Origin of the sequence: Sphingosinicella soli (genome assembly GCF_014199685.1) — a bacterium.
Classification (GTDB): Bacteria; Pseudomonadota; Alphaproteobacteria; order Sphingomonadales; family Sphingomonadaceae; genus Sphingosinicella; species Sphingosinicella soli.
The window spans coordinates 1-56,899 of record NZ_JACHNZ010000027.1; the positions used below are offsets into that span (position 1 = coordinate 1).

The window sequence follows — 56,899 nt, forward strand, 5'->3', positions numbered from 1 at the left end:
GGCCTCACCCCATATGAATATGTCTGCAAAATATGGTCCGAGCAGCCAAAACGGTTTATCAGAGAACCGCACCATCAAAACGAGGGACTAAACAGCTAGGGCTGAATCCGCGTGAATCTCTGAAGCCCCTCCACTTCAGGGGAGGGGTTTGGGGTGGGGCGTTGCTGCCAGACGCCGCGACTGGGGACAGGCCCCACCGGCCCCTCCACTTCAGCGGAGGGGGAAGGCCGGGCGATCGATAAAGTCAGACCGACTCTACGATCGGGAAATGCTGACCATCTGCTTGCGGTAGCCGTTGGCGAACGGCGAGGGGATCCGCATCGGCGCGTGCAGTGGCGTCACCACCATCTGCCGGTTCAGGATTTCCTCGATCAGGATGTAAAGCTGCAATTCGGCGAGCCTTGCCCCGACGCAGCGATGGATGCCGAAACCGAACGCAAGGTGGCGGCGCGCGTTCGGGCGGGTCACGTCGAAGCGATCGGCGTCGGTGAATACGGCCTCGTCGCGGTTCGCGCTGTTGTACCACAGCACGACCTTGTCGCCCGCGCGGATGGCCTTGCCGCCGATTTCGGTGTCTTCCGTCGCCGTGCGCCGCATGTGCGACAGCGGCGTCTGCCAGCGGACGAGTTCGGAAACGGCGTTCACCACCAGCCCGCGATCCGCGTCCAGCAGCGCGCGGTTTTCCGGAAACGCCTCCAGCGCCACCACGAGCCCGGTCATCGAATTGCGCGTGGTGTCGGTGCCCCCGATCACCAGCAGCATCAGATTGCCGCAGAATTCCTGAGGCCTCAGGTTGGACATCGCGTCGGAATGGATCATCCGCGAAAGCAGGTCGGGCGCCAGCCCCGCATGCCGCCGCTCTTCCCAAAGCCGCCCGAAATAATCGACCATCTGCTGCAGGATGCGTTGCCGCTTGCGGCGCAGCGCCGGGCTCACGGCGGCACGGAAATCGCCTGCCCAGTTCGCCCAAGTCGCCAGCAACCGCCTGTCTTCCCAGGGAAAGTCAAACAGCGTCGCGAGCATCTGCGTGGTGAGTTCGGTCGAAACCCGGTCGACCCAGTCGAAAGGTTCGCCCACCGGCAGGCTGTCGAGCAGCGCGATGGTCCGCGCGCGGATCGCGGCGGAATGGTCGGTCAGCGCGCTTGGGCTGAATGCGGGGGAAACCGTGCGCCGCATCGCGGTGTGTTCCGGCCGGTCCATCGCGATGAACATCGGCAGCTGGATATCGGGATCATCGTGCAGGATCGTGATGCCGCCGTGTGTCCATGACGACGAGAACAGCTGCGGCAGCGCCTCGACATGCGAAATATCGGCATGGCGCGTGATGGACCAGTAAGGTCCGTAAAAGCTTTCGGGACAGTAATGCACGGGATCGTCGCGCCGCAAACGCGCGAAAACCTCAGGCCAGCGGCCCTCGCCGTACAGATCATTCGCCGTAACATCGATCGCATCTGATTCAGGATGCGATGCGGCGGCCAAGCCTCTCATGTCAACAGACCCCCGGTTCTGCCGCTACCCCAGCAGGTTACGGACTGTTCTTACCATGTCCATAAAAAAACGTCATCTATGTGACGGTGGATGCTGTGCGCGCACGTGCCGCAGTGTGTCAGCTTTGCCGCACGATCTCCAGCCACGCGGCCTCGTCGATCACCTCGACGCCCAGATCGGCCGCCTTCTTGAGCTTCGACCCCGCCCCCGGCCCGGCCACGACAAGATCGGTCTTGGCCGAAACCGAACCGGCAACCTTGGCGCCGAGGGCCAGCGCCTGCGCCTTCGCCTCGTCGCGCGACACGGCCACAAGCGTTCCTGTGAACACCACCGTCTTGCCGCTGACGCGCGATTCCCGCGTCTCGAACACGACATCGGCGGGGGACACTTCGTTCAGCAGCGCGGAAACAGCCTCGGCATTGTGCGGCTCTGAGAAAAAATCCACGAGCGCAAGCGCCACTTCCGGCCCGACCCCCGGCGTTTCGATAAGCGCCGCTAGCGCCTTGCCCACGCGCGCGCGGAATTTGTCCTCGGTCTCGCCCACCACGGGCGAAAGTTCGGCGCGCCCTACAAGCGCCCGGTCGATCATGGCGGAAAACCCGGCCCAGCTCACATAGCGCCGCGCCAGATCGCGCGCCGTCACCTCGCCGACATGCCGGATGCCGAGCGCATTCAGAAACCGGTCGAGCGGCGGCGCGCGGCGCGCATCGATGGCGGCGACAAGGTTCGCAACCGACTGCTCGCCCCATCCGTCCCGCGTTTTCAGTGCGTCGGCGTGCGTGTGCAGCCTGAAAATATCCGCAGGCGACTGCAGTATCCCTTCGGCGAACAGCTCCGCAATGCTCTTCTCGCCCAGTCCCTCGATATCGAGCGCGCGCCGCGACACGAAGTGCCGAAGCCGCTCCACCCGCTGCGCCGGGCAGATCAGTCCGCCCGTGCAGCGATAGTCCACCTCACCCGGCTCGCGCTCCGCCGCCGATCCGCACTCGGGGCAGGCATGGGGAAACACGAACGCCGCGCGCTCTTCATCGCGCGTCAGGTTCTCGACGATCTGCGGAATCACGTCCCCCGCCCGCTGGATGCGCACGCGGTCGCCGGGCCGCGCGCCCAGCCGTTCGATCTCGTCGGCATTGTGCAGCGTCACGTTCGAAACGATCACGCCCCCCACGCCCACGGGCACGAGCCGTCCCACCGGCGTCAGCTTGCCCGTGCGCCCCACCTGGATGTCGATGGCTTCCAGCGTCGTTTCGGCCTGCTCGGCGGGAAACTTGTGCGCCAGCCCCCAGCGCGGCGCGCGCGCCACGAAGCCGAGCCGTTCCTGCCAGTCGAGACGGTTCACCTTGTAGACGACGCCGTCGATATCGTAGCCGAGATCGGCGCGCGCGTGTTCGATCCGCCGGTAATGTTCCAGCGCGCCCTCCGCGCCGTCCACCAGCGCGAGCAGCGGGTCGACCGGAATCCCCCACCCCGCGATCGCCTGCATCACCGCCATCTGCGTGTCGGCGGGAAGCTGCGCCACCTCCCCCCATCCGTGCGCGAGAAAGCGCAGCGGCCTTGCGGCGGTGATCGACGCATCCTTCTGCCGCAGCGAGCCCGCCGCCGCGTTGCGCGGGTTCGCGAAGATCTTGCCGCCCGACCGCTCCTGCTCCGCATTCAGCGCGAGGAAATCGGCCTTCGACATGTACACCTCGCCGCGCACCTCGAACACGGGCGTGTCGATCGGCAGCCGCTGCGGAATGTCGGTGATCGTGCAGACGTTCGCGGTCACATCCTCGCCCACGCTGCCGTCGCCGCGCGTCGCCGCCTGCACGAAAACCCCGCGCTCATAGCGCAGCGAGCACGAAAGCCCGTCGATCTTGGGCTCCGCCGTCAGCGCCACCGGCTCGGCATCGAGCCGCAGATAGCGCCGGATGCGACCGATGAAATCCTCCACCTCCTCGGCGCTGAACGCATTCTCGAGGCTCAGCATCGCCTTGGCGTGTGTGACCTTGGAAAACGCGCCCGCCGGCGCCGCGCCGACGCTGCGCGACGGGCTGTCCGCCCGCACCAACTCCGGGAAAGCCGCTTCGATCGCTTCGTTGCGCTTTTCCAGCGCATCGAATTCGGCGTCGCTGATCTCCGGGTCGTCGTGTTCGTAATAGGCGCGCCGGTGCCGGGCGATCTCCTTGGCCAGATGCGCGAGTTCCGCCGCCGCTTCGGCCTCGGTCAGGTCTTCGATACGCGTCACGCCAACAGTCTTTCCGCCTGCGCCCGCGCCTCGTCGGTAATCTCGGCGCCCGAGAGCATCCGCGCGATCTCCTCGCGCCGCGCTCCGGCATCAAGGCGCACCACCGCCGTGCGTGCCTCGCTGCCGTCCGAAGCCTTTACGATGCGGAACTGCTGCGCCCCGCGCGCCGCCACCTGCGGGCTGTGCGTCACGACGAGCACCTGCGCGCGCTCGGCAAGCCGCGCCAGCCGCTCGCCGATCGCGCTCGCCGTCGCGCCGCCCACGCCCCGGTCGATCTCGTCGAAGATAAGCGTGCCCTGCCCCCGCGTTTCGGAAAGCGCCACCTTCAGCGCCAGCATGAAGCGCGAAAGCTCGCCGCCGCTGGCGATCTTCACCAGCGGCCCGAACGGCGCGCCGGGGTTCGTCGAAATCTCGAACTCCGCGCGGTCCGTCCCCGCCTCCGACCACTGCGTCTCGGGCAGCGCGTCCACCACCGTGCGAAACTTCGCGGCTTCCAGCTTCAGCGGCGGCAGTTCCCCCGCCATCGCGCGATCGAGCCGTTCGGCCGCCGCCCGCCGCGCCGTGCCAAGCGCGTCTGCGGCCGCAAGAAATGCCGCGCGCGCCGACGCGACCTTGCGCTCCAGCCCGGCAAGCCCGGCCTCACCCGCCGCAATCGCGGCGGCGCGGGCCTCGAACTCGGCGGCAAGATCGGCGAGCCGGTCCGGCTCCACGCGGTGCTTGCGCGCGATCCCGCGCAGTTCGAACAGGCGGCTCTCGACATCATCGAGTTCGCCCGGCTCGAACCACATCGCCTCGCGCGCGGCGCGCAGGTGGTCCTCCGCCTCCCCCGCCTCGGCAAGCGCCCGGTCGAGCGCGGCGAGTATTTCGGCCAGCAGCGGGTGCTCGCCCGCCACGCGGTCCAGCCGCCGCGCGGCGGTGCGCAGCTGCGCAAGCCCGCCCTTGCTGCCGTCCAGATCGCCGCTGATCGCGTCGAGGTCTTCGGAGAGCTTCTGCCCCTTCAGCATGTCGCTGCGCCGCGCCGCCAGCGCCTGTTCCTCGCCCGGCTCGGGTCTCAGCGCGCGCAGCTCCGCGACGGCGTGTTCCAGAAACTCCCGGTCGCGCTCGTCGCGCTCCACGTTTTCCCGCGCCGCAGCGAGCTCGGCTTCGGTCTCCCGCCATGCCCGGTAGGTTTCGCCGCACGCGGCCGTATCGATCCCGGCGAAGGCATCCAGAAGCGCGCGGTGCCCCTTGGGGTTCAACAGCCCCCGCTCATCGTGCTGTCCGTGGATTTCGATCAGCGTGCCGCCGACATCGCGCAGAAGCTGCGCGCTCACCGACTGGTCGTTGACGAACGCCCGGCTGCCGCCGTCGCTGCGCACGATGCGGCGCAGCACGATCTCCCCGCCGTCCGTTTCGATCCCCTGCTCGCCGAGCAGCGCGAAGGCCTCGTGCCCCGCGCCCACGCTGAACACCGCCGTCACCTGCGCCTGGCCCGCGCCCGCACGCACGAGCCCGGTGTCGCCGCGCGCACCGAGCGCGAGGCCGAGACTGTCGAGCAGAATGGATTTGCCGGCGCCGGTTTCACCCGTGAGCACACCGAGACCTTCGCCGAAATCGAGCGAAAGCTGTTCGATAAGGACGACGTTGCGGATTTCCAGCGCGGCCAGCACGCCAGACGCCTCAGCCCGTGGTGTTGCGTTCGACGAGCGCGAAGCTGCGCTCGTACCACTTCGATCCGGGATAGTTGTACCCGAGCGCCGCTGCCGTCTTGCGGGCCTCTTCACGCAGGCCGAGCGCGAGATACACCTCCACGAGCCGGTGCATCGCCTCGGGCGTGTGACTCGTGATGTCGTACGTGTCGACCACGTTGCGGAAGCGCGAGGCTGCGGCGATGAACTGGCGGCGCTGCTGGTAAAAGCGGCCGATTTCCATTTCCTTGCCCGCAAGGTGATCGCGTGCGAGGTCGATCTTCATCCGCGCGTCCGCCGCATAGGGTGATTCGGGGAAGCGGCGCGTGACTTCGGTCAGCGCGGAGAGCGCCTGATCAGTGATTTTCTGGTCGCGCTGCACGTTGGCGATCTGCTCGTAATAGCTGATCGCGATCAGATAATAGGCGTAGGCGGCATCCTTGTTGCCCGGGTGCAGCGACAGGAAGCGCTGCGAAGACAGGATCGCCTGCTGGTAGTCGCGCGCCAGATAATAGGAAAAACCGCTCATCAACTGAGCGCGGCGCGCCCAGGTCGAATAAGGATGCTGGCGCTCGACCTCGTCGAAGATCAGCGCCGCCTGCTTGTACCGCCCCTTGTCGAGCGTATCCTTGCCGAAGTTGTAGAGCGTCTCGACATCGCGCGCGATATAGCTGCGGTCGGAGACGTTCGGGCCCTTTCTCCCGGCACAGGCGGCAAGCGCCAGGCTCGCGGCGACGAGAAGCAGAAGGGTACGTCCGGTACGGGGCGAAGCTGTCATGCGGCACTCCTTAACCGGTCGCGAACGGTGCGCCAAGCGCTGATGGGTTGGCATGCGCAGGATACTGACGCTATCAGCATGTCGCTGTGCTGAACGTCCTGACTTTCTCTTCGCTGTACCCCAACGCCGTGCAGACGAATTTCGGCGGTTTCGTCGAGCGCCAGACCGTGCGGCTGGCCGCGCGCGGCGATGTCGATCTCAAGGTTCTGGCGCCCGTCGGCATGTTCCTGCCGATCGGTCCCTATGCGGCGCTGACCCGCGTTCCGGCCCGGGGCGAACAGGGCGGCGTAGAGGTGTTCTGGCCGCGTTTCCCGCTGCTCCCCGCGATCGGATGGCGCTTCAACCCCGCGCTCGCCTACCGCGCGGCGCGCCGCGTTCTGCACACTCTCATCGCAGACGGGTTCCGGCCCGATGTGATCGACTGCGAATTTTTCTGGCCCGACGGCCCCGCCGCCGTGCGGCTGGGCCGTGCCTTCGGGATCCCGGTGTCGATCAAGGCGCGCGGGTCGGATATCCGCCTCTGGGGCGCGAAGCCTGCCGCCCGGCGGATGATGGTGGAGGCCGCGCGCGCTGCCGACGGCCTGCTCGCGGTTTCCGAATCGCTGAAGGCCGACATGGCCGCGATGGGGATTCCGCCCGAAAAGATTCGCGTCCACCGCACGGGCATCGAGCTTGATCGTTTCCGCCCCGTCGAGCGCACGCCCGCGAAGGCCGCGCTCGGCGTTTCAGGGCCGCTGCTGCTCGCCGTCGGCAATCTTGTCGCGCTCAAGCGTTTCGATCTCGTCATCGGCGCGGCGGAAGCCTTGCCCGAAACCACGCTGCTCATTGCCGGAGAGGGCCGCGAGCGGCGGAAGCTCGAAGCGATGATCGCCGAGCGCGGCCTTTCGCAGCGGGTGAAGCTGCTCGGCGGCGTGCATCATACCGACATGCCCGCTCTGATGGCTGCGGCGGACGTTTTCGTCCACGCCGCGTCGAGCGAAGGCCTCGCGAACGTCTGGGTCGAAGCGCTGGCGAGCGGCACCCCCGTCGTCACCGCGAACGTCGGCGCCGCCGCCGAGGTTATCGACCGCCCCGAGGCCGGAACGCTGATCGAAGATGCGCGCGCCCCCGTGTTCGCCGAGGCGATCCGCGCGCTGCTCGCAGCGCCGCCCGCGCCGGACGCCGTGCGCGCGTCGGCGCTGCGCTTCGACTGGCAGACCAATACCGATACGCTCCACGCGCACCTGCTCGGCCTCGTGTCAGGCGCCGAGTCCAAGAAGTAGCGCGCCCACAAGGCGGCCTTCGCCTGCAAGCACGTTATAGGTCCGCGCGGCATGCTGCGAGGTCATCACGTCAACCCCCGCCCCCTTCGCGGCGAGCGCATCGAGCAGCACCTGATCGGGCCAGCGCAGAGCTGCGCCCGTGCCCACGAGCAGAATCTCCCGCGCCGGATCGAGTGCGAGCAGCGGCCCGAAAGCATCGAGGTCGAGCGTATCGCCCGCGTCCTGAACGCCGCCCGGCCAGATCAGAATGCTTGCGGCGCGCGCTTCCCCGGCGACGACAAACCTGCCGCCCCGGATCGCGTCTATGCGGTGGACGCCGCGCGGTCCGGTCTGCAGTTCCAGCGCCACCGGCTAATGGTCCGCCGCTCAGCCGTTGCCTGTGCGTTCGGCGCCCGCTGCGGCGTTGGCGACTTCCGGTGCCACGAATGTATTGGGGCTGACCCCCATCCAAAGCAGCAATGGCCCGGCGATGTAGATCGACGAGAACGTCCCGATGAAGATGCCGAGCAACATCGCCACGCTGAACCCGAACAGCACGTCGCCGCCCCAGATTACCAGCGCGCCGAGCGCCAGAATCATCGTCACGGAGGTCATCGTCGTGCGGGCCAGCATTTCGTTGATCGACAGGTCGAGCAGAGGAACAATGTCCATCTTGCGGTATTTCCGCAGATTTTCGCGAATCCGGTCATAGTTCACAATCGTGTCGTTCAGCGAATACCCGATGATCGTCAGAATGGCTGCGACGGTGTTCAGGTTGAACTCGAGCTGCGTCCAGGCGAAAAAGCCGATCGTCAGGAACACGTCGTGGATAAGCGAGACCAGCCCCCCCACGCCGAACTGCCATTCGAACCGGAACCAGATATAGGCCGCGACGGCGAGCATCGCGAGACCTGCGGCCAGCGTGCCGTCGCGCACGAGTTCGCCGGAAACCTTGCCCGAAACCGTTTCCACGCGGCGGAAGTTCGCATCCGGGTAATCGCCTGAAATCGACTGCTGCACGCTGGTCACGACCCGCTGCACGGCCTCATCGTCCTCGCCCTCGGGCAGCGGCAGACGGATCGAAACGATCTCGGGGGCGCCGAACTCCTGAATGCTGCCCTCCCCGATGCCGAGGCTGTTCACCTTCCCGCGCAGATCATCGAGATCGGCGGGCTGCTCGAAGCCCACCTCGATCATCAGCCCCCCGGCGAAATCGACGCCGAAATTGAGGCCTTTGGCGAAGAACACCCCCACCGAGGCGACCAGCAGCGCGGCGGAGATGCCGACCGCCCAGAACCGCCATTTCATGAACGGCAGGTTCGTATTGTCCGGAATCATCTTGAACAGGCGCATGAGAGACTCCGTCAGATCGTGATCGAGGCAGGCCGGGCGCGGCGCAGCCACAGCACGACCATCAGGCGCGTGACCGTCACCGCCGTGAACACCGACGTTATGATGCCGATCGTGAGAACCACCGCGAAGCCCTTGATCGGGCCGGAACCGAGCCACATCATGATGACCGCCGCGATCACGTTGGTGATGTTGGCGTCCCAGATCGTGCCGCTCGCCATCTTGTAGCCGTTCTCGATCGCCTGGCGGACACGCACGCCCTTTCGAAGCTCCTCGCGGATACGTTCGTTGATGAGCACGTTCGCGTCGACCGTCGCGCCGATCGTCAGCACGAAGCCGGCGATGCCCGGCAGCGTCAGCGTCGCGCCCATAAGCGACATCACGGCGATGATGAGGAACACGTTCAGCACCAGCGCGATATTCGCGTAGAAGCCGAAACGGCCGTAGGTGATGAGCATGAAGCCGACCACCGCGGCAACCGCGATGATGGATGCGATGGTTCCCGAGCGGATCGAATCAGCGCCGAGATCCGGCCCGACCGTACGCTCCTCGACCACCTTCAGTTCCACCGGCAGCTTGCCCGATCTCAGCAGGATCGCGAGTTCATTTGAACTTTCCGCGTTGAAACTGCCGGAAATGACGCCCGAACCGCCGAGGATCGGCTCGTTGATGTTCGGCGCGCTGATGACCCGGTTGTCGAGCACGATCGCGAAGGGTTTGCCGACATTTTCCTGCGTGACGCGCGCAAAACGGCGCGAGCCGGTGCTGTCGAAGCGGAAGCTGACCACCCATTGGCCCTGCTGCAGCGTCTGCTGCGCGTCGATCAGCTGGTCGCCGGTTATGATCGCGCGGCGCTTCACCGCGATCGGCTGGCCCGTGTCCGACATCGGAAGTATCTGGCTGCCTGCGGGCGCGCGGCCCGCCGCGATGTCCGAGGGGTCGGCATCGAAATCGACGAGCTTGAACTCCAGCTGCGCGGTCTTGCCGAGCAGTTCCTTCAGCGCCGAAGGATCCTGAAGGCCCGGCACCTGCACCACGATTCGCTCGGCGCCCTGCCGGATGATCGTGGGTTCGCGCGTGCCGAGTTCGTCGATGCGGCGGCGAATCACCTCGACGGCCTGCGTCATCGCGCTGTTCATCGCCTGCACGCGCCCGGCCGAAGTTTGCGTCAGCACGATCCGGTTGCCGTCCGCCACCTCGACATTGAAACTGCGCTGCCCGGTCACCCCGATCGGCAGCGAAAGATTGCGCAGCAAATCGACCGCGCGGTCTACTTCATCAACATTGCGGACAAGAAAACTGACCCGCCCGCCCCGATTGCTGACATCGCCGACCGTGATCGCGCCGCCTTCGGCACGCCGCAGTTCGGAAAGCGCGTCATCCTCCATCTTGTCGAGATTGGCGCGCGCCAGCGTGTCGGCGTTCGCCTCCAGCAGGATGTGACTCCCGCCGCGAAGATCAAGGCCCAGGTTCATCCGGGCGGAGGGCGCCCAGTCGGGCCAGGCATCCACCTGCTTTTCGGAAAAGAAATTCGGCAACGAGAAGATCACGCCCGCAACGAGCACGGCGATGATCGACCAGATCTTCACCTTGGAAAATTCAAGCATGGCGCGGTTTCAACCTTCAGGCGGCCGTGTCGTTGGCAGGCTTGCCGGCTCCGACGGTGCGCACCTCCGACAGCGTCGATTTGACCACCCGCACCTTCGTGGAGGGTGCAAGCTCGACCTCGACCTCATCGTCGGTCACTTTCGCGACCTTGCCGATCAGGCCGCCCGCGGTCACGACCGTGTCGCCCTTCTTGACGTTCGCGACCATTTCGCGGTGCTGCTTGAGCCTGCGCTGTTGCGGACGGATGAGCAGGAAGTAGAAGATCGGGATGATGAGCAGGAACGGCATGATGGCGTTAAGGAAAGCAGCACTGCCTCCCGGCGCCGCTCCCGCGGCTTGCGCATAGGCTGGAGAAATGAGCATTGAGACCCTTGCTTTCAAAAGCGTGTGGCTGCGATTTGGCGCGCGACTATACAAATGCAACAGCGAGACGCAATGAAAACGCCTGAATCTCCTGAAATCAACCTTCTGGCACGTATCGCCGATGCGATGGAACGGCTCGCACCGGCCGCGACACCGCTCACCGCTGCCTCGGACGCGCCGGCCTTCGCGTGGGACCACGGCGCGCTGAGGCCGGTCTCCGCGCTCCGCGCGCAGCCGCTGGACCGTTATGTCGGCATAGACGCGCAGCGCGACGCGCTGCTCCGTAACACCGAGCGACTGGCCAGGCGTCTGCCCGCGCACGATATCCTGCTCTGGGGCTCGCGCGGCATGGGCAAGAGCAGCCTCGTGAAATCGGCCGTCGCGCATCTGCAGGCGGCGGGCGAATCGATCGCCCTCGTCGAGATCGAGCGCGACGATATCGCGGACGTGTCGCTGCTGCTCCGCCGACTTTCAGGGCTGGACCGCGCTTTTGTGCTGTTCTGCGACGATCTCAGCTTCGATACCGACGAGCGTCAGTACCGGCGTCTGCGCTCGGTTCTGGAAGGCGGCATCGAGGCGCGGCCCGACAATTGCCGCTTCTACGTCACCTCCAACCGCCGCCACATCGTGCCGCGCGAGATGCGCGAGAACGAGCTGGCGAACAGCATAAATGCCCGCGATGTGCTTGATGACCGCCTCGCCCTCGCGGACCGTTTCGGCCTCTCGCTGGGCTTCCATGCCTGCGACCAGACCACTTATCTCGCGATGGTCGAGGCCTATGGCCGCGCATACGGCCTCAGCATCGATTCGCACGCCGCCGTCACCTGGGCGACCGGACGCGGCAGCCGATCGGGCCGTGTCGCGTGGCAGTATGTGCAGGAGGTCGCCGGTGCTGCCGGCGTTCGCCTGTCCTGAACCTCCCCTTCGATCCCGCAATCGTCAGCTCGACGATTCTCGTTCTCTCGCTGGTGCTGTTCATCAGCGAGAAGGTACGGCACGACCTTGTCGCCGTTATCGCGCTCCTGGCCGCGCTCGTGTTCGGCGTTGTCAGCCCCACGGCCGCGCTTGCAGGCTTTTCCGATCCCGCCGTGATCGCGGTTGCGGCCGTTCTTGTGGTCGGACGCGCGGTCGAACTGAGCGGCGTCGCGGCAGCGTTCACGCGCCGGGTTATTCCCGGCCAGGCGCCTTTCGCCGTGCGGCTGGTGATCGTGATGGTGGTGGGTGCCGTGCTTTCGGCCTTCATGAACAACATCGCCGCCCTCGTCATCACCATGCCGATCGCGGCGCAGGTCGCCATCGATTCGCGGCGATCCCCTTCCGCCGCGCTGATGCCGCTTGCCTTCGCCACCATCCTCGGCGGCATGACGACCCTCATCGGCACGCCTGCGAATCTCATCCTGTCGTCGATTCGTCAGAACGCGCTCGGCGAGCCGTTCAGCTTCTTCCAGATGACCCCGGTGGCAAGCTGCGTGGCGGCGGCGGGCCTGCTCTACATGGCCGTCATCGGCTGGCGCCTGCTGCCCGAATCGCGCGCGCCGGTCAGGGCGTTTGCGAATCCGTGGCGGATATTCGAACTCGATGTGCCCACGGAAACCGACGAAGCGGAACTGCGCGTGGCACTCCGCAAGGCGGGCAGCCGCCTGCTTGCCAGTTTCGACAGCGTCTTCCAGGCGATCGGCGGCGATCGGCGACGCATCCTCGTCCTCAGCCGCAAGGATCCCTGGGAACTGTCGGAGGCGACCGGCACCTACCCGATCGTGGCGCGTAATCCTGCTCCCGATGCCACGACCGTCCGGGCCGCGGTCGCCCACGGCTCTTCCTCATCGGGCAGCGGCACGACGCGGTAACATGGCGGAGCGGGCAGCAGCTCCGCGTCGTCGCTGCCGGCCCGCGCGCCGCCCAGGAGCGGCTTCCGCTCTCGGAAATGGAGATTCAGCCCGGCGACCAGCTCTTCATTCACGGCCCGGCCGACCAGCTCGGTGCGTTCATCGCCAACGCGCGGCTTCTGGAAATCGGCAGGCTCGACACGCCGCCGGTCGAAACGAGTCGCGCCATCGCGATCATCGGGATTTTCGCGGCGGCCATCGTCGGCATCGTGGCCTTCGATCTTTCGCCCGCGATCGCATTCTTCGCCGCCGCCGTCATCCTCGCCGCAACGCGGCTTATCCCCTCCACCGAAGTATACCGGTCGATCGACTGGCCGGTTGTGGTTCTGCTCGCCGCTATGATCCCGGTAGGACAAAGCCTCGAATCGACCGGCGCGGTCGCCATCATGTCCGAACAGCTCAGCAGCTGGCTCGGCGGCACGAGCGTCTTCTTCACGTTCGTGGCGATCGGCGCTGCAACGCTGCTCCTGTCCGCGCTGCTCAACAACGTGGCGACCGCGATCATCATGGGGCCGCTCGTGTTACAGATGTCGGAATATATGGGGTTCTCGCCCGATGCCGGGCTCATCATGGTGCTGATCGCCGCGTCGTCGGACTTTCTCACGCCCATCGGACACCAGAACAACTTGCTCGTCATGGCTCCGGGCGGCTATCGTTTTTCGGATTACGCGCGGATGGGTATTGGCGTTTCCATCATCGTTATCGGCGTTGCGGCCTGGTTGTTGAGTATTGGATTTGGATAACACAACCCGCACCGGGCTGAAGTCCCGCATGAATTTTCAGCTCCCACAAGTCTCGAACTTGTGGCGGCGCCAGCGTGCCTATTGGCGGCGCAATGTGGTCCGCTCGGTCGACCACGCGGAGGTCAACGCAAAGCTGGACGGCGAGGCGCACTGGTCCGCGCGCTTCGGTTTCATGCTCATCATGTCGGCGGGCATCGCCGTGCTCGGCCTGCTGCTCTCGTCTCCGGCGGTGGTCATCGGCGCCATGCTCATATCGCCGCTCATGGGCCCGATCATGGCGCTCGGCTTCAGTCTTGCGCGTTTCAATCTCGCCGAGGCGAGGCTTGCGCTCGCAACCCTTGGAATCGGTGTTGCCGCCGCCGTCGGCTTTTGCGCCCTGGTTGTTTATCTGTCGCCGCTGCAGGCGGTAACGTCCGAAATCCTTGCGCGCACGCGGCCCAACTTCTTCGATTTGCTGGTTGCGATCTTCTCGGCGCTGGCGGGCGCTTATGCGGTCATTCGCGGACGCGGCGAAACGATCGTGGGCGTGGCCATAGCGACCGCGCTCATGCCGCCCCTCGCTGTGGTCGGCTACGGCCTTGCGACACTGAACGGCACGGTGTTCTTCGGCGCGCTCGGCCTGTTCATGACCAATCTGCTCGCAATTGCGCTGAGCGCGGCGGTGATGGCCAAGATGTACGGTTTCGGCACGGCGATGTCGGATCGCTCGACGCGCGTGCAGACCATCGGCATCCTCGGGATTTTCGCCGTGCTTTCCGTGCCGCTGCTTTTCTCGCTGCACCAGATCGCACGGGAAGCCCTCGCGAGTCGGCTCACCCGCGAGATGATCGTCTCCTATTTCGGTTCCGAAGCGCGCGTGTCGCAACTTGAAATGGATTTCTCCGCCGAGCCCATCGTGGCCCGCGCCACCGTCCAGACACCGCAGCGCCGTTATGATGCCGATCAGCAGATCAGCGCGCGTCTGCGTGCGCGGCTCGATGAACCCATCGCGATCAATCTCTCGCAAATCCTTGTCGACAGCGATGCGACTCTGAAGGAACGCGAACAGCGCGAACTTGAAACCGCGAAACGCGCGCAGGGCGAATCGCTCCGCAAGGCGACAGAGGCCGACGCGCAGCAGGTCGCGGCCGAACTCGCCATCCTCGGTGCGCAGTCTCCGTCGGCGGTGAATGTCGATCTTGCGCGCCGCTTCGCCTCGATGACCGCGGAGTCGATGCCCGGTATCCGCCTTCCCGCCTGGCGTGCGCTGGAAGTGCGCGTCGCGGTGCGCCATCCGGGGTGGACCGTGATGGTGATCCCGCCGGTCGGCCAGATCCCGCTTATTCCTTTCGAAGACGGCGCTGCGGTGCTGACTCCCAAGGGGGTCGAAGCCGTGGTGGATGCGGTATGGGCGCTCAAGCGCTGGGGCATCACCACCGTCCTCGTCAACGGCCGCGTCGCAAGCGGCGAGGCCGACAGTGGCGATGAGCGCGAAAAGCTCGCGCAAGCCCGCGCCGCAGCCGTCACGGCGGCGCTAAAGGAACGCGGTATCGAGGTCGCGCCGCGAAGCGCCACCTCCGGTACGGTCCAGAGCGCGGCGGAAGACGAATATGGCCGCAGCGTGCTGCGTTCTGTCGAACTTGTTCCGGACACCCTCGCCGAACCGCCCAGCGCCGCACGTTAAGAGGGGTCAGGTGAAAAGGGGGAGACCGCGCGGCCTCCCCCCTCTCCTCGTGTCAGCCCTGCACCTTGCGGCGGCGAACAGCCGCAATGCCTGCAAGACCCAGACCGAAGAGCGCCAGCGCCGCCGGTTCCGGCACCTCCGCAGACGCGATATCGAAGCTGAAGTTGTCGTAGCTTACGCCCAGCGGATCGTCGGACCGAAGAATGATGCTGCTTATCGGACCGAAAGCCGAAAAGTTCTGCAGATTTTCATGAATCTGCGTCGCGAACAGGTCGATCATCGTGCTGCCGCCGGCGGCGAGGAAAATTTCCGCCGTCGCGACGCGCGTGCTGGTGTCGTTGACACCCCAGATCTCGAACGCAAGATTCTCCACGGCGCTGTCGAACATCACCGTCAGGTCGGCGATGCAGCCCCAGGGGTTGTCGTTCGGACAGATACGTCCGTTTCCGCCCGACGCCTGGATCACGGAAATCGTGCCCGTCGATGCAGTGAACGTGGTGTTCTCGTAAGAGAGCGAAGAATGCACGGATCCGTCGGCGAGATCGTTGAAGTCGATCGTGACGGCAGCGGCGGGAGAAGCCGCAAGCGCGATCAATGCCGCGCCCGCGAGTGAGAGAGTTTTCATGTCCTGACCTCATTGTTTGGGGTGCCGCGTTCATCGCTGGCCAAGGTGACGAGGGAATGAAAAATTAACCACGTTTTCGAGACAGGTCGTCCGCACTACAGTATCAGTCGCCGATGCGAGCAAATCGCTGGATTTTCAGTTCCGATCCGTTCACGAGTATCCTGAGCACGACTCGAAAGGGGCAGAAGTGAAGTTTATGCGATCGGCGATGGTGATCTTGCTGGCGGTTGCCGCCTGCGGGGAAAAACCGGCGACGCCTGCCGCTGAAACCCCCGTGCCGATTCGCGTGGCCGAGGTTGTCTCGGCGGACGCGGCGAATACGTTTCGTGCAGCGGGAACGGTGCGGCTGCGGCGGGAAATCGATCTCGGCTTCACGACCCCGGGCCGCGTCGCATCCATCGCCGTGGAGGAAGGCGCCCGCGTCCGTCGCGGGCAGCTTCTCGCCTCGCTCGACGCCACGATGGTGGCGGCCGATCTCAGCGCCGCGTCGGCGGAACGCACCCGCGCCGCTGCCGACCTGTCCCGCGCGAAGGAGCTCTTCGCCAAGGGGTGGGTGACGCGGGCGCGGCTTGAAAGCGCCGAGGCCGCCTATCGCGCCGCCGCCGCGACGACCTCTTCGGCCCGTTTCGCGGCGAACACCGCGCGCATTGTCGCCCCTGCCGATGGCGTGATCCTGCGCCGCTTCGCAGAGGTGAACCAGGTGGTCGACGCCGGAACGCCGGTCCTTGCCTTTGGCGATGGCCGCGACGGTTTCGTGCTTCGCGTTCCCGTTTCCGATGTGCAGGCTTCGGGCATCGTTCAGACCGGCAGTGTGCCCATCGACATCGCTGCGCTCGGTCCGGCGCCTGTCGCCGCGCGAATCATCGAGGTTGCCGGGCGTGCCGACGACCGCACGGGCACCTTCGCTGTCGAGCTTGCGCTGCCGCCGGATCCCGCGCTGCGATCCGGCCAGATCGGTCATGCCGTACTCGCGGTTCGCAGCAACGGCGGCCGGGAAAGCATGCTCGTGCCGAGCAGCGCCGTGTTCGCGGCGCGCGCGGGCGAAGCCTTCGTCTATGTGCTCGATGAAGCGGGCACGCGCGTGAAGGCGCGTCAGATCGTCACCGGTGCTGCCGGCGACAATGGTATCGCCGTGCTCAGTGGTCTCAAGGCCGGAGAGCGCGTTGCCGTCACCGGAATCAGCCGGCTCAGCGAAGGCAGTCTCGTCACGCCAACGCCCGTGCCCAAGGCATGAACCTGCCCGCCTTCGCCGTCGGCCGCTGGCAGTTGACGCTCATTCTCTTCTCGCTGCTCGCCGCGCTCGGCATCTATGCCTTCCTCACCATCCCCCGCGCCGTCGATCCGCACCTGCCGATCCCCGTGGTGCTCGTCGTCGCCTCGCAGCCCGGCGCGGATGCGCAGGACATGGAGGAGACTGTCGCCAAGCCTATCGAGGAGGTGATCCAGGGCCTCGACGGGGTCATCTACGTCGAATCGACATCGAAGGACGGCTCGGCGGTCGTCACGGCCGAGTTCGCGTGGGGCGGCGATCCTGAACACCATTTCGACGAGGTCGTCCGCGAGGTCGGCGCGATCCGCGACCGCCTGCCTTCGAGCATCGCCAGCCTCGAATATCTGAAGGTGCGCACCAGCGATGCCGCCGTCGTCCAGCTCGCGCTAGTCAGCGAAACCGCATCGTGGCGCCGTATGGAAAAATACGCGACCGACCTTTCGGAGCGGCTGACCCGGGTGGACGGTGTGCGCACCACCGCGATCTACGGCCTGCCCAGCCCCGAAGTGCGCATCGCCATCGACAGCGGCCGCCTCGCCCAGCTTCACATTCCGCCCTCCGCGCTCCTGGACGCGCTTCAGCGCAGCGGCATCGATCTTCCCGCGGGGGCCGTGCATTCGGGTGAGCAGCGGCTCAATCTCGATGCCGGTGGCGCATACCGCGATCTTGCCGAAATCCGCGCGATTCCGATCCGTGCGGAAGACGGCACGCTGGTCCGCGTCGGCGATGTCGCGGACGTGGCCTGGTCGACTGCGGAACACACGCACATCACGCGCTTCAACGGCAAGCGCGCCGTGTTCGTCACGGCGATGCAGAAGGAAAACGGCAACGTCCTGGCGCTGCGGAAGCTGCTGGAAACATCGCTTGCGGATGCGCGCAAACAGCTTCCGCCCGACGTGAAGCTCGAACTCGGGTTCGATCAGTCGCGCGACATCCGCAACCGGCTCGATACGCTGGCGCGCGATTTCGCCATCGCGCTCGGCCTCGTGCTCATCACGCTGCTGCCGCTCGGGCCACGCGCCTCGATGATCGTGATGATCTCGATTCCGCTCAGCCTCGCGACGGGCGTGCTGCTGCTCTACGTGTTCGATTTCTCGCTGAACCAGCTCTCCGTTTCCGGCTTCATCCTCGCGCTCGGCCTCATCGTCGATGATTCGATCGTCGTGACGGAGAATATCTCGCGGCATCTTCGCATGGGCATGGATCGCACCGCCGCCGCGCTTTCAGGCACGAAGGAGATCGCCGCCGCCGTGTTCGGATCGACCGGCGTTCTGCTCTTCGCCTTCCTGCCGCTCGTGTTTCTTCCCGGCGGTGCGGGCGAGTTCACGCGGTCGCTGCCGCTTGCCGTCATCTATACGGTCGCGGCCTCGCTCGTCGTGTCACTCACGATCATCCCGTTTCTCGCGAGCCGCGTGCTGCGCCGCGACGACGACCCCGAAGGCAATCCGATCCTCAAGGCGCTGACGCGCGGCATTCACCGTCTGTACGCGCCTGTGCTCCACTACGCGCTCGAAAAGCCGGGCCGCACGCTGGCGGTTTCGATGGCGCTTTGCATCGGTGCGCTGGGGCTTATCCCGATCGCGGGCTGGCAGCTGTTTCCGGCATCGGATGCGCCGTATTTCATGGTCGAGGTCGAAGCGCCCGAAGGCACCAGCGTCGCGGCGACCGATCGCATCATCCGCAGGATCTCGGCCGAAATCGCCAAGGAAGACAGCGTCACCGCCTATATGGAGAACGTGGGCGCGGGCAATCCTCAGGTCTATTACAACGTCCGTTCGCTGACCGAGGAATCGCGCAAAGGGGCGGTTTTCGTGGTGCTCGACAAATGGACCGCGCGCGATGGCGATGCCATGCTCGATCGCCTGCGCGCGAAATTCACCGACGACCCCGACGCGCGCATCACCGTGCGCAAGTTCGAAAACGGCCCGCCGATCGACGCCCCCATCGCGATCCGCATCAGCGGGCCCGATAACAGCGTGCTCAAGATGATCGCGGGCGAGGTCACGAAAATCGTCCGCGCCACCCCCGGCACGCGCGATATCGACAACCCGCTCGCCGTCGATCGTGTCGATCTCGATCTCGGCCTTGATGTCGATAAGGCCGCGCTGCTCGGCGTCGCGCCCGGGGAGCCGCGCCGCGCGCTGCGCCTTGCGATCGCGGGCGAGCGCGCCGCGAGCTTCCGCGATGAGGAGGGCGACTCCTATCCCGTCGTGGTCCGCCTGCCGATGGAAGATCGCCAGCCCGTTTCGGCGCTGCAATCCGTCTACGTCGCGTCCGCGAACGGCGGCGCGATACCGCTTGCCGAGATCGCCGAACCGCAACTCAAGAGCGTACCCCCGCGCATCGATCGTTTTCAGCTGGAGCGCAATGTCGCCGTCACGGCATGGACCCAGGCCGGCTTCCTCACGTCGCGCGTCAACAAGGATGTCGTCGAGCGTCTGCAGACGCTCACCCTGCCCCAGGGCTATGCCCTCGGCGTCGGCGGCGAGGCGGAGGCAAGCGCCGAGAGCTTCGACGGAATCGGCAGCATTCTGCTGCTCGCGGTCTTCAGCATCGCTGCGGTTCTCGTCGCGGAATTCGGCCGCTTCCGCGAGGTCGCCGTCGTCGCCGGGGTCATTCCGCTCGGCATGTTCGGCGGCATCATCGCGCTGCTCCTCACCGGCTATCCGATGAGCTACATGGGCATCATCGGCTTCGTCGCGCTGATCGGTATCGAGATCAAGAATTCGATCCTGCTCGTCGATTTCACCACGCAGCTTCGCGAGCGCGGGCTCGGCCTGCGCGAGGCGATCGAGCAGGCCGGCGAGATCCGTTTCCTGCCGGTGCTGCTCACCTCGGTAACGGCGATCGGCGGGCTGTTGCCGCTCGCGCTCGGCGGTTCGGCGCTCTATTCGCCGCTCGCGTGGGTGATTATCGGCGGGCTGATCTCATCGACGCTGCTCAGCCGTATCGTCACGCCGGTCATGTACCTGCTGATCGTCAGGCGCCGGGAAGATGAAGGCGTGCCTGCGGTCAGCTCTTCAGCCGGTAGCCCGTCCTGAAGATCCACCAGACGACGGCGAGGCAGAGCGCCAGGAAGCCGAACATCGCCGCAAGGCTCAGTTCGATGCCGACGTCGCCCTCCCCGAAGAAGCTCCAGCGAAACCCGCTCATCAGATAGACGATCGGGTTGAAGAGCGTCGCCGTGCGCCATGCGGCGGGCAGCATGTCGATCGAATAAAAGGCCCCGCCCAGGAATGTGAGCGGCATCACCACGAGCAGCGGAATGATTTGAAGCTGCTCGAAGTTTTTCGCCCAGATGCCGATGATGAAGCCGAACAGGCAGAACGTCACCGCCAGCAGCATCATGAACAGGATCATCCAGACCGGGTGCATGATATCGATATCAACGAACAGGTTCGCCGTCGCCAATATCACGAACCCCAGGATCACCGATTTCGTCGCCGCCGCCCCCACATAAGCAAGCACGATCTCGAATGCGGAGATCGGCGCGGACAGCAGTTCATAGATCGTTCCCGCCCACTTGGGCATGTAGATCCCGAACGAGGCGTTGGAGATGCTTTCGGTCAGCATCGTCAGGAGCATCAGTCCCGGCACGATGAACGCAGCGTAAGGCACCGTGCCCACCTCCTGCATCCGCGAACCGATCGCCGATCCGAACACGATGAAGTAAAGCGTCGTCGTGATGACGGGGGTGATAAGGCTCGTCCAGATCGTCCGGCAGAATCGCGCCAGCTCGAACTTGTAGATCGCCCACACGGCATGGCGGTTGAAGATCACGACACCGCCTCCTGCCGGTCACTGACCAGGCCCACGAAAATATCCTCCAGCGAGCTTTGCTGCGTATTCAGATCCTTGAAGGCGAGGCCGATGTCGCTCATCCGCCGGAGCAGCGAGGGCACGCCCGTGCGCTCGGCATTCGCATCGAATTCGTAAGCGATCTCGTTTCCGTCCGCCTTCAGCGTCAGGTTCCATTCGCCGAGTTCGGGCGGCAGCACCGCGAGCGGTTCGGCGAGGTTCAGCGTCAGCGTCTTGCGACCGAGCTTCTTCATCAGCACCGCGGTCTCCTCGACGAGGATAAGCGCGCCCTTGTTGATCACGCCGACGCGGTCGGCCATCTCCTCGGCTTCCTCGATATAGTGGGTCGTCAGGATGATGGTGACGCCGCGTTCACGAAGTCCGCGCACCAGGCTCCACATGTCGCGGCGCAGCTCGACATCGACGCCAGCGGTGGGCTCGTCGAGAAACAGGATTTCCGGCTCGTGACTAAGCGCCTTCGCGATCATCACGCGGCGTTTCATTCCGCCCGAAAGCTCCATGATCTTCGAACTGCGTTTTTCCCACAGCGAAAGGTCTTTCAGGATTCGTTCGATCAGCGCGGGGTCCGGCGCCCGCCCGAACATGCCCCGGCTCAGGCTTACCGTGGCGAGCACCGTTTCAAAGGCGTCGGTGTGAAGTTCCTGGGGCACCAGCCCGATCTTCATGCGCGCGGCGCGGTAGTCGCGCCGGATATCGTGCCCGTCGGCGATCACCGTTCCCGTCGTCGGGGTCACGATTCCGCAAACGATCGAGATCAGCGTCGTCTTGCCCGCGCCGTTCGGCCCGAGCAGCGCGAAAATCTCGCCCTTGCGGATTTCAAGATCGACGGACTTCAGCGCGGTAAAGCCGCCGGCGTAGGTTTTGGAAAGGCCGGAAATGGAAAGCACGGTCATGCGCGGTGTTTATACAGTTTTGCGGGAACGCAAAACCGTCAGCGCTCATGCGCCGAGCAGTGTGGAAGCCTTGGGAAGAAAAACGGCATCAATCGTCGAAAGTCGGCCCCTGCGTCCGAACTGCAGCATGTCTGTAATGTCGAACAGCTTGAAGCCGTAGCCGTCCAGCGCCGCGATGAACGTCGCGAAATCGTACCCGCCCTCATAGCGCTCGGCCACGGAAACTTCGGCGATAAGACATTGAACGTCAGGGAAAAGGCCCGTCGCTCCCGCCAGCACCTCCAGTTCGAACCCTTCCGAATCGATCTTGAGCAGAAACGGCTTCGGCCAGGCGGCCCGGTCGAGCGAGTCGAGGCGCATGACAGGCACGGTCACGGCGCGCGTTTCTCGCGTCCAGCCGCGCCGCGCAAACTCATCGACCTGCCGCTCCGACGGTTTCGACATGGTGGAGCTGGTCGGGCGCGGTACATTCAGGTTCAGCGTCATTTCAGATGCCGCGCGCCCCGCCGCAACGAAATGAACCTCCCCCTTCCTCTGCGCCATCAGTGACGCGGCGGCATCCCGAAACCCCTCGTTCGGCTCCACGAGCACGGTGTAGGCATTCGGAAATCCATCCATCAGCCACGGCGTACCGTATCCCACGCCCACATCGACGACGGTTCCGGGGTTAAGCCCTTTGGGTGCCATTGCCCGGAAGAAGGCGGGGGCTCTCCGCAAAGGATGCTGAACATCCTTCAGCTCATATTCGCGTCGGCGCAGCGTGTCCGTGAAGGCCCGTTTCAGAAACGACTTCATTGCGGCATGTCCAATAGCCCAGGTTCCGACAGTACCACCGACCACCGGAGCCGCAAAGCGAAGAGCGGCCTACCGGGCCAGCGTCGCGATCAGCGTCCTGTAGTGATCGAGCGCCGGGCTGATGGCATCCGCCGGCACGCGCTCGTTCAGACCATGGGCGAACTCGTCTTCAGGCTTCATGAACAGGCCGGAAACGCCGTAGCTCGGGATGCCGGACGCACGGAAAAACAGGCTGTCCGTCGTGCCCGCCGACATGCTCGGAATGATCGAAAGCCCCTTTGCGCGCCCATCGACCGCCTTGCGGAGCGCGGCGTCCAGCTCGGGGAGCAGCGGCGAGGTGGAGCTTTGCGGAAACGGCTCGGGCAGCGTCACCACCACCTTTGCGCCCGCAAGCTGCTGGAGCCGCTCGCGTACCGCCTCGGGCGCCGTGCCGGGGAAGATGCGGCAGTTGATGTTGGCGACCGCGCGCTGCGGCAGCGCGTTTTCGGCATGGCCACCGCTCACCATCGTCGGCACGCAGGTCGTGCGCGTCTGGCCGATATGCTCGGGATACTTTGCAAGGATATCGGCTGCAGCCGTATCGGCCGGGTCGGCGCCGAACCGCGCCATCGCCTCACCCGCCTCGCCCGGCGTCCGCTTTGCCGAAGCCGCGAAGTAGGCCCGCGTCGTCTCGCTGGTTTCGGGCGGGAACGGCGCGTCGGCGATCCGCTTCAGCGCGGCGCCAAGCTCCAGAATCGCATTCTCGGCACGCGGGGCGCTCGAATGGCCGCCGGGGTCGGTCACTGTCAGCTTGTAATCGGCGTAGGTCTTCTCCGCCGTCTGCATCGTATAATAAAGCGGCTTTCCGTCGGCACCGAGCGTTCCGCCCCCGCCGTCCCCGTTCAGCACCATCGCCGCGTCCTTGTAGCGCGGCGCGATCGCCGCCACGGTCTTCTGCGCGGTTTCTTCGTCGCCCGTCAGAAACAGCACGATGTCGCGGGAGGGTTTGAAGCCTTCGCGTTTCAGGCTCATCAAGGTCTGCACGATCATCACGACGTCGAATTTGTTGTCGCTGGTGCCGCGCCCGAAAAGATAGCCGCCGTCTTCCGCCATCACGAACGGATCGCGTTCCCAGTCCTCGCGCTTCGCCTCGACCACATCCATGTGCGCGTTGAGCACGATCGGCTTCTTCTTGCCCGTGCCCTTCCACGTCAGGATCAGCGAGGCGGTCTCGCCGAGCGGTTCGATGCTGATTTCGCTGTCCTTGAAACCTGCGGTCTTCAGCTCGTCCGCGAGATACGCCGCATAGGCGGGCACCTGCCCGCGCCCGGCGACAGTCGCGAACGCAACCGAGCGTCCGAGCATGGCTTTGGCGGATTCGACCTGTGCCGGCGCGGCGGCAAGGGCGGTTGTGGACCATATCAGGCCCGCGAGCACGAACGGGGTTGCGATTTTCAGCATCAAGAGTCTCCCACCTGTTTTACAGGTGTAAGAACTCCTGGCGTCAGTCGGCAAGCACTTTCAGCGGATCACCGACGAGCGTGTTCAACCATTTGTCGGCGATGCGCGAAGCCTCTTCGGGCGTGAAGCTCGATGCGTCGAGACAAAGCTCGAGCCAAAGCCCGTCGACGAGCGCCGTTACACCCACAGCGGTGAGCCGAACGTCCACGTCGCTTGTGCCGGGCCCCAGGATCCGCGCGATCATTCGTTCGACCGGCCGCCGGTGGCTTGCATAGTTTTCGGTGTGCAGTTCGCGGATGCGCGCGTCGCTCTTGATGAGGCTCCAGAACGCAAGCCAGGTCGCCAGAAGGTCAGGGTCGGCGATAGGCGGTTCGAAACTCGCCATCACGAACGCGCGCAGCTGTTCGCGCGGGTCCGGTCCCGCATTGTCGGCAGCCGCGATCATGGTCGCCACAAGACGGTCGCCAACGTCGGCGTAGGTTTCGGCGATCAGTTCATCGATGCCCGCGAAATAGTGGCGCAGCAGCCCGGCGGAAACGCCCGCCTCCGCGCAGATCACCCGCACCGAGGTGCCGCCGATGCCGTAACGCGCCAGGCAGTGCGCGGTCGCATCGATAAGGCTCTGACGCCGGAAATCGGGATCCAGCCGTTGAAACTGCGCGCGCGCCAACTCTACCCTCCGCAAGCTGCGAGGTTCCTATATCGCCGCGTTAAGGATTTGTCGCGCCCCCTTGTACGCTGCGCGCTGCTTTTTGACGGCGCACGAGCAGATAGACCGGAAGCCCCGCGACCAGCAGAACGAACGCCCATCCGTTCGCTTCCGCGCCCGCACCCTGGAAGGTCCAGACCGCATAAATAAGCCCGAGCGGCGTCAGCACGGCCAGCATCGGCGTCGTCGTCAGCCGCTTCTGTAGCATCAACCGAACCGCCGCTGCCGCGCACGCGAAATACAGCACCAGCGTTGCGGAGGTGGAGAGCAGCGCCATGAACGTGAACAGGCCCGACATCGTGCGCGTGTAGTTTGAAAGGACGAGCAGCGTGATGAGAATGCCGCCGATCACGATACCGCGTACCGGCGCGCCGCGTGCATTCACCTTGCCGAATAGCTGCGGGAAATCGCCTTTTTGCGCCATGCTTCGCGGATACTCGCCTGTCAGGAGAATCCAGCCGTTGAGCGCGCCGATCGCGCTCACCGCGGCGAACAGCGCGACGGCGAGCGCGGCGCCTTCTCCCCAGTATCCGGCGATCACGTCCGCGAACGGCGCGTTCGACTGCGCCACAGTCTCGGCGGGCATCAGCATGATGACAGCGGTGCAGACCACCAGGTAGATCACGCCCACGATCAGCGTCCCCGCCATCGTCGCGCGCGGGATCGTGATGTGCGGGCGGTCGACCTTGTCCTGCGGCACGCACGCGGATTCAAACCCCAGCATCGCCCATAGCGTCAGCGCTGCGGTCGCGTTGATCGCGCTCATCGAGATCGTGTCCGCCACGTAGGGCGTCGCGGGCGGCGTTCCGTCCGCGAAGACTCCGGCGGCAATAATCACGATGGCGATCAGCGGGAGCAGCTTGAGACCGAGCGTCACGATCTGGAACCGCCCCGCCGCCCCTGCCCCGCGCATGTTGAGAAGGATGATCGCCCACAGCAGCGACACGGCAAGTGCGGCAGGTGCGCCCGCCGTCGCCCCGATGCCGGGCGCAAAGGCGCTGAGGTAGCTGACCCCCGCCGTTGCCAGCGCCGCGATCGAAACCAGTATCGAAATGATGTACGACCAACTTATCATGAACGCCGGCAAATGCCCGAACGCCGCCTCGACGAACCCGTGCGGCCCGCCCGCAGTCGGCATCTCGCGCGCCAGCGAGGCGAACACATAGGCAAGGCACAGCGACCCTGCGATGGTCAGCCCCCATCCAAACACGGCGTTCCAGCCGAAGGGCGCAAGGCTTGCGGGCAGCATGTAGACGCCCGAGCCGATCATGTTGCCCATGACCAGCGCGAGCGCCATCCAGAAGCCGAGCGGACGTGCGGCGGGAGTCTTGTCGTTCATCAAAACGTCCCGCCGCGCCGGATCAGAATTTCGTACCGACCTTGAGCCCTATGGTGCGCGGCGTCGTCACGATCGTGTAGAATTTCCCGCCGATCGCCGTCTCGCCGTCCGGATCGCCGCAGGTGCTCTCGCCGCACTGGAATGTACGCGTCACCTGCCCGCGCGAGTCGAACAGGTTGCGGGCATAGAGTTCCACCGTCCAGCGGTCAGTCCGCACACCCGCGCTGATGTCGACAGTCGTGTAAGACGGCAGCGACCCGACCAGGTCGCGTTCGAAGAGACGAAGATCGCTTGTGCGCGACCCTTCATAGACGACCGCTCCCTGGAGATGCGCATCAAGCGATCCGAGCGGGAATTCGTAGCGCGCGAGCGCATTGCCCTTGAACTTGGCGGAAACAGGCAGACGGGTGCCCGAGGGAGCCAGCAACGCATTCGGTTCGTCCGGGTCTGGGCCCAGCAGCGTACAATCGAATTGGGGGTTTGAGATTTTGCAGAAGTCCTTCGTGCTCTGCGCGTCGTTGTAGCTGAAACCCGCGTTGAACGTCAGGCTGTCTGATGCGCGGAAGAAGAAGTCGCTTTCGATACCCCAGATGCGCGCATCGCCGGCGTTGCGGACCTCGGTGAGACCATTGGCGCCAAGGAACGACAGCTGGATGTTGGTCCACGTCTCGTAATAGACCGCACCGTTCCAGCGAAACGCGCCGTCCCCCCACGTCGTCTTCCAGCCAAGCTCGTAATTGTCGAGTTCGTCGGCGCCGTATGGCGGCAGCGTGCCGCGCCGGTTGACACCGCCCGGCCGGAAACCCCGAGACCATGTCGCGTAAACCAGCGCATCGTCGGTTAGCTTGTAGGTCGCATTCAGCTTGTGGATGAAGTCCGTATCCGACGTCGTCTTGTCGAGGTTGGTGCAGGGGCTGCCCTTGACGGTCGGCGGCAGCAGTTCATCGTTCGCGTCGCGGAAGCATGCCGCCACGCCGGTACCGCTGCTGAAGCCGTCGCTGTAACCGAAGAAGCCTTCGAGCGAGTTCTTGTATTTGTAAACACGAATGCCCCCCGTCAGCGACAGCTTCTCGGTAAGGTCGTAGGTGGCCTCGCCGAACGCGGCATAATCGCGATCGACGCGTAGCTGCTTGGTCAGCCAGATGTTGCTGTCCGTGCCCGGCACCGTGATCGCATCGGCGATATTGTCGATGATGTAGTTCTGTTCGATATTGTGGGCCTGGCGCTGGTAAAACACACCGCCGATGAACCGCAGCGGCCGGTCGGCCGGCGAGGCGATGCGCAGTTCGTGGCTCTGCTTGGTGAAGCGATCGGTTCCGATGATGTACTGGTTCGGGTTCACCAGATTGTCGTCATTATCGTAGAAATACGCACCGTAGCCGAACAGCGCATCATAGAAATATGAATAGTCGACGTAGTCGGATTGGCTGTTGATCTTGCGCTTCATGTAGGCGCCTGCATAGGTCAGATCCCAGCTGCCGATCTTGCCTTCGATCGTCAGCGCCGCCTGGAACCAGCGGTCGTTGAAGCGTTCCGGATTGAACTGCTGCACCTGAAGCTCGTCGAGCCCGGCTTCCTGCCCGAATGCGCCGTAGCTCTTCTGCTTCTGGCCCATCAGCGTCGGCAGCACGGTCCAGTTCTCGTTGAGATCGATCTGGAGCGCGACGCGTGCGCCGTAAGTCTCGACGTCGTTGTAATCGTCCTCGACATACGGATCGTTGTCGAAGGTTATTCCAGAGGTCGGAAACGTGAGCGAGCCGGGAATATTGTCGATATATCCACCGTCCTTGTCATACCACCCCACGACACGGAGCGCGGCATTGTCGCTGAGCGGCGCGTTGACGAAGCCTTCGAGCACATAACCCTGTTCGCCGTGCGCGACCGTGTTCACCTCGGCATCGACAGCGCCGTAGAAGCCGCTCGTGTCGGGGCGGTTCGTCACGATCTTCACCGTGCCCGCCTGGCTCGACGCGCCGTAGAGCGTGCCCTGCGGACCTGCGAGTGCTTCGACACGCGCGATGTCGTAGATGTGAATGTCCAGGTTGCCCTGAATGGTCGTGATCGGCTGCTCGTCGAGATACATGCCGACCGACGGCAGGGAGGTCGAATGGTTCGCGTTCTCGCCCGAAGCGACGCCCCGGAAATAGACGTTCGACGCACCCGGCCCGAGAGACTGATACGACAGACTCGGCAGGTAGCGCGCGTAATCGTCGAAATCCTTCACCTGAAGCTGTTCGAGCTTCTGGGTGCCGAGCGCGATGACCGCGATCGGAACATCCTGCAGGTTTTCCTGCCGCTTTTGCGCCGTGATGATGATGGTGTCGCCGAGGTTTTCCTGCGCTTCCTGTGCAAGCGCCGGCCCTGTCAGCATGGTGGAACCAAGAAGGACGCCCGAAGCGACGGCAGCCCTCAACGACACATGATTTCGCAAGTGCATCATATCCCCCTTTTTCAGCATTCGCTGTCCCGGACGAGAGATTGAACGCCCCGCGAACGCTGGTCAATTCGGGTCTGACGCCTTTATTATACAGATGTCATATTGGCGCGCAGGCGTCACTTTATTGCAACAGCGCATCAACCTGCGGCACATCGGGATAGAGTGTCAGCACCGGGCCCAGGCTTTCTTTCAGGGGATCGAGCCACGGCTCGAACGGCTGCCACTGCTCCATGCCCTCGCGATTGATCGGGCGCCGCACCTGTTCGGAGCTTGCCGTCCGCACGGCGCGCTCGTTTTCGAAGAAGCGCAGGCAGGCCGGGTCGAACGGCACGCCGACATAGTCGAGCAGCCTTCGCACCTCGAATTCGGTGTTCTCGACCATGTCTTCGTAAAACACACGGTGGACCCTGCCGGGAAGCGCACCGTCGATCACCGCCATCATTGCCGCATAATCGCGGTAATAGCGGCCAAGATCGCCCAGATCGTAGCTGAAACCCTGCCCCCGTGCGAAATGCTGCTTGAAGTTCGAGAAACAGCAGCCGAGCGGATGCCGCCTGGCGTCGATGATCTTCGCGCCCGGCAGGATCAGATGAATGAAGCCCGCGTGCGCCCAGTTGTTGGGCATCTTGTCGATGAAGAGCGGCCGCTCCGTCTTCCGCTGGATGCGCGTCCGTTCGAGATACTCGGCGCCGAGTTCCGCACGTTCGTCAGCGGGAAGGTCCGCAAGGCATGCCGGATAGTCGGTCTCGTCATCACGCATCCTGCGACCGCCCAGCCTTCGCGCCATCGCGGCGATGTCGGGCAGTTCCTGCGTCCCCTCGATCATCGGGTGAGAGGAGAGTATCTGCTCGATCAGCGTCGATCCCGCGCGCGGCATGCCCAGGATGAAGATCGGATCGGGCGCCGGGCAGCCTTCGCCGCTACGCGCCACGAAGAACGCGTCATCCATCAGCGCTGCGGCATTGCGGACCAGACTGCCGATCTCGTCGGCATCGTAATCCAGCATCGCTTTGCGGAGCGCATTGCCCTTCAGATAATGGCTGAACGACAGCGCATGATCCTTCGCGTCCTCCAGCGCCTTGCCGAGCGCGAAATGCAGATGGAAGCGGTCGTCCTCACTGATACCGCCGCCTTCCAGCGCGCCCTGCATCACGGCAATGTCGGCATCCGTAAAGCGCACGGTCTTCAGGTTGGCGAGGCTCCACCACACTTCGCCAAGTCCCGGCGCATGCGCGATCGCCTTGCGATAGGCGGCGATCGAGTCCGCCTGCCGGCCCACGGTTTTCAGCACATGGCCATAGCTCATCCACACCCGCGGCTGCGCCGGATGGCGCGCCAGAACCGACTCGTAAAGCGCGATCGCCTCCTCATAACCGCCGACACGCCCGAGCGCGGCGGCTTTCAGATTGCTGTGCGCGGCATTGTCGGGATCGACTTCCAGCAGCCGGTCCAGTTCCGCCAGCGCGTCGGCGGGGCGGTTCTGCCGGTAGAGCACCGTCGCCAGGTTGGCGCGCGCCGCCACGAAGGCGGGCGCAAGCTCAAGCGCGCGGCGCAGCAGCTTTTCGGAATCGCCGTACCGCCCGAGGCGCCCGGCGATTTCCGCCATCATCCGGATCGCCGCAACATCGACGGGCTTTTCCTTCAGCCGCGTGCGAAGAATGCGCTCCGCGATCGGGATATTGTTTTCCAGAAGCGCCGTCGCCGCCTCCACCAGCAACGGATCGCGCGTCGAGGCGCGGATCGCGCTCAGTTCGGCGTCCTCGGCGGCGGCATCTTCGCCCATCCCGCGCAGGGCGGCCCCGAGCGCGCGCAGCGCATCGGCATTGTCGGGATGCGTCTTCAAAAAAGCGCGGGCACGGTCGGCTCGCTCGGCGGCGCTGGGCGTGTTGGACATGCCTGCGAACGTGCTCAGCCGCGTCCTTCCGGTCAAGCCGTCAGTCGATCGCCTTCAAAATGTCCGCGAGCCGTCCGAACATCTCGTCGATGTGCGTTTTCTCCAGGATCAGCGGCGGCGACAGCGCGATGATGTCGCCGGTCACGCGGATAAGCAGTCCGCTGTCGAAGGCGCGGTGGAAGGCTTCCATGGCGCGCTTCGTGGGCGCACCGGCGCGCGCTTCCATCTCGATTCCGGCGACAAGACCGATGTTCCGGCAGTCGATCACGTGCGGCAGGTCTTTCATCGCGTGGACGGCATCGGCCCAGTACGCCTCAAGCGTGATCGCTTTTTCGAACAGCCGTTCCTCTTCATAGATGGCAAGCGTTGCGAGCCCCGCCGCAGCGGCAAGCGGGTGGCCCGAATAGGTGTAGCCGTGGAACAGCTCGATGCCTTCGGGCGCATTCTCGACCACCGTATCGTACACATGGCGCCCAGCGGCGACCGCCCCCATCGGCACGGCGGCGTTGGTCAGGCCCTTTGCCATCGTGATGATGTCGGGCGTCACGCCGAACCGCTCCGATGCCGTGGCCTTGCCCACGCGCCCGAACGCTGTGATGACCTCGTCGAAGATCAGCAGGATGTCGTGTTTTTTGCAGAGTTCGCGCACGCGTTCGAGATAGCCGACCGGCGGCACGAGCACGCCCGTCGATCCAGCGACGGGCTCGACGATCACCGCCGCGATCGTATCCGCGCCGTGCAGCGCCACGAGCCGTTCGATATCCTCTGCAAGCTCCGCGCCGTGCGCGGGCTGGCCCCGGCTGAACGCGTTGCGGGCAAGATCGTGCGTGTGGCGCAGGTGGTCGACGCCGCCGAGCATCGTACCATACTGCCTGCGGTTGCCGACGATGCCGCCCACCGAAATGCCGCCGAAACCGACGCCGTGATAGCCGCGTTCGCGCCCGATGAAGCGCGTGCGGCTGCCCTGCCCCCGCGCCCGCTGATAGGCGAGCGCGATCTTGAGCGCCGTATCCACCGATTCAGAGCCGGAGTTCGTGAAGAAGATGCGGTCGAGTCCTTCGGGCATGATCATGCCGAGCTTCGAGGCAAGTTCGAACGCCAGAGGATGGCCGAGCTGAAAGGTCGGCCCGAAATCGAAGCGTGCCGCCGTTTCGCGGATCGCCTCGACGATCTGCGTGCGGCAGTGCCCGGCGTTCACGCACCACAGGCCTGCGGTCGCATCGAGGATGCTGCGCCCGTCCGACGACGTGTAGTGCATGCCTTCCGCCGCCGCGAGCAGACGCGGGGCCTGCTTGAAGCCCCGGTTGTTGGAAAACGGCATCCAGAAGGCTGAAAGATCATTGGGTTCGCGCATGTAGGCTCCACAGAAAACGGCGTGCCGGAATGATAGCGAACCGCCGTTTGCAACGCCAGACGGATACACGGCGGAACAGGCCATCGGAAAAACCGATACCCCCTGCTCCAGCAAATCCCACTGGCCAAGTGCTTGCCACACGCGCAGTATAAGGGCCGTACGGGGGTTAATCCGATCATGTCAGCCGAAATTTCCAACTGGATTCACGAACGCGGTATCAGCGAGGTCGAGTGCATCGTCCCCGACATGAACGGCATTCAGCGCGGCAAGGTGCTCCCTGCCGGCAAGTTTCTGAAATCGCTCACGGACCAGACGCTCCGCATTCCGGGCAGCGTCTATATCGTCACCGTCACCGGCGAATATCCGGACACCGTCAATTCCATCATACCGGATTACGACCCCGATATGGTGATGGTGCCGGACCCTGCCACGATCCGGGAAGCGCCGGGCTTCAAGACCCCGACCGCTTATGTGATCGCGGACGCGTTCACGCGCGAAGGGAAGCCTCTCGCCATCGCGCCGCGCATGATCCTGAAAAAGGTGCTGCATCTCTACGAACGGCGCGGATGGAAGCCCGTGATCGCGCCGGAACTGGAATTCTATCTCGTTTCCAAGAACCTCGATTCCGATTTTCCGCTGACGCCCCCTGTGGGCCGCTCGGGCCGTTCGGAAACCGCAAGCCAGCCCTACGGCCTCGAAGCCCTCGGCGAGTTCGAGGACATCATCGAGCACATCTACGATTTCTGCGAGAAGGCCGAACTCAACATCGATACGATGATCCACGAGTCCGGCGCTGCGCAGCTCGAGATCAATTTCGTCCACGGCGATCCGCTCGCGCTTGCCGATCAGGTGCTGCTGTTCAAGCGCATCGTTCGTCAGGTCGCGCTCGAACATGGCGTTTACGCGACGTTCCTCGCCAAGCCGATGTCGGACCAGCCCGGCAGTTCGATGCACATCCACCAGTCGCTGCTCGATGGCGATACCGGGCGCAACCTGTTCACCACGCCGCAGGGTCGCGACAGCGCGCTGTTCCGCAACTACATCGCGGGGCTCGTACGCCTGCTTCCGCAGATCACGCCGATGTTCGCGCCCAACGTCAACTCGTTCCGCCGGATGCGGCCCGATAGCGACGCGCCGATCAACGTGCAGTGGGGCAACGACAACCGCTCCTGCGGGCTGCGCATCCCCGTGTCGGACGCGAAGAACCGCCGCATCGAAAACCGTCTTCCCGGTGCGGATTCGAACCCGTATCTCGCGATCGCAGCCTCTCTCATCTGCGGCTACGTGGGGATGACGGAGCGCATGCAGCCGCCGAAGATGATGCAAGGCAGCGCCTACAACCGCGCGCGCACCCTGCCGCGCACGCTCGAAAGCGCACTCGATCGTTTCAGCCACTGCAAGGCCGTCCGCAACCATCTCGGTGAGGATTTCTTCGACGTGTTCTACGCGATCAAGGAATCCGAGTTGTTCGCCTACCAGTCGGTCATCAGTTCCTGGGAGCGCGAACACCTTCTGCTGAGGGTCTGATCTTGGCCGAACCGCACGCGCCGTCGTATTACGCCGCCACCGCCAACCCCTTCCCGGCCCAGCCGCCGCTCGCCGGCAGCACGGCCGCAGACATATGCGTCGTCGGCGGCGGCTACACCGGCCTCTCCGCCGCGCTTTCCGCCGCCGAAGCCGGCTATGCCGTCACACTCGTCGAGGCGCACCGTATCGGTTGGGGCGCTTCAGGGCGCAACGGCGGCCAGATGATCCCCGGCATGCGCTGGTCCGCGCCCGATCTCGTAGAGCGCTTCGGCCGTGAAACCGCGCAGCGCCTCTTCAGCATCGCCGCCACAGCGAGGGCGCGCGTCAATGATCGCATCACACGGCACGGCATCGCCTGCGACCTCCGCCACGGCCATTTCACCGCCGCCTGCAAGCCCGCCGATTTCGAGGCCATGCAGCGCGAACTCGAATGCCTCGATTATGTGATGGGCTACGACGCCGCGCAGATCGTGCGTCCCGACCAGACCGCCGGGATCGTTGCGGCAGAGGGCTATCACGGCGGCATCTACGACTCCGCGGGCGGCCACCTGCATCCGCTCAACTATGCCCTCGGCCTCGGCGAAGCGGCCCGCGCCGCCGGTGTCCGGCTTTATGAAGACACGCCCGCCATACGCATCACAGGCGGAGACCGCCCGAGCGTTGCCACGCCGCGCGGCAGCGTCTCGGCGCGCTACGTCGTGCTCGCCTGCGACGCCTTCATGGGAGAGGTCGATGCCGATCTCGGCCGCTACACGATGCCGGTCGCGAACTATAATATCGCAACCGTTCCGCTCGGCGAGGACCGCGCCCGCGCACTCATCCCTTCGAACGCGGCCATTTCCGAAAGCCGCTTCGTCCTCAATTATTACCGCCTGTCCGCAGACAACCGCCTGATCTTCGGCGGCGGCGAGAAGTACACGCCCCGCCCGCCGCGCGACGTCGCGGGCTTCGTGCGGCCCTATATGGAATCCGCCTTCCCGGAGCTTCAGGGCATCGGCATCGACCATGCGTGGGGCGGCCTCGTCGGCGTCACCATGAACCGGCTTCCGCACTTCGGCCGCAAGGGCAACGTCTTCTACGCGCACGGCTACTCGGGCCAGGGCGTGCTGCTCTCCACGCTTGCGGGCGAGCTCATCACCGAGGCGATGCGCGGCACTTCCGAGCGCTTCGATCTGTTCGCGTCGCTCCCGGTGAAGCCCTTCCCCGGCGGGCCGCTACTGCGTCACCCGCTCTATGTCGCCGGAATGCTCTGGTACGCGCTGAGGGACCGGCTGTGATGGCGCCAGCTCCGCAATGTATTGGGCGAATGCCTCTCAAGCCTTATGGGATAAACCTATGAACAAGCCGCCCCGCGCCTCCTACAAGATCGCCCACGTTTCGGAGGCCCGCGCCTTTTTCGAGGCGAACCCCGATATCGACGCCGTGGACATCATCTTCACGAACATGTGCGGTGTCCCGCGCGGCAAGCGCCTGCGCCGGCACGAGGTGATCGCCGTCTACGAATCCGGCCGCTTCCTGCCCGGCTCGGCCGTCGTGGTCGACATCACCGGGCGCGACACGGAGGAGACCGGCCTCGTCTGGGAGGACGGCGACGCGGATCGCTACGTGAAGCCCGTTCCCGGCACGCTCGTCCGCGCGCCATGGCTCGGCGAAACCGCCGGCCAGTTCCTCACCAGCTTCTACGAACTCGACGGGACGCCCAACGACCTCGATCCGCGCCATGTCCTGGGCGCCGTCATCGACCGGCTGGCGGCGGATGGGCTCACGCCCGTGGTCGCGGTGGAACTGGAATTCTTCCTGCTCGATATCTCGGGCGGCACGCCGCGCCCCGCAAAGGGCCTGCTGACTCCGCACCGCTCGGCTGACAATCAGGTTTACGGCCTCCGCGAACTTGAAGATTTCAAGCCGTTCTTCGATGATCTCTACGCATCGTGCGATGCCCAAAACATCCCGCTCGAATCCGCCATATCGGAATACGCCCCCGGCCAGTTCGAGCTGACGCTGCGCCACAAGCCCGATGCGCTGCGCGCGACCGACGACGCCGTCATGTACAAGCGATTGGTGAAGGGCGTTGCAGTCAAGCATGGTCTCGAAGCCACGTTCATGGCGAAGCCCTTCGCGCACGAGGCCGGCAACGGCATGCACCTCCACATCTCCATGGCGGACGAAAGCGGTGAGAACGCCTTTGCGAGCGAAGACCCCGAAGGCGCGCCCATATTGCGCCATGCCATCGGCGGCATGAAGGCCGCGCTTGGCGAATCGATGGCGATTTTCGCGCCCAACGCCAACAGTTACCGCCGCTTCAAGGCCAACAGCTATGCCCCCGTTGCGCCGACGTGGGGCGTCAACAATCGCACCGTCAGCCTCCGCATCCCGGCCGGCTCCCCCGCGTCGCGTCATGTCGAACACCGCGTCTGCGGCGCGGATGCGAACCCTTACCTCGCCGTCGCCGCTGTGCTGGCCGCGATGCACCACGGCATTGCGAACCGCATCGATCCCGGCCCCGCCGTCGTCGGCAACGGCTACGAGGATGAGGCGAGCGCGGGCGTGAAGCTGCCCAACAACTGGTTCGCAGCCAACGACGCCTTCGAAGCCTCGCCTCTGCTCAATGATTATCTGGGTGAGCGGTTCGTGAAATACTACACCATCGTGAAGCGCACGGAGATGGCGCGCTTCTACGGCGAAGTCACTCAGCTGGATTATGACTGGTATTTGCGAAACGCTTGAAAACAAAGCGTATTTGCACGGTTTTGCATTCTCGTCATTTCTGGGCTATACACCTCGGTGCTGACGTCGCCTGCGACGGATACTGGGCCGATTATTCGGTCTCCTTTGTCCCTGTCTCGCCTCACAGAAGCCGGGATGCACCGCTGTTGGTGTATGCCCGTCATACATCGGGACAAAGGATACCCAGATGATTACAGGAACCGTTAAATTCTTTAATGCCGACAAGGGTTATGGCTTCATCGCACCGGAAACGGGCGGAAACGACGCCTTTGTTCATATCTCGGCGGTCGAAAAAGCCGGAATGCGCACGCTCGACAAGGATCAGCGCGTTTCTTACGAGCTCGAGACCGACCAGCGCGGCAAGACCTCTGCGGTCAATCTCAAAGCCGTTTGACGAATGAAAAAGGGCGGGTATCCTGATGGGATGCCCGCCCTTTTCTTCTTGATTCCTTGCCCGGCGCCTTCGCCGCGCGAGCCTGCCCTATAGAGTTTCGCTTCATATGACGTCGTTCAAGGTTCCCAGTTTTCAGGATCGTGCCGCCCTTGCCAAAGAGGCAAAGCAAAAAGCCCTCGACCGGCTGAACGCCAAGCCTCCGGTGGACGAGGCCGTTCTGGCACAGCGCAAGGCGGAGCGCCTTGCCCGCGAAGCCGCTGAAGCGGAAGCGCGGAAAGCCAAACGGGATGCTGATGCTGCAGCCAGGGCCGAAAAGCAGGCGCAGAAGCGCGAAGCGGCCGAAAAGGCTGCGGTCGTCGCGCCCGTCCTCACAGAGGCCGAAAAGAAGGCTGCCCGCGATGCGCGTTACGCGGCCCGGAAAAATCGCGCACGCTGATGCCGCGTTTCACCACGCCCGTCTGACGCCTCCTTCATGCTCCCCCGCGTTCTGATCGATACCGCGAAGATCCCCGGCGGAGGCGAGCTTCGCCTGATCCAGCGCGGCACTGAATTTTCCATCATGCTCGGCGCCAACGAGCTGATGAACAGCCGCCTCAAGGGCTCGGAAGAATCACTTGCCTCGCTATCATGCGGCAAGATCCAGTCGCGCCCGCAGCCCCGGATGTTGATTGGCGGTCTCGGCATGGGCTTCACGCTGAGGGCCGCGCTCGCCAAACTTCCGGCAGACGCGTCGGTCACCGTCGCCGAGTTCGTCCCTTCGGTCGTAGCGTGGGCGCGCGGGCCGATGGCGCATATCTTCGACGGTTGCCTCGACGACCCTCGCGCCACGGTGGCTGTGGAGGATGTCGCGGACCTGATCGGCGACGTGCGATCACATTATGACGCGATCCTGCTCGACGTCGACAACGGCCCCGACGGCCTCACCCACCCGGACAACGACCGGCTCTACAGCCGAAAGGGTCTGATCGCCGCGCGCGAGGCGCTCCGTCCCGGCGGCATATTGGCAGTCTGGTCCGCCGCGCCGGACCACGCCTTCAAGAACCGGCTCATCAAGGTGAATTTCGAGGTGGAAGAAACCGTCGTCCGCACCAACGGCGAGCGCCGCGGCGCCCGCCACATCATCTGGATCGCGACGCGACCTTCCTGAGACACCCTATAGAAGCAGCGTCGCAGCACCCAGCTTCGGCCCTGCCTCGGCGAGTTTCTGATCCAGTGTGGCGAGGACGAGGCCGCGCTGCGACGCGATTGCAAGATGCAGGGCGTCTCCGGCGCGCAGGCCGAGTTCATGCTGATCAACAAAACGCGCGGCGATTTCAAAGTGCCGCGCCTCAACAGGCTCGATCACCAGGCTTTCATCGACAAGCCGATTGAAAACGGTCAACGCGTCGGCACGCTGTTCAAGACTTAGGCGCCCCGTCCGCAACTGGATGGCAAACGCGCTTGAAACCTCGGTGCGCACCCATGCACTGATCGAGAGCTCCTCACGGCCCGAAAGCCAGTCATGCACCTTCGCGCTGCTTGCCTCGGGCGTCAGCGCAGCGATCACCACCGACGTATCAAGATAGTGCATCAGTAGCGATCGCTGTCCCGCATCGCGCGCACGAGATCGGCGGCGGATTCCGCCTGAGGCGAAAGGCGCGACGCCAGCGCGCGCAGCATCGCGATGTCGATACCCTTCTTTGGGCCATCATAAGGCGTCAGCCGTGCGGCCGGCTTCCCGCGGCGCAGGATATCCAGCGTTTCTCCCGCCTCCGCACGATCGACAAGCTCGCTCAGGTGCGCCTTCGCGTCGGCTAGGTTGATCCCGTCCATAACTGCCTCATGACCAATTCAATGACCATATAGCGCAAAACCGTTCCAACCTCAACTTAGCGCCGATGCTCGTGCACCGTCTCCATGAACAGCGTCGCCGCCTCGCTGTGCCGGGTCAGGCGTCTCCAGGCGATGCCGATGTCTACGGTGGGCAGGCTTTCGCGTGTGCGCTTGGCGATGATGCGGTCGCCTTCGAGTGACCAGGGGCGGTAGACGAGATCGGGGAGCAGCGTGATGCCCGCGCCGGTGCCGACCAGGCTGCGCACGCCCTCCATCGACGAGGTGCGGTAGGCGACGCGCGGGGGGTGGTCGAACTTGGACCAGATGCCGTCGATCAGCCCTTCGAGTTCGTCGAGCGTCAGCGCGATGACGGGTTCGTTTTCGAGGTCGGCGAGGCTGAGGCCGTCGACGTCCGACAGCGGGTGCGAGGGGGCGACCCAGGCGCGGCATTCGGAGCGGAGCAGAACCTCGTGGTCGATCGCGCTGCGTTCCTCGAGATTGCTGACCATCAGGACGGCGAGATCGAGTTCGCCGTTGATGAGTAAGTGTTCAATGTAGTCGCGGCGTTCCTCGACGAGCTGGACCTCGATGCGGGGAAATAGACGCCTGAAACGCGAGAGCAGGTCCGACAGGAAATAGCCGGTGACGACGGGCGTGACGCCGACGCGGACGCTGCCTGCGGTCAAATCCTGCTCGCGCCCCACCCCGCCCTGCATGTCGGCGATCGCGTCGATGATCGAGCGGGCGTGGCGCAGGAACTGGTGCCCCTCGCGCGTGAGCGTGACGCCTTTGGCATGGCGGTGAAACAGCATGACGCCGGTTTCCGCCTCCAGCGTGCGGATCGCATCGGTCACGGCCGATTGCGAGATACCGACGGCGCTCGACCCGCCCGACACGGAGCGCGCTTCCGCGACCGCTATGAAGTAGCGGATCTGCCGGAATGTGATGTTCATTTCTGCCATCGGATTTTTCGATACCTCACGGTTTGCATAATGCATTTGCACGGGCGGCGGTAGGAGGTTTTGATGACCCTCGGGAGACTGAGGGGCTTGCGGCTGAGCACAGCTGCGTTAGCATCCGGCACACGCCGTCAGAGCGTTGAAGTCTGGGGATGATCGCTGGCGGGCGACGAACGGGAGACTGGACCATGAACAGCTTTGACAGCATCAGAAATCGCATCGGCCGCCGCTCGCTCCTTCAGGGGCTGGGCGCAGCGGCGATCGGCATCACCTTCACCGGCGCGCTCGAGGGCTGCGAGAAGAAGGAAGCCGGCAAAGCCTCGACGGGCGAAGAGCCCAAGCTGAATTTCTACAACTGGGACACTTACATCGGCGAGACGACGCTCGACGATTTCAAGGACACCGCAGGCATCGACGTCAACATGAGCTTGTTCGCCACGAACGACGAGCTGTTCGCGAAGCTGCGCGCGGGCAACCCCGGCTTCGATGTGATCGTACCTTCCAACGATTTCGTGGAGCGGATGGTGCAGGCCGACATGCTGATGCCGCTCGACCATTCCAAGATCCCGAACATCGCCAACATCGGCGCCGAATTCAGGGATGTCGATTACGATCCGGGCCGCAAGTTCTCGTTGCCCTACACTTGGCTGACGCTCGGCATCGGCTACCGCAAATCGAAAGTGCAGGGCGTACCCGACAGCTGGAAGTGGCTGTTCGATTCAGACCAGTACAAGGGCCGCATCGCCGTGCTGTCGGAAGCCGGCGACATGTTCCGCCTCGGCGCCAAATACCTCGGCCACTCGGTGAACGGCGTCACCCCCGAGATGGTCCAGCAGATCGAGGCGATGCTCATCAAGCAGAAGCCGAACATCAAGGCCTTCCACGAAGACAACGGGCAGGATCTTCTGCTCGCGGGCGAGGTCGATCTCGTGCTCGAATACAACGGCGACATCGCGCAGATCATGGCCGAGGACGACGACATCGATTTCGTGCTGCCGAAGGAAGGCAGCCAGCTCAACTCGGATACGCTGTGCATTCCCAAGGGTGCGCCGCATCCGCTGAATGCCCACGCCTTCATCAATTATCTGCTCGATGCCGAGGCTGGAAAGAAGATCAGCGAATATATCCTCTACCCGACGCCCAACGATGCCGCGAAGGCGCTGATGCCAGAGGATTACAAGAACAACCCCGTTATCTTCCCGCCCGCGGAAGCGCTCGCGAAGTGCGAATACGCGGCCTATGACGGAACGATGCAGCCCATCTTCGAGGAAGCCTTCACCCGCGTACGCGCGGCCTAGCGGACAAGGCGCGAGGGGGGCGCGAGATGCAGGACTGGAAGCTGAACCGGACGCTGTTCGCAAGCATAGCGACTGTGCCCATCGTCTGGCTGGCCCTGTTCTTCATCGTCCCCCTCGGCCTGGTCTGGCTCTACAGCTTCGGCCGCAACGTCGGCCTCACCGAAATCGACATCAGCGGTACGTTCGCCAACTATGCGCGCGCGCTCGAACCGCTCTATCTCGGCATCTTCATGAAGTCGGTCGGCGTTGCGGCGCTCACCACCGTCATCTGCCTTGTCGTCGGCTTCCCGGTTGCTCTCGCCATTGTCTTCGCGACGCCCAAATGGCGGCCGTGGCTGCTGCTCGCGATCATGCTGCCGTTCTGGACCAACCTTCTCATCCGCACCTACGCGCTGATGGCGGTGCTGCGGACCGAAGGCTACGCGAACCAGACGATCGGCTGGATGTGGGACAAATGGAGCGGCGTGATGACCTTCGCGGGTCTGCAGCCGCTCGGGCAATTCGAGCCGCTCCCGCTGCTTTACAATAATTTCGCGGTCGTCCTCGGCCTCGTTTACGTCCACCTGCCCTTCATGGTGCTGCCGCTCTACGCGGCGCTCGACCGGCTCGACAAATCGCTGATCGAAGCGAGTCTCGATCTCGGTGCCGGGCACGTCCGCACGCTGCTCAGCATCGTCGCGCCGCTCGCTGCGCCGGGCATCATCTCGGGCGTCATCATCACCTTCGTGCCTGCGCTCGGCGCGTATCTCACGCCCGATCTGCTCGGCGGCACCGACAGCCAGATGATCGCCAACGTCATCGAGCGGCAGTTCAAGCGCGCCAACGACTGGCCCTTCGGCGCAGCGCTTTCCTTCCTTCTGATGTACGCGACCTTCATCGCCATCGCCTTCCAGGCCATGAAGTCGCGCCAGGCGGAGCGCCGTCAATGAAGCTGTTCGCCAAACGCACGCCGCTTGCCCCGCTCGAATACACCAAGAAACTCTGGATGCGTTCGTGGGTCGGGCTCGTGCTGTTCTTCCTCTACGCGCCGCTCGTCACGCTCGTCGCGTTCAGCTTCAACGACAGCAAGCGCAACATCGTCTGGCGCGGCTTCACGCTCGACTATTACGAGAAGGCGCTGAACAACGACTCGCTGATGATCGCGATGGGCAATTCGCTGACCATCGCGTTCCTCAGCACGCTCGTCAGCGTCGTCATCGGCGCGCTCGCCGCCGTGATGCTCTGGCGTTTTCGGTTCCCGTTCAAAACCACGACGGAGGGCGCGATGGCGCTGCCCATCGTGGTGCCGGAAATCTGCATGGGCGTCGCGATGCTGGTGTTCTTCGCGAAGGTCGGCTTCCCCACGGATTTGCCGTGGCCCTTCAGCCTCGGCGCCATCATCATCGCGCACATCACCTTCTGCTTCCCGTTCGTCACGATGGTCGTGCGTTCGCGCCTCACCAGCTTCAACCGCGAGGAAGAGGAAGCCGCAAAAGACCTCGGCGCCAGCGAATGGCAAGCCTTCCGCGACGTGCTGCTGCCGCACATGAAACCCGGCCTGATCGCGGGCGCGCTGCTTGCCTTCACGCTCAGCCTCGACGATTTCGTCATCACCTTCTTCACCAGCGGCCCGAACACGATCACCTTCCCCGTGAAGGTCTATTCGATGGTCCGCTTCTCGGTGACGCCGGAGGTGAATGCCGCCTCTGCGCTGCTCATCTTCCTCACCGTCATTCTCACGACCATAGCCCTGAAGGTGCAAAGCCGGATGGGCGGAACCCCGCAAGGCCACTGATCCCTATGGCGACACTCCCTGCGACCGCGCCCAAACAGCCCATCATCAGCATTCGGAACGTCACGAAACGCTTCGGCGCGGTGGCGGCGGTCGATAATATTTCGCTCGACATCATGCCCGGCGAATTCTTCGTGCTGCTCGGCCCTTCGGGCTGCGGCAAGACCACGCTGCTCCGCATGATCGCGGGCTTCGAAGTGCCGACCGAAGGCCAGATCATCATCGACGGGCACGACATGGCGCATGTGCCGCCGAACAAGCGCCCCGTGAACATGGTGTTCCAGTCCTACGCCGTGTTCCCGCACATGACGGTGACGGAAAACGTCGGCTACGGCCTGCGCATCGCGCGCGTGGCGTCGTCGGAGATCAAGTCACGCGTCGAAGAGGCGCTTGCGCTCGTGAAGCTCGACGGCTTCGGCGACCGCCGCCCCGACCAGCTTTCCGGCGGCCAGCGCCAGCGCGTCGCGCTCGCCCGCTCGCTCGTCATGCGCCCCAAGGTGCTGCTGCTCGACGAGCCGCTTTCCGCGCTCGACGCCAAGCTGCGCGCAGCGATGCAGTTCGAGCTTGCGGATCTTCAGGAGCAGGTCGGCATCACCTTCGTCACGGTGACACACGATCAGGACGAGGCGCTGTCGATGGCGGGCCGCATCGCGGTCATCAACCGGGGTCTCGTCGCGCAGCTCGCCGCGCCCTCCGACCTCTACGAATTCCCGGCGAACCGCTTCGTCGCGGATTTCATCGGTTCAGTGAATCTGTTCGACGGCAGGCTGGTGATCGACGAGCCGGACAAGGCCGTCGTCGATTGCCCGGAGATCGGCCGCATCTATCTGAACCACGGCGTCACGGGACCGCACGACGCAAACGTCCACGTCGCGCTGCGCCCCGAAAAGATCGCGATGATCCCGGAGGCGAAAGGCAAACCCAGCGCCCCGGAATGCCCGGAAGGCGACAACATCGCGCACGGCCAGATTCGGGGCATGTCCTACCTCGGCGACATCACGATTTACGAAGTGAAGCTGGATACCGGCCGCGTCATCCGCGTCTCCCGCCCGAACCTGTCGCGCTACGACCAGGAAGATTTCACCTGGGACGACAAGGTCTGGCTCTCCTGGCACGGATCGAGCCCGATCGTCCTTCTGTCGTAGCGAGCCGGTCAGCGCCCGAGCAGGCGCTGTTCCAGAAATCAGTCGGCGGAGGCTTTCATCTTCAGGCGCTGGACCACCTCGCGTGCCGGTTTCGCGCGACCAGCCGCGATATCCTGATTGCCAAGCGCGAGCAGCTTCAGAAGCGCCAGCGAATCCTGCGCCTGTTCGTAAGTCGCGATATCCCGAAGCACGGCCTTTACCTCCCCGTTCTGCGTAATGAACATGCGCTCGCGCCGGTCGGCAAGATCGAGCAGTTCGTCCGCCGCATAGGTCTTCAGAAAGCTGATAGGCTTAACGTGTGCGGAATACTTCATGTGCGCAACCTCGGGGCAAACATCAGCCCGAATATAGTCCATCGCGAACGAACTCGCAGCATCGGTTCTCCATCGACAAAACCGATAGCTCTCGCTTCCCATTTCGTATTTCCGATGCCGCGCACGCATCCTTATCCTTCTCACCAGATTTCACCCTCTGGAAAGCGCAGCCATGACCGACCTCTCCGGCCAGTTCATCGATGGAAACGCCCTGCGCGGCGACGAGGCGCCCGAGTTGGTGTTCAATCCGGCCACCGGCGCGCTCATCGCCAGCCTTGCGAGCGCCAGCCGTGCGCAGGTGGACGCCGCCATCGCTTCGGCGGAGCGCGGGTTCGCGGTCTGGTCGGCGATGTCGCCCAAGGAACGCTCGCTGCGGATGCTCCGCATCGCCGACCGGATCGAAGCGCTGGCGGATGAGTTCGCCGAGCTTGAAATGCGCAACTGCGGCAAGCCGATCGGCACGGCGCGCGCCGTCGATGTCGGCAACACCGTCGACGTGTTCCGTTTCTACGCGGGCGCCGCGCGCGCCATCCCCGGTCAGGCCGCCGCCGAATACAAGCCCGGCCACACCTCGATGATCCGCCGCGATCCGATCGGGGTCGTCGTGGGCATCGCGCCGTGGAACTATCCGCTGATGATGGCCTCGTGGAAGATCGCGCCCGCCATTGCCGCGGGCAACACGGTGGTGCTGAAACCCTCCGAGCACACCCCCCTCAGCGCGCTCCGCCTTGCCGACGTGTGCGCGGAGTTTCTGCCGCCGGGCGTCGTCAATGTCGTCACCGGCAACGGGCCGAACGTCGGCGCGCGCCTTGTCGCGCATTCGCGCGTGCGCATGGTGTCGCTCACCGGCGACGTCGCCACGGGCCGCAAGATCATGGAGGCCGTCGCCCCCACCATCAAGCGCACGCATTTCGAGCTTGGCGGCAAGGCCCCGGTGATCGTGCTGGCGGACGCGGATATCGCCTCCGCCGTCGAGGCCATCGCGGAGGGCGGCTACTACAACGCCGGGCAGGACTGCACCGCCGCCTGCCGCGTCTATGCCCATGCCGGCATCTATGACCGGCTCGTCGCAGACCTCCAGCGCGCGGTCGAGGCGATCCCGATGGGCGATCCCGCCGCACCCGGCACGGCGCTCGGCCCGCTCATCACCGCCCGCCAGCGCGACCGCGTCGACGGCTTCGTCGCGCGCGCGGCGGCCGATACGGACGCGGAGGTCGTCACCGGCGGCAAGGCGCCCGACGGCCCCGGTTTCTTCTATCAGCCGACACTGATCGCGGGCGCGAAGAACAGCGACGAGATCGTGCAGAAGGAGGTGTTCGGCCCCGTCGTCTCCGTCACGCGCTTCGATGAGGACGCGCAGGCGCTGGACTGGGCAAACGACAGCGAATACGGCCTCGCCTCCTCGGTGTGGACGCGCGATGTCGGCAAGGCCGCCGCGTTCGCCGCGCGGTTGCAGTACGGCGTCACGTGGATCAACACGCACTCGGTGAACGCCACCGAAATGCCGCACGGGGGCGTGAAGGCGTCGGGCTACGGCTCCGATCTTTCCGTTTACAGCCTCGAACACTATCTCGCGACGCGGCATGTCATGATAAAGCACTAGGCATCGATCATGAGCGCCATCCATCCCTCCCCCCCTTCACGTCACCCTGAACTTGTTTCAGGGTCCATAGGACGTTTCAACGGCACTGCCGTATGGATGCTGAAACACGTTCAGCATGACAGTGCAGAACCATGACCGCCCGCCCCGTTCTCGGCATCATCTGCTGTCAGCGCACCGTCGGCACCGAGCCCGCGCAGGCGGTGATCGAGCGTTATGTGCGCGCGGCGATGCAGTATGCCGATGTCGCCGCGCTGCTCATCCCATCGCTCCCCGATCTGATGACCGCCGCCGAAGTCGCGCCGCGCCTCGACGGCGTGCTCCTCACCGGCAGCCCTTCGAACATCGAGGGCAACCGCTATGCCGACGAGGGCGGCGAAGGCCCGTTCGATCCCGGCCGCGACGAAATCGCGCTGTCGATGGTGGATGCGATGATCGGGCGCGGGCGCCCCGTGTTCGGCATCTGCCGGGGCTTTCAGGAAATCAACGTCGCGCTCGGCGGCACGCTGCGCCGCGACACCTCCGCCAGCGACGAGCTCATCCGCCACCATGCGCCCGGCGGCGTTTCGTTCGACGCCATGTTCGATCACAACCACCGCGTCGATCTCGTCCCCGGCGGCATCCTGGCGCGCACGTACGATACGCCGTCGCTCGATGTGAACTCCGTTCACTTCCAGGGGATTGGCCGCCTCGCCGACGGCCTGACCGTAGAGGCGACCGCGCCGGACGGGCTCGTCGAGGCGTACTCGGCGACGATCGGCAATTCGCCCGTCGTCGCCGTCCAGTGGCATCCCGAATGGCACCCGGAAGCAAACCCGGATAGCCGGACCTTCTTCAAACTGCTTGGCCAGACTCTCAGGGGAACAGCATGACCGCCGTCCGCAAGAACTACGACATTCCCGCGCTGCGCCGTCTCGACGTCGCGCACCACCTTCCCGCGCAGCAGGATTACAAGCTGATCGAGGACATGGGCGGCAGCCGCATCGTGACCCACGCGGAAGGCTGCTACATCCACGACGGCGACGGCAACCGCATCCTCGACGGCATGGCCGGGCTCTGGTGCGTCAACATCGGCTACGGCCGCGACGAGCTTGCCGACGTCGCCGCCGAGCAGATGCGCGAGCTTCCGTTCTACAACACCTTCTTCAAGACCGCGACGCCGCCCACCATCGAACTCGCCGCGAAGATCGCCGGCCTCACCGGCGGCAAGCTGCAGCATGTGTTCTTCAACGCATCGGGTTCGGAGGCGAACGACACCGTGTTCCGCATGGTGCGCCACTACTGGAAGGTGAAGGGCGAGCCCGCGCGCAAGGTCTTCATCAGCCGCTGGAACGCCTATCACGGCTCCACGGTCGCGGGCGTCAGCCTCGGCGGCATGAAGGCGATGCACGCGCAGGGCGACCTCCCCTTCCCCGGCATCGAGCACGTCCGCCAGCCTTACTGGTTCGGCGAGGGCCGCGACATGGAGCCCCGCGAATTCGGCAAGCTCTGCGCACAGGCGATTGAAGACCGCATCCTCGAAGTCGGCCCCGAAAACGTCGCCGCGTTCATCGGGGAGCCCGTGCAGGGCGCGGGCGGCGTCATCATCCCGCCGGAAGGTTACTGGCAGGAGGTGGAGCGCATCTGCCGCAAATACGGCATCCTGCTCGTCGCCGACGAGGTGATCTGCGGCTTCGGCCGCACCGGCGAATGGTTCGGCCACCAAACGCTCGGCTTCACGCCCGATCTGGTGCCGATGGCGAAGGGGCTCTCGTCGGGCTATCTCCCGATCTCGGCGGTCGCAGTGTCGTCCGATGTCGTGGAGGTGCTCAAGACCGGCGGCGATTTCGTCCACGGCTTCACCTATTCGGGCCACCCGGTGTGCGCCGCCGTCGCGCTCCGCAACATCGAGATCATCGAGCGCGAGAACCTTGTCGGCAAGGTCCGCGACGATGTCGGCCCCTATCTGAATGCCGCCCTGAAAAGCCTCGACGACCATCCGCTGGTCGGCGAGACACGCTCCATCGGCCTGCTCGGCGCGGTCGAGATCGTCGCCGACAAGAAAACCGCCGCGCGTTTCGGCGGCAAGGAAGGCAATGCCGGGCCGGTCGTGCGCGATTTCTGCATCGAAAACGGCCTGATGGTGCGCGGCATCCGCGACACCATCGTGATGTCGCCGCCGCTCATCATTTCGCGCCAGCAGATCGACGATCTGGTTGACATCATCCGCCGTTCGCTGGATTCGGCCATGCCGATACTGAAAGCCCTGTAAGAGGAGAGTTCCCATGACCCGGTCGCCGCTGCTTCGCGAAGCCTGCTACATCGACGGCGAATGGGTGAAGGCCGACAGCGGCGAAACCATCGATGTCACGAACCCCGCCACCGGCGAGGTTATCGGCACCGTTCCGAACTGCGGCGCGGCCGAAGCGAAGCGCGCGATCGAGGCCGCGAACCGTGCCTGGCCCGCGTGGCGCGCGAAGACCGCCAAGGAACGCGCAACCATCCTTCGCCGCTGGTACGACCTCATCATGGCCAATCAGGAGGAACTCGCCCGCCTCCTGACGCTCGAACAGGGCAAGAGCCTTGCCGAAGCACGCGGTGAAATCGCCTACGGCGCATCGTTCATCGAATGGTTCGCGGAGGAAGGGAAGCGCCTCTACGGCGACGTCATCCCCGGCCACATGGCGGACAAGCGCATCGTCGTGCTGAAGCAGCCGATCGGCGTTGCCGCCGCGATCACGCCGTGGAATTTCCCGAACGCGATGATCACGCGCAAGGCGGGCCCGGCGCTCGCGGCGGGCTGCCCCATCGTGCTGAAGCCCGCCGCCGAAACGCCGTTCTCCGCCTTCGCGCTCGCCGTGCTCGCCGAAGAGGCCGGACTTCCCAAGGGCCTCTTCAACGTGCTGACCGGCAAGGCCTCGGCAATCGGCGGCGAGCTGACCTCGAACCCCATCGTCCGCAAGCTGTCGTTCACCGGCTCCACCGAAATCGGACGCCTGCTGATGAAGCAGTCGGCGGACACGATCAAAAAGCTGAGCCTGGAGCTTGGCGGCAACGCGCCCTTCCTCGTGTTCGACGATGCGGATATCGACGCCGCCGTCGACGGCGCGATGGCCTCCAAATACCGCAATTCGGGCCAGACTTGCGTCTGTTCGAACCGCCTCTACGTGCAGGCCGGCGTTTACGATAAATTCGTCGAGAAGCTCGCCGCCGCCGCCGCAAAGCTCAAGGTCGGCAGCGGGCTCGACGCGGACACCCAGCAGGGCCCGCTCATCAACATGGCCGCAGTCGAGAAGGTCGAGCAGCACATCGCCGAAGCGACCGGCAAGGGCGCGACCATCCTCACCGGCGGCAAGCGCCACGCGCTCGGCGGCACGTTCTTCGAGCCGACCGTGCTCGCGAACGTCACGCAGGACATGCTCGTCGCGCACGAGGAGACCTTCGGGCCGCTCGCCCCCGTCATCCGCTTCGAAACCGAAGAGGACGCCATCGCGATGGCGAACGACAGCGAATTCGGCCTCGCCGCTTACTTCTTCTCGCAAAACCTTTCCCGCGTCTGGCGCGTGGCGGAAGCGATCGAGTCGGGCATGGTCTGCGTCAACTCGGGCATCCTTTCCACCGAGGTCGCGCCGTTCGGCGGCGTCAAGCAGTCGGGCCTCGGCCGCGAAGGCTCGCGCTACGGCATCGATGAGTATGTCGAAATGAAATACCTCTGCCTCACCGTGTGAGCCGAAGGAAACATTTCGTCCAATAGGCGTTCTGGTTCAGTGCATTGACCCCAATGCATCACTTGGACGCCGGTATCCCCCCGTGGGCTCCGGCGTCTTTTTTAGGGTGTGCGGCTTCACCCACGGTTCAGGCGCATCATGGTCTCCTGCAGATCAGGAGAAACGCTATGAAACGCATTCAAAAGGCAGCAACCGGTGTGGTCGTGCTGCTCTCTGCCCTGGTTCTCGGCGCCTGTTCGACCGATGGATACGGCCGTGCCGGTGTTTCGGTCGGGCATGGCCATTATGGCGGCTACGGATACGATTATCCCTATTCGTCCGGCTACGGCAACGGCTGGTACAATGGCTATTATTATCCCGGCAACGGCTATTACGTGTTCGATCGCGCGGGAAAACGGCACCGCTGGACGTCCCATCAGCGCGACTACTGGTCAAAGCGCGGCCACGATCGCCCACGCTACAGCGGCCCGCGCTATGATCGGGATCGGGACCGGGATCACGCCCGGGATCGCGTGGGCCACCGCGACGATCGCCGCTGGGGCGATCGGAACAAGGACAACCCCCGCGTCGAGCGCGACCGCGCCCCCCGCCCCCAATATGCGCGACCGGATCGCGATCGCCGCGACGGAAACCGGCGTCCCGAGCGTGGCGGCCATTCGAGAGACCGGCCACGGTAACGCCTGCTGGATCGGCACGAATCGAACGGAAAGGTTGGCGCCCCACGCAGGACAAACATAACGAATATCTATCGCCGTTTATACTACTTTAGAGCTGCCGAACGGCCTCGCTCGTCGCCCTCAACTGCCGCGCCCCGCCGCTGGCGCTACAGCGGGTAGCCTTGGCCTTTGCTGACAGCTCTCAACTGGGAAGTCTGTAGAACAGACATTGCTCGGCGTGATTTTCAGCAAGCGTTGTCATCGGTCCTGCAATTATCCGCAAAAGTGGGCCTTGAAAATTCCTACACAAAGTGACCTGCATCCGGAATCCTGGACCGTTTTGAGATGGAAAATTCCAGTTATGATCGGAGGGCCAGGATACGGAGTGTGTGATGAAGAGATCGAAGTTTTCGGAGGCGCAGATTGCCTTCGTGCTCAAGCAGGCCGAGGACGGGACGTCGGTCGGCGAGGTTTGCCGCAAGGCTGTCTGGGCCATGGACTTCGTCCATGACCAGTTGGCAACCGGACCGAAGGTGCGGATCCTCACGGTCGTCGACACGTTCAGCCGGTTCTCGCCGGCGGTCGAGCCGCGGTTCCGCTTCCGTGCACCCGACGTGATCGACGTGCTGGAGCGGGTCTGTGCCGAAGTCGGCTATCCAGCCTCGATCCGGGTCGACCAGGGCAGCGAGTTTATCTCCCGCGAGCTGGATCTGTGGGCCTACATGAAAGGGGTAACGCTCGACTTCTCGCGGCCTGGCAAGCCGACGGACAATGCGTTCATCGAGTCCTTCAACGGCAAGTTCCGGGCGGAATGCCTGAACGCGCACTGGTTCATGAGCCTGGATGACGCGGTCCGAAAATGCGAGGCTTGGCGTAGAGACTACAACGAAGTACGACCGCACAGCGCGATCGGCAACAAACCGCCGATATCGCTCATGTTGGCGTCAGCGGCACAAGGCCCGCCCTGATGCCGGCACGCTGGAAAGCCACCAGCCGGGCGGTCCAGGATCGGGGTGCAGCTCAAAAAGCTGCCGGGCTCTAATCGCTGCTGGTGGAAAGCGGGGGGTCACGTCAGATGGAACAGCTTCCAATTAACCCTATTTTGGAGATGGTGGCTGATTGCGGAACGCAGAAACCGCTACCGGTGAAACCGCAAGCTTGTTCCTCTGCGGCGCTGGCCTTGGCCCGGCGTCTCTTTGAGCGCCGTCCGACAAATTTTGCTCCTGCCGGTATCCTTGACGACAGGCGCTAACGGGAGCGCGCGCAGACTGCAGCGCAAAGAGCCAAGATCGCGGCGAGATAAAGCGGAGTTCCAGATTCCGTCCCCGCGACGCGTAATGACAGCGCTCCGAACAGCACGCCAGCGGCTTGACCAAGCAAGCGAGACAGGGAAAGCATTCCGGCGGCAGCGCCCGCCCGGTCGATGGGAGCGGTTTGGATCATGACATGGTTGTTGGGAGTCTGGAACAGGCCGAAGCCAATTCCGCACAGCCCCATCCCGACAGCAATGGCTCCTTCCGTTGACAGGGAAAACAGCATGGATGCCATCAGCGTGGAACAGCCGGCAAATAAGCAGAGGCCGAATGCACACATGGCGCCGGCCCATTGCTTGTGCACCAGCCGGCCAGCCAGAGGAGACACAAGAGCTACGCCCAATGGCATTGGAAGAATCACCAACCCAATGGTCACGACGTCCAAGCCGAGGCGATAGCGAAGGAGAAAGGGGATCGTAACAAGCAGGCACATTTGTGCTGCAAAGGCGCAGAGCGAGGCGGCATAGGCTGAACGCAAAGCAGCCAGCCGGACAAGATCTAGTGGAATGATCGGCCGCGAGCTTGTCCATACCCGCCGGAGCAGCCAGGTACCGGCCATTCCGCCGACAAGGGCCATCAGCAAAAGACGGGCGGATAGGAGGCCTTGGGCCAGGTCAGCTAGGAGAAGGAACAACGCGCCGAACATCGTCGCGTTCAGGATCGCGCCAAGCCAGTCGAAGGTTTGCGCCGTCCGCGCTGGACGCGGGAGAAATGCGAGCGCTAGCGCCAGCGAAGCCAGCCCAGCCGGGACATTGACCAGGAACAGCCAACGCCAGCTTCCAAGCGACAGCAGGAGCGCGGCGACTGCAGGACCGGCGGCAGCCGTGCCGCCTATGATGACGGCGTTGTAACCCAGGCCCTGCGCGAGCAGGGCTTTGGGATAGGTAAAGCGCATCAGGGCGCCGTTCACTCCCATCATGGCCGCCGCGCCCACACCCTGTAGGAAGCGGAATGCCGCCAATGCTCCAAGATTGGCGGCCAGAGCGCAGCCAAGTGACATCAAGGCGAAAAGGACAAGCCCGCCGATATAAACGCGCTCGTAACCCAGCCTTTCGCCCAGCGCAGAGAACGGCAGGAGCGTCATGATGACGCCGATCTGGTAGGCTGTCACAATCCAGGTGACCGAAGCCGGGCTTGCTTTCAAGTCAGCAGCGATGGATGGTAAGGCGATGCTGGCCAAAGAGCTGTCGAGCACAGACATCGACATGCCTATCCACAGGCCGATCAGCGCCCAATGGCGTCGCGGTGCAGCCAGTCCGTCAGGCCGGGACAAATCGACCGTGGCGTTCTGGCTCACCGATCACATGCTCGGGCATAACCGTCCGTCGTGCGGATCAAGCGATCGAGAATGCCCGGCTCGGAATACGCATGGCCCGCGCCCTCGATCACATAAAACTCAGCCTCCGGCCAGGCCTTGTGTAGCTCATAGGCAGTCCGTGCCGGGCAGGCCATGTCGTACCGCCCCTGCACGATGGTGCCTGGAATGCCACGCAACCTCATCGCATCGCGAATGAGCTGACTTTCCTCCAGCCAGCCGCCATGCACAAAGTAGTGATTTTCGATCCGGGCGAAGGCCAGTGCAAAATGGGGATTCTCGAACGCCGACGTGAAGCTTTCATCCGGCAGCAACGTCAAGGTCCGCCCTTCCCACAAGGTCCATGCCTCAGCCGCTTCCAGACGAACTGCGTCATTTTCTCCGGTCAGCCTCTTGCGGTAGGCAGCGCGCAGATCGCCGTGCTCTTCCGCTGGGATCGGTGTCAGGAAATCCTTCCATTTTTCCGGGAATATCTCTGACGCGCCAAACTGATAATACCAATCAAGCTCCGATTTGCGCACCGTAAAGATGCCGCGCAGCACCATTTCGCTTACGTGCTCGGGATGCGTTTCTGCATAGGCAAGCGCCAGCGCCGATCCCCAGGAGCCGCCGAACACGAGCCATTTTTCCACGTCCATCAGCGCGCGCAACCGTTCCATGTCGGCCACCAGATGCCAGGTCGTGTTGGCCTCCAGCCCAGCATAGGGCGTGGAGCGGCCGCAGCCGCGCTGGTCGAACAGCATCACATCGTAGAGATCGGGATGGAACAGCCGCCTGTGATTGGGAGAAATGCCGCCTCCCGGGCCACCATGCAGGAACACGGCGGGCTTGCCACCGGGTGTGCCGCTACGCTCATAGTAAATGACATGGCCGTTCCCGACATCAAGCGTGCCGGTCTCATATGGTTCGATTGGATCGTAGAAAGTACGAAGCTTGGTCATGTCAGTTCTGGTGCAGCCGGCGCGGGACGAGGTCTAACGCCGCATTTGCCGCCGCCGTGATCGCTTCGGCCATCAGATGATGGTCCGGCGAGCGATGGCAGGCCGGATCGGTTAGGCCAGCATCGCCGGCAATAGCCAGCGCCTGACAGCGGCAGCCACCCCAGTCGATTTCCCGCCGGTCGCAGGCGCGGCACGGCTCCGGCATCCAGTCGGTGCCCCGGAAGCGTGTGAAGGCGTCCGATTCCGACCAGATCGCTGCCAGCCCGTTCTCGCGCACCGAAGGGAAGGTGAAGCCCGGCAGCGTTTCGGCCGCATGACAAGGCAGCGCCTTGCCGGAAGGTGAAATGTTGATGAAGCGGTTGCCCCAGCCGCCCATGCAGGCCTTGGGCCGGGCGGCGTAATAGTCGGGCACGACATAATCGATCGCAATCCGGCCTTTCAGCCGTTCCCGCGCTGCCGCAACCACCGTGTTTGCATATTCCAGCTGGTCACGGCTCGGCAGCAGGGCGTTGCGGTTGAGCAGCGCCCAACCATAATATTGGGCGTGCGCTATTTCGATCCGCTCGGCGCCCAATGCCTCACCCAGTGTGATCATCTCCTCCACCCGCTCGATATTTCGCCGGTGGATCACGAAGTTCGCGGTCAACGGCAGGCCTGCCTCGCGAATGCGCCGGGCAGCCTCGATCTTTTTTTCGTGCCCGCCGCGATAGCCGCCGAGCTGGTCGGCATCGGCGGGGCGGACGTCCTGGAAGCTGAGTTGGATATGGTCGATCCCTGCTTCCGTCAATGTCGCCATGGCTGCTTGAGTCAGCAGGACGCCGGATGTGATGATGTTGGTATAAAGGCCAGCGGCGGCGGCATGGGCGACAAGCATGGGCAAGTCCTGCCGCGCCATGGGCTCCCCGCCCGAAAAATGAACCTGGAGAACGCCGAGCGCCGCGGCTTCGTCCAGCACGCGCATCCAGTCTTCCATCGAAAGCTCGGACTTGGGGGCATCCAGCGCCAGAGGGTTGGAGCAATAGGGGCATTGCAGCGGGCAGCGATGCGTCAGCTCCGCGATCAGTCCCATGGGCGGAGCGGGCCTTGTCATAGCTCGACAGCGGCGCGCATCGACAGATCCTCCAGGATCGTGATCACATCGGAAGCGATGAGGTCGCGGGGAGCATCGAAGCGGGACGCGAGATCATCGACAATCTCATCGATCGAGCGCGCGCCATCGATCAGTTTGAGAATCTCGACGGCGATCTCGTCAGGCATGAACAATTTCTCAGGCGCCAGAAGCACCCAGGCGTTTCGCACGCCGTCGAAGCGGAATTTCACGCCGCGCCGAAAACGCGGAACCGCGCCTCTTTCGGTCATTCCGCATCGCCGGGAACGAAGGCGCCCGGAGGGATCAAACCCGGTGCGACATAGGCAAGATACAAACCGTCAAGCTGCGCCCAGAGCACATCGCATTTGAAGCGCAGCGCGGCGAGCACGGCTTGCTGCTTTTCCGGCGTGTCGGCATGCCGCTTCACATAGGCCAGCGCCCATTCGCTATCCTGGGGTGCCTGCGTCAGTCGCGGCGTGAAATAGGCAAGCGTTCCCTCGGTGATCCAATCATAGTTGGCCAACATGCCCGATACTCGCTCGGCGATGATTGCGGGCGAGAACAGTTCGGTCAGTGAGGAAGCGATTGCCTCCAGCAAGGTGCGATCCCGGACGAAATGCACATAGGCCTCGACAGCGAAACGCGTTGCCGGAAGGATCCGCGCGGTGCTTTCCACCATCGCACGGTCGAGACCGACACCTTCGGCGAGCTTAAGCCAGCGCTCGATGCCACCAGGCTTCACGCCGTCACCATCATGATCCTCGATCCGCCGCCGCCACTCGCGCCTCAACTCCGCAGTCGGCAGGCGCGCCATCAGGATGGCGTCCTTTGCGGGGATGGAAGCCTGATAGTAATAGCGGTTAAGCGCCCATGCCTGCACCTGCCCTCGCGTGAGCTCGCCGTCGTGCAGCAGCCGGTGAAAGGGATGATGTACATGGTAACGCTCGGCTCCAATCTGCCGCAGCGCCGATTCCAGTTCATTGGGCAAGAAAAGTGCGTCAGTCACGCGGGCTTGTCCTCAAATCACAAACTCCATGCCGTCGCGTGCGATGATCCATCCTGCCGCTTCGGCCTCGGCACGCTGCGGGCTGTCCGACAATAGGACGGGATTGGAATTGTTCATATGTATGATAACCTTCCGCCCGACTTTGATCGTCCGGAATGCGTCGATTGTGCCATCAGGGCCGCTGAGACTCATATGGCCCATGCGCCGACCGTTTTTCTCGCCGATCCCGGCTGTCACCATTTCCTCGTCTTGCCAGAGCGTGCCATCGAAAAAGACCAGGTCCGCGCCTTCCAATCGCCGACGCAAGGGCAGTGTCATCACGGCACAGCCCGGGATGTAGAGCATCCGGCTGTCCCCGTCGACGATTTCGAGACCCACGGTGGTATCGTCGACGACCAAGGGAGGCGGTTCGTTGCCGCATTCGAGGTAGAGCGGCACCTTGCCCGGCACAGCGAAGAGCGAGGCTGTCAAGCCATCCAGTGCGAAGGGATGGTCGAGCGCCTCCACGCTCCGCGCCACGATGTCACGCGCAAGCACAGCAAAAATTGGATTGGCGTCCAGCACGCCATGGATGCGCTGGGTGGCGTAAATCGTGAGCGCCTGCCGCTCGCGAAGCGTCAACAGGCCCGCGACCGCATCGACATCGCCTCCCGTCAGCACTACCCCTGCAACAGGGGAATCACGAAGTCCCTTCCGGGGATGCAAGGCAGACGTATTGTTGATTTGCTGGCGCAGATCGGGTGATGCATTGAGCAAAAACCAGCGCTCACCGCCGCAACTGACCGCAACGCTTGCTTGCGTTCGCGACTCGGCAGCGGGATCGCCTTGACGGGCACGTCGACAGGCTTCCGCATTTGAATTCCACTGGGGAAAGCCGCCGCCGGCGGCCGAACCCAGCACAATAATTTTCATTGAAAACTATGCATTCAGCTCCGCGCAGGCATAACAGTTGATTTCGGCACCTAGCGCGATCTCAAGAATCTTGGGCGTCTTCCACGTCACGTCAGCCTACTCCGATCATGCAGTTACAGTTAGATAATACTGATTTTGGGGAGACTCGCAAGCGCTGATCAGGGAGCACACAGGGCACTCGGGTGAAGAAGTAGGTGACAAAGCGCTGATGTGCTGAATCAGTCGTGTTCCTCTGGAATTGAGGAGCGATGACGATGACGGGTTGGGAACGGGAGGATGCCGGACTTTTCGAGGAAGCTGGTGTTTTTCTTGGATATTTTGAGGATCTCCCGGACGCACGTCAGGTTGGCAAGGTCCGCTACCCGCTGACCGGGGTGCTGCTGCTGTGCCTGCTGGCGGTGTTGTCGGGAGCGGAAACGTTCACGGACATCGCGAATTTTGGCAATCGCAAGCTGAGTTTTTTGCGCCGATTTCGGCGGTTTGCGTCAGGCACGCCATCCCATGACCATCTCGGCGACATCCACGCCACGCTTGATGCCGAGGCGTTTCAGCGCTGTTTTGTGGCCTGGGTCGCGTCGCTGATCGGCGTGGCGACAGAGGTGATTGCAATCGACGGCAAGACCGTGCGCCGGTCCCAAGGTGCCAAGGCAGCGATCCATATAGTGTCGGCATTCGCCGCGCGCCAACGTCTGGTGCTGGGTCAGGTCAGGGTTGCCGAGAAAGCCAACGAAATCGTCGCGATCCCCAATCTTCTGAAGATGTTGGCCATCGAGGGAGTGATCGTGACCATCGACGCCATGGGCTGGGGCCTGTCAGGGGCCTG

52 protein-coding genes and 2 pseudogenes (1 of these 54 cut by a window edge) are annotated in these 56,899 nt (G+C 64.2%); 25 read left to right on the forward strand and 29 right to left on the reverse strand.

Going from position 1 to position 56,899, the window contains the following annotated elements:
* Window positions 1-255 precede the first annotated feature (255 nt).
* From GGQ98_RS11830 to GGQ98_RS11845, 4 genes are all read right to left on the reverse strand, one after another.
* Window positions 256-1,488, reverse strand: coding sequence for a cytochrome P450 (locus GGQ98_RS11830; protein ID WP_184069748.1), 1,233 nt, complete (start codon window positions 1,486-1,488; stop codon window positions 256-258).
* Between the two features lie 118 nt (window positions 1,489-1,606).
* A complete protein-coding gene (ligA, locus tag GGQ98_RS11835; RefSeq protein WP_184069750.1) occupies window positions 1,607-3,715 on the reverse strand; it encodes an NAD-dependent DNA ligase LigA in 2,109 nt (702 codons plus the stop codon).
* Complete coding sequence (gene recN / locus GGQ98_RS11840; protein WP_184069752.1) at window positions 3,712-5,364, reverse strand: DNA repair protein RecN; 1,653 nt, start codon at window positions 5,362-5,364, stop codon at window positions 3,712-3,714. Before recN ends, ligA begins: the two co-directional genes overlap by 4 nt.
* 10 nt (window positions 5,365-5,374) lie before the next feature.
* Window positions 5,375-6,160, reverse strand: a complete 786-nt coding sequence (locus GGQ98_RS11845) for an outer membrane protein assembly factor BamD (protein WP_184069754.1) — start codon at window positions 6,158-6,160, stop codon at window positions 5,375-5,377.
* An 86-nt stretch (window positions 6,161-6,246) separates the two neighbouring features.
* Here GGQ98_RS11845 and GGQ98_RS11850 point away from each other — a divergent pair, with 86 nt between their 5' ends.
* The gene (locus tag GGQ98_RS11850) at window positions 6,247-7,422 is read left to right on the forward strand and encodes a glycosyltransferase (RefSeq protein ID WP_184069756.1); all 1,176 of its coding nucleotides are present in this window, start codon (window positions 6,247-6,249) and stop codon (window positions 7,420-7,422) included.
* Here GGQ98_RS11850 and GGQ98_RS11855 read toward each other — a convergent pair.
* The 4 genes from GGQ98_RS11855 to yajC are packed head-to-tail and all read right to left on the reverse strand — an operon-like array spanning window position 7,399 to window position 10,722.
* Complete coding sequence (locus GGQ98_RS11855; protein WP_184069758.1) at window positions 7,399-7,770, reverse strand: MTH938/NDUFAF3 family protein; 372 nt, start codon at window positions 7,768-7,770, stop codon at window positions 7,399-7,401. The genes GGQ98_RS11850 and GGQ98_RS11855 overlap by 24 nt on opposite strands.
* An 18-nt stretch (window positions 7,771-7,788) precedes the next feature.
* Window positions 7,789-8,754 (reverse strand): protein translocase subunit SecF, encoded by a 966-nt coding sequence (gene secF / locus GGQ98_RS11860; protein WP_184069760.1) that lies wholly within the window; start codon window positions 8,752-8,754, stop codon window positions 7,789-7,791.
* A gap of 11 nt (window positions 8,755-8,765) precedes the next feature.
* On the reverse strand, window positions 8,766-10,358 hold the full coding sequence (gene secD / locus GGQ98_RS11865; RefSeq protein WP_184069762.1) for a protein translocase subunit SecD: 1,593 nt from the start codon (window positions 10,356-10,358) through the stop codon (window positions 8,766-8,768).
* Window positions 10,359-10,374: 16 nt separating this feature from the next.
* Window positions 10,375-10,722, reverse strand: a complete 348-nt coding sequence (yajC, locus tag GGQ98_RS11870) for a preprotein translocase subunit YajC (RefSeq protein WP_184069764.1) — start codon at window positions 10,720-10,722, stop codon at window positions 10,375-10,377.
* A 72-nt stretch (window positions 10,723-10,794) separates the two neighbouring features.
* Here yajC and GGQ98_RS11875 point away from each other — a divergent pair, with 72 nt between their 5' ends.
* From GGQ98_RS11875 to GGQ98_RS11885, 4 genes are all read left to right on the forward strand, one after another.
* The gene (locus tag GGQ98_RS11875; protein WP_184069766.1) at window positions 10,795-11,637 is read left to right on the forward strand and encodes an ATP-binding protein; all 843 of its coding nucleotides are present in this window, start codon (window positions 10,795-10,797) and stop codon (window positions 11,635-11,637) included.
* Window positions 11,586-12,569, forward strand: a complete 984-nt coding sequence (locus GGQ98_RS18160) for an SLC13 family permease (RefSeq protein ID WP_207791382.1) — start codon at window positions 11,586-11,588, stop codon at window positions 12,567-12,569. Before GGQ98_RS11875 ends, GGQ98_RS18160 begins: the two co-directional genes overlap by 52 nt.
* Before the next feature lie 77 nt (window positions 12,570-12,646).
* Entirely contained in the window at window positions 12,647-13,351 is a 705-nt protein-coding gene (locus GGQ98_RS18165) for an SLC13 family permease (RefSeq protein ID WP_207791383.1), read from the forward strand.
* A 28-nt stretch (window positions 13,352-13,379) separates the two neighbouring features.
* On the forward strand, window positions 13,380-15,014 hold the full coding sequence (locus GGQ98_RS11885) for a DUF389 domain-containing protein (protein ID WP_184069768.1): 1,635 nt from the start codon (window positions 13,380-13,382) through the stop codon (window positions 15,012-15,014).
* Between the two features lie 52 nt (window positions 15,015-15,066).
* Here GGQ98_RS11885 and GGQ98_RS11890 read toward each other — a convergent pair whose 3' ends face one another.
* Complete coding sequence (locus GGQ98_RS11890) at window positions 15,067-15,639, reverse strand: PEP-CTERM sorting domain-containing protein (RefSeq protein WP_184069770.1); 573 nt, start codon at window positions 15,637-15,639, stop codon at window positions 15,067-15,069.
* A gap of 208 nt (window positions 15,640-15,847) precedes the next feature.
* On the opposite strand from GGQ98_RS11890, the gene GGQ98_RS11895 reads away from it, so the two are divergent.
* On the forward strand, window positions 15,848-16,873 hold the full coding sequence (locus GGQ98_RS11895) for an efflux RND transporter periplasmic adaptor subunit (RefSeq protein WP_184069772.1): 1,026 nt from the start codon (window positions 15,848-15,850) through the stop codon (window positions 16,871-16,873).
* The gene (locus GGQ98_RS11900) at window positions 16,870-19,950 is read left to right on the forward strand and encodes an efflux RND transporter permease subunit (RefSeq protein ID WP_184069774.1); all 3,081 of its coding nucleotides are present in this window, start codon (window positions 16,870-16,872) and stop codon (window positions 19,948-19,950) included. The genes GGQ98_RS11895 and GGQ98_RS11900 overlap by 4 nt, the downstream gene beginning before the upstream one ends.
* Here the strand turns inward: GGQ98_RS11900 and GGQ98_RS11905 are convergent.
* The 9 genes from GGQ98_RS11905 to aptA form a co-directional block, all read right to left on the reverse strand.
* Window positions 19,922-20,689 (reverse strand): ABC transporter permease, encoded by a 768-nt coding sequence (locus tag GGQ98_RS11905; protein ID WP_184069776.1) that lies wholly within the window; start codon window positions 20,687-20,689, stop codon window positions 19,922-19,924. The genes GGQ98_RS11900 and GGQ98_RS11905 overlap by 29 nt on opposite strands.
* Window positions 20,686-21,621 (reverse strand): ABC transporter ATP-binding protein, encoded by a 936-nt coding sequence (locus tag GGQ98_RS11910; RefSeq protein ID WP_184069778.1) that lies wholly within the window; start codon window positions 21,619-21,621, stop codon window positions 20,686-20,688. Before GGQ98_RS11910 ends, GGQ98_RS11905 begins: the two co-directional genes overlap by 4 nt.
* 45 nt (window positions 21,622-21,666) lie before the next feature.
* Window positions 21,667-22,416: an FkbM family methyltransferase gene (locus GGQ98_RS11915; protein WP_184069780.1), complete on the reverse strand. Its 750-nt coding sequence runs from the start codon at window positions 22,414-22,416 to the stop codon at window positions 21,667-21,669.
* Window positions 22,417-22,485: 69 nt separating this feature from the next.
* Window positions 22,486-23,856, reverse strand: coding sequence for a M20/M25/M40 family metallo-hydrolase (locus GGQ98_RS11920; protein WP_184069782.1), 1,371 nt, complete (start codon window positions 23,854-23,856; stop codon window positions 22,486-22,488).
* Between the two features lie 43 nt (window positions 23,857-23,899).
* Window positions 23,900-24,526, reverse strand: a complete 627-nt coding sequence (locus GGQ98_RS11925) for a TetR family transcriptional regulator C-terminal domain-containing protein (RefSeq protein ID WP_184069784.1) — start codon at window positions 24,524-24,526, stop codon at window positions 23,900-23,902.
* 40 nt (window positions 24,527-24,566) lie between these two features.
* Window positions 24,567-25,904, reverse strand: coding sequence for an amino acid permease (locus tag GGQ98_RS11930; protein WP_184069786.1), 1,338 nt, complete (start codon window positions 25,902-25,904; stop codon window positions 24,567-24,569).
* Between the two features lie 22 nt (window positions 25,905-25,926).
* Entirely contained in the window at window positions 25,927-28,275 is a 2,349-nt protein-coding gene (locus GGQ98_RS11935; RefSeq protein ID WP_243451854.1) for a TonB-dependent receptor, read from the reverse strand.
* A gap of 187 nt (window positions 28,276-28,462) precedes the next feature.
* Window positions 28,463-30,235, reverse strand: coding sequence for a tetratricopeptide repeat-containing sulfotransferase family protein (locus tag GGQ98_RS11940; RefSeq protein ID WP_184069790.1), 1,773 nt, complete (start codon window positions 30,233-30,235; stop codon window positions 28,463-28,465).
* Window positions 30,236-30,275: 40 nt separating this feature from the next.
* Window positions 30,276-31,589, reverse strand: coding sequence for an omega-aminotransferase AptA (gene aptA / locus GGQ98_RS11945; protein ID WP_184069792.1), 1,314 nt, complete (start codon window positions 31,587-31,589; stop codon window positions 30,276-30,278).
* A gap of 177 nt (window positions 31,590-31,766) precedes the next feature.
* Between aptA and GGQ98_RS11950 the strand changes: the two genes are divergently transcribed.
* The 6 genes from GGQ98_RS11950 (at window position 31,767) to GGQ98_RS11975 (ending at window position 37,384) form a co-directional block, all read left to right on the forward strand.
* Entirely contained in the window at window positions 31,767-33,116 is a 1,350-nt protein-coding gene (locus GGQ98_RS11950) for a glutamine synthetase family protein (RefSeq protein WP_184069794.1), read from the forward strand.
* A 2-nt stretch (window positions 33,117-33,118) separates the two neighbouring features.
* On the forward strand, window positions 33,119-34,393 hold the full coding sequence (locus GGQ98_RS11955; RefSeq protein ID WP_184069796.1) for an NAD(P)/FAD-dependent oxidoreductase: 1,275 nt from the start codon (window positions 33,119-33,121) through the stop codon (window positions 34,391-34,393).
* Window positions 34,394-34,451: 58 nt separating this feature from the next.
* Complete coding sequence (locus GGQ98_RS11960; RefSeq protein WP_184069798.1) at window positions 34,452-35,843, forward strand: glutamine synthetase family protein; 1,392 nt, start codon at window positions 34,452-34,454, stop codon at window positions 35,841-35,843.
* A 187-nt stretch (window positions 35,844-36,030) separates the two neighbouring features.
* Window positions 36,031-36,237, forward strand: coding sequence for a cold-shock protein (locus GGQ98_RS11965; protein ID WP_184069800.1), 207 nt, complete (start codon window positions 36,031-36,033; stop codon window positions 36,235-36,237).
* A gap of 106 nt (window positions 36,238-36,343) precedes the next feature.
* Window positions 36,344-36,673: a DUF6481 family protein gene (locus GGQ98_RS11970; RefSeq protein WP_184069802.1), complete on the forward strand. Its 330-nt coding sequence runs from the start codon at window positions 36,344-36,346 to the stop codon at window positions 36,671-36,673.
* A gap of 36 nt (window positions 36,674-36,709) precedes the next feature.
* Window positions 36,710-37,384, forward strand: coding sequence for a spermidine synthase (locus GGQ98_RS11975; protein ID WP_184069804.1), 675 nt, complete (start codon window positions 36,710-36,712; stop codon window positions 37,382-37,384).
* Between the two features lie 6 nt (window positions 37,385-37,390).
* Here GGQ98_RS11975 and GGQ98_RS11980 read toward each other — a convergent pair whose 3' ends face one another.
* From GGQ98_RS11980 to GGQ98_RS11990, 3 genes are read right to left on the reverse strand one after another with little or no spacing between them, the layout of a single operon-like run.
* The gene (locus tag GGQ98_RS11980) at window positions 37,391-37,807 is read right to left on the reverse strand and encodes a type II toxin-antitoxin system VapC family toxin (protein ID WP_184069806.1); all 417 of its coding nucleotides are present in this window, start codon (window positions 37,805-37,807) and stop codon (window positions 37,391-37,393) included.
* Entirely contained in the window at window positions 37,807-38,049 is a 243-nt protein-coding gene (locus GGQ98_RS11985; protein WP_184069808.1) for a type II toxin-antitoxin system Phd/YefM family antitoxin, read from the reverse strand. The genes GGQ98_RS11980 and GGQ98_RS11985 overlap by 1 nt, the downstream gene beginning before the upstream one ends.
* A 56-nt stretch (window positions 38,050-38,105) precedes the next feature.
* The gene (locus GGQ98_RS11990) at window positions 38,106-39,011 is read right to left on the reverse strand and encodes a LysR family transcriptional regulator (protein ID WP_207791384.1); all 906 of its coding nucleotides are present in this window, start codon (window positions 39,009-39,011) and stop codon (window positions 38,106-38,108) included.
* A 185-nt stretch (window positions 39,012-39,196) separates the two neighbouring features.
* Between GGQ98_RS11990 and GGQ98_RS11995 the strand changes: the two genes are divergently transcribed.
* The 4 genes from GGQ98_RS11995 to GGQ98_RS12010 are packed head-to-tail and all read left to right on the forward strand — an operon-like array spanning window position 39,197 to window position 43,222.
* The gene (locus tag GGQ98_RS11995) at window positions 39,197-40,306 is read left to right on the forward strand and encodes an ABC transporter substrate-binding protein (protein ID WP_184069810.1); all 1,110 of its coding nucleotides are present in this window, start codon (window positions 39,197-39,199) and stop codon (window positions 40,304-40,306) included.
* A gap of 26 nt (window positions 40,307-40,332) precedes the next feature.
* A complete protein-coding gene (locus GGQ98_RS12000) occupies window positions 40,333-41,235 on the forward strand; it encodes an ABC transporter permease (protein ID WP_184069812.1) in 903 nt (300 codons plus the stop codon).
* Window positions 41,232-42,080 carry an ABC transporter permease gene (locus GGQ98_RS12005; protein WP_184069814.1) on the forward strand — a complete coding sequence of 283 codons (849 nt, stop codon included), beginning with the start codon at window positions 41,232-41,234 and terminating at the stop codon, window positions 42,078-42,080. The genes GGQ98_RS12000 and GGQ98_RS12005 overlap by 4 nt, the downstream gene beginning before the upstream one ends.
* A gap of 5 nt (window positions 42,081-42,085) precedes the next feature.
* Window positions 42,086-43,222 (forward strand): ABC transporter ATP-binding protein, encoded by a 1,137-nt coding sequence (locus GGQ98_RS12010; protein ID WP_184069816.1) that lies wholly within the window; start codon window positions 42,086-42,088, stop codon window positions 43,220-43,222.
* Window positions 43,223-43,260: 38 nt separating this feature from the next.
* Here the strand turns inward: GGQ98_RS12010 and GGQ98_RS12015 are convergent, their stop codons facing one another.
* Window positions 43,261-43,536 carry a type II toxin-antitoxin system Phd/YefM family antitoxin gene (locus GGQ98_RS12015; RefSeq protein ID WP_184069818.1) on the reverse strand — a complete coding sequence of 92 codons (276 nt, stop codon included), beginning with the start codon at window positions 43,534-43,536 and terminating at the stop codon, window positions 43,261-43,263.
* 172 nt (window positions 43,537-43,708) lie between these two features.
* Here GGQ98_RS12015 and GGQ98_RS12020 point away from each other — a divergent pair, with 172 nt between their 5' ends.
* The 7 genes and pseudogenes from GGQ98_RS12020 to GGQ98_RS12045 all read left to right on the forward strand — a co-directional run.
* Window positions 43,709-45,139: a gamma-aminobutyraldehyde dehydrogenase gene (locus GGQ98_RS12020; RefSeq protein WP_184069820.1), complete on the forward strand. Its 1,431-nt coding sequence runs from the start codon at window positions 43,709-43,711 to the stop codon at window positions 45,137-45,139.
* A gap of 131 nt (window positions 45,140-45,270) precedes the next feature.
* Window positions 45,271-46,008 (forward strand): gamma-glutamyl-gamma-aminobutyrate hydrolase family protein, encoded by a 738-nt coding sequence (locus tag GGQ98_RS12025; protein WP_184069822.1) that lies wholly within the window; start codon window positions 45,271-45,273, stop codon window positions 46,006-46,008.
* Window positions 46,005-47,387, forward strand: coding sequence for an aspartate aminotransferase family protein (locus GGQ98_RS12030; RefSeq protein ID WP_184069824.1), 1,383 nt, complete (start codon window positions 46,005-46,007; stop codon window positions 47,385-47,387). Before GGQ98_RS12025 ends, GGQ98_RS12030 begins: the two co-directional genes overlap by 4 nt.
* Before the next feature lie 13 nt (window positions 47,388-47,400).
* A complete protein-coding gene (locus GGQ98_RS12035) occupies window positions 47,401-48,843 on the forward strand; it encodes an NAD-dependent succinate-semialdehyde dehydrogenase (protein ID WP_184069826.1) in 1,443 nt (480 codons plus the stop codon).
* Window positions 48,844-49,010: 167 nt separating this feature from the next.
* Entirely contained in the window at window positions 49,011-49,520 is a 510-nt protein-coding gene (locus tag GGQ98_RS12040) for a hypothetical protein (protein WP_184069828.1), read from the forward strand.
* A gap of 371 nt (window positions 49,521-49,891) precedes the next feature.
* Window positions 49,892-49,969: pseudogene (locus tag GGQ98_RS18835) on the forward strand (hypothetical protein); the annotation flags it as partial.
* Between the two features lie 15 nt (window positions 49,970-49,984).
* Window positions 49,985-50,467, forward strand: a pseudogene (locus GGQ98_RS12045) (integrase core domain-containing protein); the annotation flags it as partial.
* A 280-nt stretch (window positions 50,468-50,747) separates the two neighbouring features.
* On the opposite strand, the gene GGQ98_RS12050 reads toward GGQ98_RS12045, so the two are convergent.
* The 7 genes from GGQ98_RS12050 to pqqA are packed head-to-tail and all read right to left on the reverse strand — an operon-like array spanning window position 50,748 to window position 56,166.
* Window positions 50,748-52,109: an MFS transporter gene (locus GGQ98_RS12050; protein ID WP_184069830.1), complete on the reverse strand. Its 1,362-nt coding sequence runs from the start codon at window positions 52,107-52,109 to the stop codon at window positions 50,748-50,750.
* Window positions 52,106-53,068 carry a prolyl aminopeptidase gene (gene pip / locus GGQ98_RS12055; protein WP_184069832.1) on the reverse strand — a complete coding sequence of 321 codons (963 nt, stop codon included), beginning with the start codon at window positions 53,066-53,068 and terminating at the stop codon, window positions 52,106-52,108. The genes GGQ98_RS12050 and pip overlap by 4 nt, the downstream gene beginning before the upstream one ends.
* A gap of 1 nt (window position 53,069) precedes the next feature.
* Window positions 53,070-54,158 (reverse strand): pyrroloquinoline quinone biosynthesis protein PqqE, encoded by a 1,089-nt coding sequence (gene pqqE / locus GGQ98_RS12060; protein WP_184069834.1) that lies wholly within the window; start codon window positions 54,156-54,158, stop codon window positions 53,070-53,072.
* Window positions 54,155-54,427: a pyrroloquinoline quinone biosynthesis peptide chaperone PqqD gene (gene pqqD / locus GGQ98_RS12065; RefSeq protein WP_184069836.1), complete on the reverse strand. Its 273-nt coding sequence runs from the start codon at window positions 54,425-54,427 to the stop codon at window positions 54,155-54,157. Before pqqD ends, pqqE begins: the two co-directional genes overlap by 4 nt.
* On the reverse strand, window positions 54,424-55,164 hold the full coding sequence (gene pqqC / locus GGQ98_RS12070) for a pyrroloquinoline-quinone synthase PqqC (protein ID WP_184069838.1): 741 nt from the start codon (window positions 55,162-55,164) through the stop codon (window positions 54,424-54,426). The genes pqqD and pqqC overlap by 4 nt, the downstream gene beginning before the upstream one ends.
* Before the next feature lie 12 nt (window positions 55,165-55,176).
* Window positions 55,177-56,076, reverse strand: coding sequence for a pyrroloquinoline quinone biosynthesis protein PqqB (gene pqqB / locus GGQ98_RS12075; RefSeq protein ID WP_184069840.1), 900 nt, complete (start codon window positions 56,074-56,076; stop codon window positions 55,177-55,179).
* A 6-nt stretch (window positions 56,077-56,082) separates the two neighbouring features.
* Window positions 56,083-56,166, reverse strand: coding sequence for a pyrroloquinoline quinone precursor peptide PqqA (gene pqqA, locus GGQ98_RS18945; protein WP_184069844.1), 84 nt, complete (start codon window positions 56,164-56,166; stop codon window positions 56,083-56,085).
* Window positions 56,167-56,330: 164 nt separating this feature from the next.
* On the opposite strand from pqqA, the gene GGQ98_RS18650 reads away from it, so the two are divergent.
* On the forward strand, window positions 56,331-56,899 hold the 5' portion of the coding sequence (locus GGQ98_RS18650; RefSeq protein ID WP_207791385.1) for an ISAs1 family transposase. Its footprint extends 154 nt past the window's final position; 569 of the gene's 723 nt are visible here — the first part of the coding sequence; the start codon lies at window positions 56,331-56,333; its stop codon lies beyond the right edge, outside the window.

Bases quoted from the DNA above. Each gene is read 5' to 3' on its own strand.
- GGQ98_RS11930 (WP_184069786.1), bottom strand. From the start codon at position 25,904: ATGAACGACAAGACTCCCGCCGCACGTCCGCTCGGCTTCTGGATGGCG.
- GGQ98_RS11995 (WP_184069810.1), top strand. From the start codon at position 39,197: ATGAACAGCTTTGACAGCATCAGAAATCGCATCGGCCGCCGCTCGCTC.
- GGQ98_RS11975 (WP_184069804.1), top strand. From the start codon at position 36,710: ATGCTCCCCCGCGTTCTGATCGATACCGCGAAGATCCCCGGCGGAGGC.
- GGQ98_RS11830 (WP_184069748.1), bottom strand. From the start codon at position 1,488: ATGAGAGGCTTGGCCGCCGCATCGCATCCTGAATCAGATGCGATCGAT.
- GGQ98_RS11970 (WP_184069802.1), top strand. From the start codon at position 36,344: ATGACGTCGTTCAAGGTTCCCAGTTTTCAGGATCGTGCCGCCCTTGCC.
- GGQ98_RS11990 (WP_207791384.1), bottom strand. From the start codon at position 39,011: ATGGCAGAAATGAACATCACATTCCGGCAGATCCGCTACTTCATAGCG.
- GGQ98_RS12020 (WP_184069820.1), top strand. From the start codon at position 43,709: ATGACCGACCTCTCCGGCCAGTTCATCGATGGAAACGCCCTGCGCGGC.
- GGQ98_RS11875 (WP_184069766.1), top strand. From the start codon at position 10,795: ATGAAAACGCCTGAATCTCCTGAAATCAACCTTCTGGCACGTATCGCC.
- GGQ98_RS12035 (WP_184069826.1), top strand. From the start codon at position 47,401: ATGACCCGGTCGCCGCTGCTTCGCGAAGCCTGCTACATCGACGGCGAA.
- GGQ98_RS11985 (WP_184069808.1), bottom strand. From the start codon at position 38,049: ATGGACGGGATCAACCTAGCCGACGCGAAGGCGCACCTGAGCGAGCTT.
- GGQ98_RS12015 (WP_184069818.1), bottom strand. From the start codon at position 43,536: ATGAAGTATTCCGCACACGTTAAGCCTATCAGCTTTCTGAAGACCTAT.
- GGQ98_RS12030 (WP_184069824.1), top strand. From the start codon at position 46,005: ATGACCGCCGTCCGCAAGAACTACGACATTCCCGCGCTGCGCCGTCTC.
- GGQ98_RS11940 (WP_184069790.1), bottom strand. From the start codon at position 30,235: ATGTCCAACACGCCCAGCGCCGCCGAGCGAGCCGACCGTGCCCGCGCT.
- GGQ98_RS12005 (WP_184069814.1), top strand. From the start codon at position 41,232: ATGAAGCTGTTCGCCAAACGCACGCCGCTTGCCCCGCTCGAATACACC.
- GGQ98_RS12000 (WP_184069812.1), top strand. From the start codon at position 40,333: ATGCAGGACTGGAAGCTGAACCGGACGCTGTTCGCAAGCATAGCGACT.
- pqqB (WP_184069840.1), bottom strand. From the start codon at position 56,076: ATGAAAATTATTGTGCTGGGTTCGGCCGCCGGCGGCGGCTTTCCCCAG.
- GGQ98_RS18165 (WP_207791383.1), top strand. From the start codon at position 12,647: ATGGAGATTCAGCCCGGCGACCAGCTCTTCATTCACGGCCCGGCCGAC.
- aptA (WP_184069792.1), bottom strand. From the start codon at position 31,589: ATGCGCGAACCCAATGATCTTTCAGCCTTCTGGATGCCGTTTTCCAAC.
- GGQ98_RS11920 (WP_184069782.1), bottom strand. From the start codon at position 23,856: ATGCTGAAAATCGCAACCCCGTTCGTGCTCGCGGGCCTGATATGGTCC.
- GGQ98_RS12025 (WP_184069822.1), top strand. From the start codon at position 45,271: ATGACCGCCCGCCCCGTTCTCGGCATCATCTGCTGTCAGCGCACCGTC.
- GGQ98_RS11980 (WP_184069806.1), bottom strand. From the start codon at position 37,807: ATGCACTATCTTGATACGTCGGTGGTGATCGCTGCGCTGACGCCCGAG.
- secD (WP_184069762.1), bottom strand. From the start codon at position 10,358: ATGCTTGAATTTTCCAAGGTGAAGATCTGGTCGATCATCGCCGTGCTC.
- secF (WP_184069760.1), bottom strand. From the start codon at position 8,754: ATGCGCCTGTTCAAGATGATTCCGGACAATACGAACCTGCCGTTCATG.
- GGQ98_RS11935 (WP_243451854.1), bottom strand. From the start codon at position 28,275: ATGCTGACAGGGCCGGCGCTTGCACAGGAAGCGCAGGAAAACCTCGGC.
- pip (WP_184069832.1), bottom strand. From the start codon at position 53,068: ATGACCAAGCTTCGTACTTTCTACGATCCAATCGAACCATATGAGACC.
- yajC (WP_184069764.1), bottom strand. From the start codon at position 10,722: ATGCTCATTTCTCCAGCCTATGCGCAAGCCGCGGGAGCGGCGCCGGGA.
- GGQ98_RS12010 (WP_184069816.1), top strand. From the start codon at position 42,086: ATGGCGACACTCCCTGCGACCGCGCCCAAACAGCCCATCATCAGCATT.
- GGQ98_RS11950 (WP_184069794.1), top strand. From the start codon at position 31,767: ATGTCAGCCGAAATTTCCAACTGGATTCACGAACGCGGTATCAGCGAG.
- GGQ98_RS11845 (WP_184069754.1), bottom strand. From the start codon at position 6,160: ATGACAGCTTCGCCCCGTACCGGACGTACCCTTCTGCTTCTCGTCGCC.
- GGQ98_RS11885 (WP_184069768.1), top strand. From the start codon at position 13,380: ATGAATTTTCAGCTCCCACAAGTCTCGAACTTGTGGCGGCGCCAGCGT.
- GGQ98_RS11965 (WP_184069800.1), top strand. From the start codon at position 36,031: ATGATTACAGGAACCGTTAAATTCTTTAATGCCGACAAGGGTTATGGC.
- pqqE (WP_184069834.1), bottom strand. From the start codon at position 54,158: ATGACAAGGCCCGCTCCGCCCATGGGACTGATCGCGGAGCTGACGCAT.
- pqqD (WP_184069836.1), bottom strand. From the start codon at position 54,427: ATGACCGAAAGAGGCGCGGTTCCGCGTTTTCGGCGCGGCGTGAAATTC.
- GGQ98_RS12040 (WP_184069828.1), top strand. From the start codon at position 49,011: ATGAAACGCATTCAAAAGGCAGCAACCGGTGTGGTCGTGCTGCTCTCT.
- GGQ98_RS11890 (WP_184069770.1), bottom strand. From the start codon at position 15,639: ATGAAAACTCTCTCACTCGCGGGCGCGGCATTGATCGCGCTTGCGGCT.
- GGQ98_RS11915 (WP_184069780.1), bottom strand. From the start codon at position 22,416: ATGAAGTCGTTTCTGAAACGGGCCTTCACGGACACGCTGCGCCGACGC.
- GGQ98_RS11900 (WP_184069774.1), top strand. From the start codon at position 16,870: ATGAACCTGCCCGCCTTCGCCGTCGGCCGCTGGCAGTTGACGCTCATT.
- GGQ98_RS11910 (WP_184069778.1), bottom strand. From the start codon at position 21,621: ATGACCGTGCTTTCCATTTCCGGCCTTTCCAAAACCTACGCCGGCGGC.
- GGQ98_RS11895 (WP_184069772.1), top strand. From the start codon at position 15,848: ATGGTGATCTTGCTGGCGGTTGCCGCCTGCGGGGAAAAACCGGCGACG.
- GGQ98_RS11960 (WP_184069798.1), top strand. From the start codon at position 34,452: ATGAACAAGCCGCCCCGCGCCTCCTACAAGATCGCCCACGTTTCGGAG.